The organism is Streptomyces albipurpureus, from assembly GCF_023701525.1.
Classification (GTDB): domain Bacteria; phylum Actinomycetota; class Actinomycetes; order Streptomycetales; family Streptomycetaceae; genus Streptomyces; species Streptomyces albipurpureus.
In genome coordinates, this window is record NZ_JAMQAW010000008.1 from 329350 (window position 1) to 387020 (window position 57671).

A 57671-nucleotide genomic window follows, 5' to 3' on the forward strand; every position below is an offset into this window, starting at 1 on the left:
GCGGCCGGAGGTTTTGTCGGGGGAGCCCTCACTGATCTGCTCTCCTGGCGTTGGGTGCTCTTGATCAATGTGCCGGTGGGTGCCCTGGTGCTGGTGGGCGCGGTGTTCTGGCTCACCGAGAGCCGGGAGAAGACGGGCCGTCGCCTGGACCTGCCGGGCGCATCGCTGGTCACCGGGGGACTCGCGGCGGTTGCGTACGGCATCGTCCAGACCGAGGAAGCCGGTTGGATCGCGGCGCGGACGCTGCTGCCGCTGCTTGGCGGGCTGGCGGTGCTGGGATTGTTCATCCTGGTGGAAGCACGGACCAAGGCTCCGCTGATGCCGTTGAAGGTGTTCCGCTCCCGGGCGGTGACCGCGGCCAATGTGACCATGATGGTGATCGGCTCGGCGTCCTTCGGCATGTGGTTCTCCATGACGGTGTACGCGCAGAACGTGCTCGACTACTCGCCCCTCAAAGCCGGGTTGGCGTTGATCCCCAGTTCGGTGGCGGTGGTGGTCGGCTCCAAGCTCGCGCCCCGACTGATGACCCGGGCGGGGGCGGCGAATGTCGCCGTCATCGGGACGCTGATCGCGGCGACCGGTTTCGGCTGGCAGTCGACGATGACCGCCGATGGCGGCTATCTCATGTCGATCATGATCCCGGGCATGCTGATGATGATGGGCATCGGCCTTGCGGCGACCCCACTGGCCGCGCTGGCAACGGCGGGCGCCGAGCCGGGGGACGAAGGTCTGGTCTCCGGCCTGATCAACACCTCACGCACGATGGGGGGTGCGTTGGGGCTTTCGGTCTTCTCCACGATCGCGGCATCGCGTGCGGGGGACAGCGCCGCCGAGGTCGATCTCACGGCCGGGTACGCCCTGGCCTTCAGGGCGGGGGCCGGGCTACTGGTGACGGGCGCTGTGGTGATGCTGTTCTGGCTGCCGCGACGGACCGAACACTGACGGCGCAGGAGACCGACGGACCGGAGAGACGGGCGCGCTGTCGCTATGTCTATGCGCTGTCGTCGGGGGCGGCGGCCAGGGCGGGGTCGATCACCGTCTCCCCCGTCAGCACCATGCGTACTGCCCGTACCAGTTCCTCCACCGGGCCGTCCTTCACCACGAACCCCGCAGCTCCCGCGGACAGCGCACGCTGGAGATGGCCGGGCCGTGCCGAGGTGGTCAGAACCAGTACCCGACACTCGGGTACCTCGTCCCGTAGGGCCGCGGCGGCGTCAAGTCCGCTGAGCCCGGGGAGTTCCACCTCCAGCAGAGCCACATCCGGCCGGGTCTCCCAGGCCTTCTTGACCACCTCGTCGCCCCGCTCCACCTGGGCGACGACTTCGAAACCGGGCTCTAGGCCGAGGAGCAGCGCCAGGGCACCGTGCCGCCCGCTCTCGTCCTCGGCCAGCAGAATCCGTACGGATGTGGCAGGGCGGTGGTCCCGCGGCATCTCTTCCACGACCGTCATGCTAAGCGCGCGCCGATACCCCCGCGACCTGGGAAGACGACTCCGGACTTCGATAGGGCCCCGGTCGGAGTGCCTGGCGGGAACCCATCCCTGACACGGCCGACCGGGGCTCCCTCCCGCACCCCGACCCACCCGACCGGGAACCGGGCAGCAAGTACGGGAACAGGGTCCCGAGGAAGGAGCCCCGGTCGCCTGGACCCGAGGGATCAGGTCGTTGCCGCGTCGGACTGCCCCGGGCGGCGGTGCTTGCCGTGGGGTTCGGCAGCGGTGTCCTCCGCGGCCGCCGCTACCCCCCGGTGCTTTCCGGCGCCGTTGGCCCCGGACTCCGCCGCCCCCGGCGAGGGCTTCTTGATCGTGTCGGTTCCGGCATCAGACATATGGCTGAATCCCCCCGTTGTCGGCGCTGAATGACTTTCAGGCCGAAGATTCTAACCAGGACCGATGCGCCCGGAGAGCGGTGCCTGCTGCAACGGAATCGGTTGATACGCCACCGAAGCCGTCGCGACCGCCGGCATCGGTGGCGCACACACCCCCACACCCCTTCCGGCAGTGTCCTTCGCGAGCTGTCCACCCACCCCCACCGCTACGGTGCCGACCTCGCCCACGCCCTGTTCGCCCGCCCGCACGGCACCGGCCCGGGCGTTGGCGGCCGGTAGATCGCCCGACGGACCCGCTTCGGTCCGCACAACACGGGCAGCCTCGCCGCCACCCGTCCCTCGCCCCCGCGACTCACCCCGTACCCCCCGGGCCGCGAACAGGTCCTCCGTTCTGATCCGTGCGACCCCGCACGGCACCTGCCCTGTCACATAGGGCAGCCGCAGCACCCCGTCCTCGCCCCACACCCCCGCCCCGACCAGCCACCCCTCGGGCATCGGCAGCGGATGCAGCCGCCGCTCCTCGGGCCGCCAGATCGCCAACCGCCCGGGGACCGCTGGTCCTCCCCTACCGTCCCCACGGTCTTCTTCAGCGGCGCCGCTGCGGGGCTCGACGCCACTGGCATGCGGTCCGGTGACGCCCGGTCCGGTGACGCCCGGTCCGGTGACGCCCGGTCCGGTGACGTGCAGTGCCACTCCACAACGCTCCGGCATCAGCACCTGCCCCGGCTGTGCGGCAACCGGCGTCAGCGTCAGCGCGGAGTCCGCCCGATGGAGACACTCCGGAAAACGCACCGGCAACGCACTCCCCAGTACGCCCCACCCCAGCCGGTCCGTCCCCGGAGCGTTCGACCGGATCACCAGCAGACCGCTGTCGAGGTCGGCCAGCAGCAGCCGATCGTCGCTCCCCGGGGTGATCTGCAACAGCGGTGACATCTCGCCACCCCGCAGGAGATCCACCGCCACCGTCTTCAGCGGACCTCCATCGAACCGTCGGTCGAGTGCGAGCATCCGCCCCAGACGATCCAGCCACACCCCACCCGAACAGCGCCCCGGTACGACGGCGAGCTGCTCAGGCCCGAAGGCGCCCCCCGCCACCAGCCAGATCGCGGTGGCCCGGTCTCCAGGGGCGATCGCATAGACACGATCGCCTTCCGGCGACGGCGGCAGGAGCACCAGTTCGGGCGTCTCGATCCCGCCAAGGGGAATCTCCCCCGTCCCCGCGCCGAGCGGATAGAGCAGCGAGAAGAGATGCCGTCCTCCCACTCGCCTGTGAATCAGCACCCGCCCGTCCGTCAGCGGCAGCAGATCGGCGTCGGCCTGTTCCGGCTGGTGCAGGGGCAGCGGTACGGCATAGGGCTCGGGGCCATCGAGCGTCCACCGCTCGGGGAACAGGGCCTCGCCGACCCCGGCCAGCCGCGCCGCATAGGCGCCGTTCACCGAGATCGCGAACCTCGTCGGTACCGTACGTCCCGCTCTGTCCGGCGTACTCTCCGGCCGGGTGTGCTGCTTGGCGGATTCGATGGCACAGGCTGTCATCGGCTCGTCACCTCCGGCCATGAAGCTTGGTTTCGTACTTCCAGCCGAACAACACGAGCCCTCACCGTTCACACATATGGATGGCTGCGGGAGTAATCACCACTGGGTGCGGAACCGTTTGTGCTCCTCGTACGCGCCCCTCCGTCCGCGACCCGAGGCCGTCCTGCGGCCCCGCTGTTTTCCGGACCGCGCGCTCGCCGCGCCCTGAGTATCCGGCTCTCACCCCCGCCCACCAGCCCCGCAGCCCTGGACCGCGCATCTCGAAAGCCGGTTCCCCGACCGGAAGTCCGCTCGCCCGAGCCGACTGGCGATACGGCGGTCACGGGCCGCCGGTGTCCGCTCCACCCGGCCCGGTACTCCGTCCCTGCCCGCCGCCCCGGTCGACCGCCGCCGCCCGGTCCGCACAGCCGTCCCGGAGGTCAGGACCGGCGTCGCACCCGGCGCGGGTAACCTGTCTGGCGTGCCCCGCCTCTCTGAAGTCATCGACGCCCTCGACGCCCTCTGGCCACCCGCGCGGGCCGAGCAGTGGGACGCCGTCGGCACCGTCTGCGGCGACCCTGACGCGGAAGTACAGCGGGTGCTGCTCGCCGTCGACCCCGTCCAGGAGATCGCGGACGAGGCGATCGACCTCGGGGCGCAGTTGATCGTCACCCACCACCCGCTCTATCTACGCGGGACGACGACGGTCGCCGCCCAACACTTCAAGGGCCGGATCGTCCACACCCTGATCAAGAACGACATCGCCTTGCATGTCGCCCACACCAATGCCGACACCGCCGATCCCGGAGTCTCCGACGCTCTGGCGGGCGCGCTCGACCTGCGCGTCGTCCGTCCCTTGGTGCCCGACTCCACCGACCCTTCAGGCCGACGTGGGCTGGGACGGATCTGCGAACTGGACCATCCCGAGACCTTGGCGGAGTTCGCCGCCCGCGCCGCCGAGCGACTGCCCGCCACCGCGCAGGGCATCCGGTTCGCCGGTGACCCGGACGCGGTCGTGCGTACGGTCGCGGTGAGCGGTGGCTCCGGCGACAGCCTCTTCGATGTGGTGCGGGCGGCCGGAGTGGACGCCTTCCTCACCGCCGACCTCCGTCACCATCCGGTCTCCGAAGCCACGTACGCCTCCCCACTGGGGCTGGTGGACGCCGCACACTGGGCCACCGAGTGGCCCTGGTGCGAACTGGCTGCCACCCAGCTCGACGAGATCTCCGACCGACACGGCTGGAACCTTCGAGTCCATGTCTCGCGCACGGTCACCGACCCCTGGACCTCCCAACTCTCTTCACGCCTCTCTTCTTCTGGAGCCCCCAACTGAACGCCGCGCCCGCCGACCAGATCCGACTCCTCGACGTCCAGGCCCTCGACGTACGACTGTCGCAGCTCGCCCACAAGCGGAAGTCGCTGCCGGAGCACGCCGAGATCGACTCACTCACCAAGGACCTCCTCCAGCTGCGCGATCTGCTGGTCGCCGCCCAGACCCAGGAGAGCGACACCGCCCGGGAGCAGACCAAGGCGGAGCAGGACGTGGACCAGGTGCGGCAGCGCGCCGTACGCGACCAGCAGCGGTTGGACTCCGGAGCGGTCAGCTCCCCCAAGGACCTGGAGAACCTCCAGCGGGAGATCGTCTCCCTCGCCAAGCGCCAGGGCGACCTGGAGGACATCGTCCTCGATGTGATGGAGCGTCGCGAGTCCCTTCAGGAGCGGGTCGGCGAGCTGACCGAGCGGGTCACCTCCGTCCAGGCCAAGGCCGATATCGCCACCGCACGCCGGGACAGCGCGACCCAGGAACTCGATGACGAGGCCGCGGCGGCCACCAAGGAGCGCGAGGCCGTCTCGGCCGTCATCCCCGCGGACCTGCTCAAGCTGTACGAGAAGCTTCGGGTCCAGCAAGGCGGGGTGGGCGCGGCCCGACTCTTCCAACGCCGCTGCGAGGGCTGCCAGTTGGAACTGAACATCACCGAGGTCAACGCGGTGCGCGCCGCCCCTCGTGACACGGTGATGCGCTGTGAGAACTGCCGCCGGATTCTGGTCCGTACCCCGGAGTCGGGGCTGTAGTGACCGCGGTGCGGAAGTTCGTCGTCGAGGCGGACGGCGGCTCCCGGGGCAATCCGGGACCGGCGGGCTACGGCGCGGTGGTGATCGACGCAGCGACCGGTGAGACGCTCGTCGAGGCGGCCGAGTACATCGGTGTGGCGACGAACAACGTCGCCGAGTACCGGGGCCTGGTCGCCGGTCTCCGGGCCGCGCACGCGTTGGCACCCGACGCGACCGTGCACGTCCGGATGGACTCCAAGCTCGTCGTCGAGCAGATGTCCGGCCGTTGGAAGATCAAGCACCCGGACATGAAACCGCTGGCGGCACAGGCGGCCCGGATCTTCCCGCCGTCGGCCGTCACCTACGAGTGGATGCCGCGGGCGCAGAACAAGCACGCGGACCGCCTGGCCAACGAGGCGATGGACGCGGGCAAGCAGGGGCGGCAGTGGGAGCCCTCCCGCTCCACGGCCCAACTGGACGCGGCGGACAGCGCGGCGGCCCGGGTGGTCGGGGACGCGGCGGCGGGCGCGGCGAAGGCGCGAGCGGCCCTAGCCGGGCAACCCACAGCGCCGGCGCCGGCCGACGAGTCCGAACAGAGCACCAGGACCGCACCTCCGGTCGGCTGGGCGGCATCCGCCGATCTCGGCGCACCCACCACCTTCGTCCTGCTCCGGCACGGTGAGACCGCGCTCACCCCGCAGAAGCGCTTCTCGGGCAGTGGCGGGAGCGATCCCGAACTCTCCGACGTGGGACGGCGCCAGGCCGACGCGGTGGCGACCGCGCTGCTGGCGCGGGGCACGGTCCAGGAGATCGTCAGCTCCCCGCTGCAGCGCTGCCGGGAGACCGCCCAGGTGGTGGCCGCCCGATTGGGCCTTGATGTCCGCGTCGATGACGGCTTGCGCGAGACGGACTTCGGCGCCTGGGAGGGGCTGACCTTCGCTGAGGTCCAGCAGCGGTACGCCGACGATCTGACGGCCTGGCTCTCCTCCGCGAAGGCGGCGCCGACGGGCGGTGGGGAGAGCTTCGCGACCGTCTCCCGCCGGATGGTGGCGGCGCGTGATCGTCTGCTGTCCCGGTACGCCGGTCGCACCGTGCTCGTGGTCAGCCATGTCACACCGATCAAGACCTTGGTCCGCCTGGCCCTTGGGGCACCGCCGGAGTCGTTGTTCCGGATGGAGCTCTCGGCCGCCTCGGTGTCGGCGGTGGCGTACTACGCGGACGGCAACGCGTCCGTCCGGCTGTTCAACGACACCTCGCATCTGCGGGGCCAGCAGAGCGACTGACGAGAGCGCGGGGCCTCGCCCGCTACGGCAGCGGTGCCGGTCCGGGTTCGGATCCCGGCGCTGGTCCCGGTGCCGGGGGCGGCCCTTCGCTCTGGGGCCCGGGCCCGGGTGGCGGGTGTTCGTCCACGGTCCCCGGCCACACCAGCAGTACGGGGCAGGGCGCGTGGTCCACGATGAACCGGCTCGCCGGGCCCAGACTGCGCGGGCCGGGGCGGGTGCGCTCCCCGTCCCTGGCGAGGACCAGCAGTTCGGCGCCCCCAGCGGCCGACACCACTTCCCGTTCGGGTCGGCCGGTGCGCTCCAGCCGGGCGCAGGGTCGGGCGAGACGGTCGGCCGCCGCCGTGAGGATCCGCTCGGCGGAGACGGCGGCGAGGGCCCGCAACCGCTCGCCCGGGTCCGGTGGGTGGTGCCCGCGCCCCAGCAATCCCGCGTACGCCCCTCGTGCCACGCCCGGCACCTCAGGGCCGGTGGTATGCAACAGCACCACATCGGTGTCATCGGGCGCGTAACTGCGGACGGCATCCACACAGGCGGGCCAGGTGCCCTCGACGATCCAGGCGATGACGGTCACCGCGCACCCCTCTCCCGTACACCGTGAGACCACCCGGGTGTTCACACCCCGATGACGGCCAGCGACGCCCACAGTGCCAGCACGGAGACAACCAGTGCGGCAGGCACGGCGAGCAGCCCCAACCGAGTGAACTCGCCCAAGTCCACCTCACTGTCATGGTCCCGGACGATCCTGCGCCACAACAGGGTGGCGAGCGATCCCGCATAGGTGAGATTGGGGCCGATGTTCGCGCCCAGCAGCACCGCGAGTACGGCTCCGGGACCGGTCGGGGCGGTGAGCGGCAGCAGCACCAGCACGGCAGGCAGGTTGTTGATCACATTGGCGAGTACGGCGGCCAGTACGGCGATCGCGAACAGCGCTGCGAGGCCGGTGCCGTCCGGCATCACCTGGCCGAGGGCATCGGCGAGTCCATGGTCGACGACCGCGCGGACCACGATCCCCAGCGCCAGGACGAAGGCGAGGAACGGCAGCGCGGCTGAGCCGACGATGGCCTTGGGCGTGGTGCGGCGCCGGGCCAGGGCGCGTACGGCCAGTACGGCCGCGCCGGCGAACGCGGCCCAGGCGGGGTCGATGCCCAGGGCCGACGCGATGACGAAACCGGCCAGGGTGCCGATCACCGTGGCCAGCGCGAACACCGGCACCTGAGGGGTCTGCGCACTGTTGGGCGTGGCCGCGCCGGCGTTGAGGTCGGTGGCGAAGAAGCGCCTGAAGACGGCGTACTCCACGGCGATGGCGGCAAGCCACGGCAGGGCCATCAACGCGGCGAACCGGGTGAAGCTCAACCCACTGGCGGCGAACGCCAGGAGATTGGTGAGGTTGGAGACCGGCAGGAGCAGGGATGCCGTGTTGGAGAGATGGGCGCAGGCGTAGATGTGCGGCTTGGGCCGGGCGCCCAACCTGGCGGCGGTGGCGAAGACCACCGGGGTCAGCAGGACGATCGTGGCATCGAGACTGAGGACGGCGGTGATGGCCGACGCCATGAGGAACACCTGTGTCAGCAACCGCCGTGGCCGTCCCCGGGCGCCCCGGGCCATCCACACCCCGCAGGCCCTGAACAGCCCCTCGTCATCGCAGAGTTGGGCGAGAACGAGCACTGCCGCGAGGAACCCGATCACCGGTCCCAGCTGTTTGGCTTCGCTCAGCGCGTCATCCGGCGTGAGCAGCCCGGTGGCCACGGCGATCACGGCAGCCGGTACGGCGATGACGGCCTCGGGCCATCCCCAGGGCCGTACGACGGCGGAGACGAGTACGGCCACGAGCAGAAGGACGGCGAGTGCCGTGGCCAGGGAGCCGGTCAGGACTGTTCCCTTCGGGGCGGTGAGCCGGTGGGGCACATGGATACGGGTGCTGCCTTGGACCTGACGGCGATCTCGACGGTGTCGGGGGCGCGGTCGGGCCTGTCGTCACAGGCTTATGCCACTTGGCGCGCGACCAGGGAGCCGTCTATCGCCCGCTGCGGGACTCGGGGAATCCGTCCCGGTGCCTGGGCAGCGCTCCTTGGCGCAGAGGTGGGGGTTGGACACATGGGGGAGTGTCCCAGAGCGCTGTCGGCATCGCCCTGGGACGCGGCAGTGTGCTCGCGGATCGCACGGCGGCGGACGTGTGTACCGAGCTGGACGTCCGGCCCATGCCTTTCCCTACCGTCGCTGCTCCGTCACCAGGGAAGGTTCAGCGCGGTTCAGCAAGGCCGGCGGCGGTTCGGCAAGTCCGTTCCTCGACCCGACCGGTGATGGCTCGACCGGTGATGGCTCGGCCGGTGGCCGCTCGGCTCGGGGTCAGCCGCGCAGTGCGGCTGCCTCCGCCGCCAGGGACTCCACCCTGGACCAGTCCCCTGCCGCCAGTGCGTCCGCCGGCAGCATCCAGGTGCCGCCGACACAGCCCACATTGGGCAACGCCAGATAGGCCGGGGCCGAGGCGGCTGAGATTCCACCGGTCGGACAGAAACGGGCTCCCGGCAGCGGGCCCCCGATGGACTTCAGATAGGCCGTGCCGCCGGCTGCCTCGGCCGGGAAGAACTTCATCTCACTCACCCCGCGTTCCAGCAGCGCCACCACCTCGGAGACCGTGGAGACTCCCGGGAGGAACGCCTGGCCCGATGACCTCATCGCGGCCAGCAGTTGATCGGTCCAGCCGGGGCTGACCAGAAAGCGCGCACCGGCCTCGGTCGCCGCCTTCACATGCTCCGCGGAGATCACCGTCCCCGCGCCCACCACCGCTTCCGGAACCTCGGCGGCGATGGCCCGGATGGCGTCGAGCGCGGCTGGTGTCCGCAGCGTCACCTCGATCGCGGGCAGCCCGCCCGCAACCAGGGCGCGGGCGAGCGGCACCGCGTCATCGGCGTCCTCGATGACGACAACGGGAATGACAGGCGCGAGATCAAGGACGGAGGTCATGCCCTCATCCTGCCCTCCCTCTCGCACTCCACGCAACGATCGTTGCGCATAGCGCAACACCCGGGGAGGTGATCTCCATGACCGCCGGAGGGGGCGCCTTGGCTCTGCCTAGCGGTGACTCCCCGGCTAGTGGATCTCCGCGACCACCACATCGAGCGCCCAAGGCCGCCCCGCCGCCGCGGGCGCCTCAGCCTCGACCGTGAAACCGAGATCCCGCAGAGTCTCCACCAGCGCGGCCGGCCCCTTGGGCTGAGCACCGGAAACCAGGAGGTCCCGCACGATCCGGCCCTTGGTCGCCTTGTTGAAGTGGCTCACCACCGAACGCTTCTCCACCCCGTCGACGAGCTGCGAGTGCAGCACCCGCACGGTCGCCGTACGCCCCGCCACCTCGCCCTTCGGCCTCCACGCCGAGGCATAGGCGGCCGAACGCAGATCCAGGACGAGCCCGCTCCCCGCCACCTCGGGCACAACCGACTCCATGGGGCCGCGCCAGTGAGTGGCAAGCGCCCCAAGACCCGGCAGCCTCACCCCCATCGAACAGCGATACGACGGAATCCGATCGCCCACCCGCACGGCTCCCCACAACCCCGAGAACACCAGCAGCGACCTGCGCGCCCGACGCTTGGCGTCCGGCTCCATCGTGGCGAGCCCCAACGCCTCGTACAGCACACCCGTGTAGATGTCCCCGGCCGGCCGGGTGCCCGCGGTCCGCAGCTCCGCGTTCTTGCCGAGCTCACCCCGCAGCCCATCGCTCAGCCCGAGGACCTGCTGTGCCTTGGCCTCATCGGCGACACAGAGTTCGACCAACTCGTCCAGCACCGCGGCACGTGCCTGCGCCAGGCCCGGCAACGACAGCGACTCCGGCTTCAGCGGAGCGCCGCGCCCGGAAGCGGCCTTCCCCTCCGACGGCGGCAACAGCACGAGCACGGACGTTCTCCTCACGGCGGGTACGGGGAAGGCGGGCAGCCGCCCCCGCGCCAGCGTACGCGCCGGGCCCCACCCGCCCACGACGACCACGCCACCCCGGGACCGCCCTCCCACCTGACAGCCCCGCCCGCTTTCCTTCCCTCCGCCACTCCGCCCTTCCTTCTCTCCCTCCCGACATGCCGAGCACCCAAGCCCGCCATACGCTCGGTCCATGCCCCGCCGCCCCCTGCACACCACCGGTCCGCCCGACGCACCACTCCAGACCGCGCTGCATGAGCTACGGACCCAACTCGGGGTACCGGAGGCCTTCCCACCCGATGTGCTCACCGAGGCCGCCGCCGCGACCCCTCGGCTGCCGGAGACCGATGCCACCGACATCCCCTTCTTCACCATCGACCCACCGGGTTCCACCGACCTCGACCAGGCCATGCATCTCGCCCGCCACGGCCGGGGCTTTCGGGTGCACTACGCCATCGCCGATGTCGCCGCCTTCGTCACCCCCCAGGGGGCGGTGGACCGTGAGGCGCACCGCCGGGTGCAGACGCTCTACTTCCCCGACGGAAAGGTGCCGCTGCACCCACCGGTGCTCTCCGAGGCCGCGGCCAGCCTGCTACCGGGACACACCGCGCCCGCGCTGCTCTGGCGGATCGATCTTGACGCCGGGGGCCGCGTCCACGACGCCGAGGTACGCAGGGCCCTCGTCCGGAGCCGAGCCAGGCTCGACTACGAGACCGCCCAGCAGCAGATCGACGCCGGCACCGCCGTGGAATCGCTCGCACTGCTGAAGGACATCGGCCTGCGTCGCGAGGAGTTGGAGCGCGAACGCGGCGGCATCTCCCTCAACGTTCCCGAACAGGAGATCACCGAACGGGACGGGCACTACGCGCTGCACTACCGCGCCCCGCGCCCCGCGGACGGCTGGAACGCCCAGATCTCCCTGCTCACCGGCATGGCGGCGGCCGACATCATGAAGAAGTCCGGCACCGGCGTCCTGCGTACCCTCCCCACCGCCCCGGACGGCGCGGTCGCCCGCCTCCGCCGCTCGGCGAGGGCGCTGCGCATCGACTGGCCCCACCATGTCTCCTACGCCGACGTCGTACGCTCCCTCGACCCCCGCGAGGCCCGCCACGCCGCCTTCCTCCAGGAGTGCACGACCCTGCTACGCGGCGCCGGGTACAGCGTCTTCACCGGCGGCCGGCTGCCCTCCCCCGCCGTCCATGCCGCGGTCGCCCACGAGTACACCCACTGCACCGCCCCACTGCGCCGTCTGGTGGACCGCTACGCCGGCGAGCTCTGCCTCGCGGCCTGCGCCGGTCAGGGCGTACCGGAATGGGTGCTGGAAGCGCTGGCGGACCTCCCCCGGGAGATGGCCGACGGTTCCCGGCGCGCCAACACGGTGGAGCGGGAGAGCGTGGACCTCGTCGAGGCCGCGCTGCTCAGCGATCGGGTCGGCGAGGAGTTCGACGCGATCGTGGTGGATGTCAGGGAGAACCAGCCCGCCGTTGGCACGGTCCATCTGACGGACCCCGCCGTGGTCGGCCGGATCGAAGGCGTCAGCGCCCTACCGCTCGGCGAACCCCTGCGAGTACGACTCATCCAGTCGGCCCCCGGTACGGCGAAGGTGCTGTTCGCCCCCGCCTGACCGTCCGGAGGGCCCACTTTGCCGAAAAGGCCCGCGCGCCTCGGTCCAGGGCCCGACGACCGGGTCACGGCGGGTACCATGGCGACCACGGCAGACGAGCCGGGCGGACGGCCGCGTGAAGATCCTTCGGGTTCTTCCCGAGGAACGTCCGGGCTCCACAAGGCAGGGTGGTGGCTAACGGCCACCCGGGGTGACCCGCGGGACAGTGCCACAGAAAACAGACCGCCGGGGACCGTATCCGTACGGATCCCGGTAAGGGTGAAACGGTGGTGTAAGAGACCACCAGCGCTTGGGGTGACCCAGGCGGCTAGGTAAACCCCACCCGGAGCAAGGCCAAGAGGAGCGGCCGTAACAGGGCGCTCTGCGCGGACGTTCGAGGGTTGCCAGCCCGAGTCCGCGGGTAGGCCGCACGAGGCCGGTGGCAACACCGGCCCTAGATGGATGGCCGTCGCCCCGACGACCGCGAGGTCCCGGGGTACAGAACCCGGCGTACAGCCCGACTCGTCTGCCGGCACCACTTTGACCCTGGTCAGAGCGGTGTTCTGCTCTGCCCGACACCCATGGGGTCGAATCGGGGTCGAATCAGGTGCGCGGACCTTTCCACGGGTCCGGCCCACCCTCGCGCCGCGATGGTTAGCCTCGTTGCGTCGTTGAGTCTGGCACATCAGGGGCGGCCGGGGTCAAGCCCCTTCGCCGCCCGGTTTCACGCTGCGGCCCGCACCACGCGGTCGCGGATTGTGGTGAACAGGCCGCTGAAAGTGATCACCTTCACGCCCTCCACAGCCATAGGCGGATGCGCGTAGGTGTCCCACGTCTCGGAGAACTCCGCGTGCCGCGAGAGCGCCTGCACCGTCTTCGGATCATGTCGGCCGGAGGCCCCGAGCTGGGAGGTGTAGAAGTGCTTGAGATCGTGGTACCGAGTTCGCTCTGGTAGGCCGGCCAGTGTCACCGCCTCCCGGAATTTCTCGTTGAACCTTCCCCGGCGCATCGGCTTGCCATCCCGCGTGGTCACGATCAGCCCCTCGTCCGGCGGAGGGGCGTACCCTCGCCGCCGCCGCTTCATCTCGGCATCGCGGCCCACCGGCTCAGGCCCACTGAATCGGGTCCGGTGGGAGGCCAACTGCTGCGTCAAGAAACGGTCGACCGGCAGAGTCACCTTGCTGGCCTTGGTCTTCAGCTTCTTGGCCTGGCCGTTCTGCCGCTGCTCCGTCACGTAGAGGACGCTGTCGGCCCAGCCGACATCCTCCTCTCTCAGACCGAACGCCTCCCCTTCCCTGAATCCGGCGCACGCCGCGATCCAGATCAGGATCTCGTACCGCGGGGCGATTTCCCTCATCGCTGCTGCCAGGTTGGCGACTTGCTGCGGCAACAGCGAGACTTTGACCCGAGGGTCGATCTCCGGCAACTCGATCCGGGATGTGATGTTGGCCGGAAGCGGAACATCGGAATCGATCATGTAGTTCATGAGGATGCGCCAGGTCTTGAATATCTGGACCGTGTAGTAGTCACCGATACCAGGTTTGTCGAGTAGATGGTCAACTAATGCCATCGTGTCCCGACGCTTCAGCGACTTGGCTTCCCGTCGTCCCGCGAAGGGGAGAATATGCACGCGGAGGTGGGTGTCATAAGTGTTGGTGGTGTTCTCGTTTTTCTTCCGCTTCTTTCGCCCTTCGATAAGTTCGTTGGCGAAGAACTCCAACTTCCTGATACCGATGTCGGGATCAATCCAGGTGCCAGTGCGTATGCTGGCGCGTACCTCGTCCAGATGGTCACGCGCTTCCTGCCACGTGACGAACATCGGCCGACGAGGCTTGCCGTTGGGGTCGGTGTAACGAGCCTGCCACTGCTGACCCCGGCCATGGTCAGCCGTCGGATGCTGAGGGTTCCTCTTGGTGCCGCACCTGCATGGCGCGTCTCCTGGCTTGGGATACTTCTTGTGCCATCTGTCGAACGGCGCGTCAGACTCTTTCATGGGCCCCTTCCATAATGGGGTCGGCACTTCCTCGGTCGGTGACGCTACATATCCACGGGTTTGGGCGGACGGGCGAGTTCACCCTCCCCTATGCGCTGAAAGAGATCGTTCACCTCGGTTTCCTTGTAGCGCACCCGACTCCCGTTCCGGTTTCCTCTCCTGTTATTTCCAGGGCCAGGACGATAATGCGGGCCCAACGGATATGCGCGCAGCAGGCCTCGGTTCGTCCACCGACGCCGTGTTGCGGGTGAAATGCCAAGTCGGTGTTCCACCTCTGCGGGCATCATATAGCGATCTGAGGGAAGTTCTGCAGCGACTTCAGAACCTTTTCCATTGCTAGGCATTGGTGCACCGGAAAGGAATCCTGGGACCGTGAATGGGAACTGATTCGCCAATAGAACGCGAGCGTGGTCCAGTCTCCGAGTGCAAGGAAGCCACCTCCTGAGCGCAAACAGACGAAAGCCGCATAGCGTGCCCAGTCTGTGCGTCTGTCAACGTGTGTTTATGATCTAGCCGACGTTAGTTCAGGGAGGGGGGTTGTGACAGGTGTGATTAGTCGCTTATCTGCTACTTCATGTAGTTTTACATAAACATTTGTTGAGGGGTTGTGTCGTTTGTGCTGCTGACTCTTGCTTCGTTGCCCGGGGCAGTTCTCACCGAGGTGTCCGAGCGGTGGAACGGTGGACCTCTTGGGGTGGAGGCTGGACTATGTGCAGTGCTCGGACAGCTGGCGAGAAGAGTGGGTGCCTTCTGGTGAGAAGTTCCTGTTCGGCGGCGCGAGAATCTCCAAAACGCGAGCTTCGTCTCCCACGCCTCATCGCCGGGTTCCCACACCATCCCCTCCTCATCGAGCAGGATGCGCCGCCGTTCCTCCAGGTCCCCGGTCCGGCCGCGCGCCGCTGCTGGGCTTCCCAGCGCCCCAGCGGGTACGTCACCACCCCGACCGGCACCTCCGTGTCGTATGGGGTGGCCACGAGCCCGGTGATCCCGTTCTCGAACCGCCACTTCCGCCGCGCCTCGACCCCTTCGAGCCAGACCAGTGACTCGGGCCGGTAGACGCGGGTGCGCAGGAACGCGGCGATCGTCGCGGGGCGCGCGGGCCGGAGAAGTGGAGCAGGGCGGACTCGGTCGCGAACTGGCTGCCGCCGTCCTGCTGCTCATGGCCCTCTTCGTCCCCTGCCCGGACGATCTGACCGTCCGCGTCCCGCGTCACGTGGGTGCGCTTGTCCTGCTTGCTGCGGGACAGTGCCCGGGAGATCGTGGAGGGCTATGAGGGCGGCGTGACGCCACCTCGCTCTCCCCACCGACACCGACCCCGCTTCCAGTGCAGCCAGGGGGCCGGCCGTCCCCGTGCCGCGTACCGAGCCACAGACCGGCCCCGGGACACCGCCCCGGCCCCGCCCGAGACGGCGTGGTCTCGGGCCCGGGTACCGGGGCATCGGCACAGGGCCCTGAACCCGTCCGGCACTACTGCGCTCTGCGCCGGGCGCCGGGTGCGCGCACGCTTGAGGTATGGAGAGTGCGCCGATTGTCGTGCACCGGCCGTCGCTGTCGGGCGGGCGGCGGGTGAGCATGCACCGGCATGGCCGGGACGAGATCCTGGGCTTGGCGTTCTCCGACCACGACCTGGTGGTCTTTTTGGAAGCCGCGGGCATCACCGACCCGGACCTGATCATGGATGATCCGGCCTGGGTGGAGTGGCGCGGCGCCGGTGCGCACCACTGGACCGCCGCCTGACCGCTTGGCCCTCGGATCTGTGGCCCCGTGTGCGCTGTGTCCAGGGCCGACGTCCGCCCCCGCCACCGTTGTACGGGGGGTTGGTGGCCGGCCGTGGTGGACCGGGCCCGGGAGATCGTGGAGGGCTATGAGGGCGGCGTGACGCTGCGACCTCCTTCTCACGGTAGCCGGATGGCGTGCGGTCGGCGTTCTCGTAGAAGCGCAGCGTCGTGGCCGGAATGCCGGAGCGCTCGGCCAACTGCGATATGTGGTAGGTCGTCACACCGCCGACCGTGAATCTTCGACCCGACTCGAAGGTCAAACGCTGGTGCCAGCCACGACGCGGGCCCGCCCAGGATGATTCCGGACGGGCCCGCGCCGCTGTGAGGTCGGTCAGGCCAGGATCGTTGCGGGCTCCTGCGCGGTCCTGTCGGCGCCACGGGCGGAGAGGTAGCGCTCGGCGTCCAGAGCGGCGGCCGCGCCGGTGCCGGCGGCGGTGATGGCCTGGCGGTAGGTGTGGTCGACGACGTCGCCGGCGGCGAAGACACCGGGCAGGCTGGTGCGCGTTGAGGGCGCGGCGACTTCGATGTGGCCCTCGGCGTCGAGGTCGAGCTGGCCGGTGAAGAGTTCGGTGCGCGGGTCGTGGCCGATCGCGATGAACAGCCTGGTGATGTCGAGGTCGCGGGTGGCGCCGGTGAAGGCGTCGCGCAGGACGACGCCGGACAGCATGCCGTTCGTCTCCTGGATCTCGGCGATCTCGCTGTCGAAGGCGAAGGGGATCTTGTCGTCGGTGAACGCCCGGTCTTGCATGACCTTGGAGGCGCGCAGGGTGGAGCGGCGGTGGACGACGGTGACCGACTTCGCGAAGCGGGTGAGGAAGGTGGCTTCCTCGATGGCGGTGTCGCCGCCGCCGACTACGACGATGTCGCGGCCCCTGAAGAAGAATCCGTCGCAGGTCGCGCACCAGGACACCCCGCGTCCGGACAGCTCGTTCTCGCCTGGCAGGCCGAGCTTGCGGTAGCCGGAGCCGGTCGCGATGATCACCGTTCGCGCGCGGTGCACGGCGCCCTCGGCGTCGGTGAGCAGTTTGATGTCGCCAGTCAGGTCGACGGAGACGATGTCGTCGTCGATCATCTCGGCGCCGAACTTCTCAGCTTGGGCCCGCATGTTGTCCATCAGGACCGGGCCGTCGACGCCTTCGGGGAAGCCGGGGAAGTTCTCCACCTCGGTTGTCGTGGTGAGCGAGCCGCCGACGAAGATGGAGCTGCCGAACAGCAGTGGCTTCAGCTGGGCGCGGGCGGCGTAGAGGGCTGCGGTGTATCCGGCGGGACCGGAGCCGATGATGACGACTTCGTGTATCTCGCTCACGCCGTCGTCTCCGGGGCGATCTCCTTGATCAGACCCTCGATGAGGGTCTTGATCTCGTCGCGGATCGGGCGCACCGCCTCGACGCCCTGGCCGGCCGGGTCTTCGAGCTTCCAGTCCAGGTAGCGCTTGCCGGGGAAGACGGGGCAGGTGTCGCCGCAGCCCATAGTGATGCAGACGTCGGACTCCTTGACCGCGTCGACGGTGAGGATCTTCGGGGTCTGGGCGGAGATGTCGATGCCGACCTCGGCCATGGCCTCGACGGCGGCCGGGTTCACGGCCGTGCCGGGGTTGGAGCCGGCGGAGCGGACCTCGACGCGGTCTCCGGCCAGGTGGGTCAGCCAGGCGGCGGCCATCTGCGAGCGGCCGGCGTTGTGGACGCAGACGAACAGGACGGAGGGCTTGTCGGACATCGTTCTTCCCTTGGTGAAGTGGATCAGCAGGTGGGGCGGACAGCGTCGGTCAGGCGTCCGGGAGGGCGGCCAGGAGGTCGGTGATGCGGGCGTCGATGTCGCCCAGGATGGTGCGTACGACACTGATCGGGGCACCGTCGGGGTCGGCGACCGACCAGTTGAGGTAGTGCCGGCCGGAAACCACGGGGCAGGCGTCGCCGCAGCCCATCGTGATGACGTAGTCAGCGGCCTCGACGACCTCACTGGTCAGGGGCTTGGGGTAGGCGTCCGTGACGGACAGGCCCGACTCCAGGAGTGCATGGGCGACGTGCGGCTCGACCTCGGCGGCCGGGTCGGTCCCGGCGGAGGAGACGATCACGCGCTCGCCCGCCCGGTGGGCCAGGAGGGCGGCGGCCATCTGCGAGCGGCCGGCGTTGTGCCCGCACACGAACAGCACGCGCACCGCGGCGCCGGTGCCCGTTGTCTGGGTCTGGGTGTGGGTGTGGGTGAGGGCGTCGAGGCGCTCGGCGGTCAGGCGCTCGGCCAGGACCACCAGGTGCGTGCGGACGCGGGCATGCTCGGCGAGGCGCCGGTAGGAGTCGGTGAGCAGCTGCTGCACGGTCTCCACGGAGAAGTGCCCTTGGTGGCGGGATGCGAGGCGCGCGGCTCCGGTGCTGAGCCGTTCGTCGGGCCAGGCGGGAGGTGGTGAGACGGACACGGGAACCCCTTCGACGGGCCCAACAGTTCAGCTCGGACTGGTGTCAGTGCTGAATGATGTGACAGTATCAGCCCATGATGACGTCAGTCGACACTGATCTGATCCGGGTTCTGGCCGACCCGCTCAGGCTCCAGATCGTGACCCTGCTCGCCCGCGAGACCCTGTGCACCACGCACCTAGTCGAGGAGACCGGAGCCAAACAGACCAACCTCTCCAACCACATGAAGGTTCTACGCGAGGCCGGTGTGGTGGACACCGAGCCCTGCGGCCGGTTCATCTACTACAAGCTGCGCCCCGAGGTCCTGGCCGGGCTCTCGGAGCAGTTCGCCGCGCTGGCCGACTCCGCCCTTGCCGCTGCCGAGAACAAGAGGGCCTGTCCGTGACCTCCACTGAGCCGACCACCGCCCCCACTCAGGGCGCCGGCCCGGCGGGGGAGGATTCGATCGTCAGGAAGCTCTCCACACTGGACCGCTACCTCGCGGTGTGGATCCTGCTCGCCATGGCCGTCGGCCTGGGCCTGGGCCGCATCATCCCGGGCATGAACGATGCGCTCGTGAAGATCGAGATCGGGGGGATCTCCCTGCCGATCGCGCTGGGCCTGCTGGTGATGATGTACCCGGTCCTTGCGAAGGTCCGCTACGACCGGCTGGAGCGCGTGACCGGTGACCGCAAGCTGCTGGTTTCCTCGCTGGCCATCAATTGGATCGTCGGACCGGCGGTGATGTTCGCGCTGGCGTGGGTCTTCCTGCCGGACCTGCCCGAGTACCGCACCGGCCTGATCATCGTCGGCCTGGCCCGGTGTATCGCGATGGTCATTATCTGGAACGACCTCGCGTGCGGCGACCGCGAGGCCGCGGCGGTGCTCGTCGCGCTGAACTCGGTGTTCCAGGTGTTCGCGTTCGGCCTGCTGGGCTGGTTCTACCTCGATCTGCTGCCGCGCTGGCTGAACCTCGGCGACGGGCAGGGCTTGGACGTGTCCGTCTGGCACATCGCGCTGAACGTCGTTATTTTCCTCGGCATCCCGCTGCTGGCCGGCTTCCTGACCCGCCGCATCGGCGAGCAGAGGATGGGGCGTGAGAAGTACGAGGCGAAGTTTCTGCCGAAGATCGGCCCATGGGCCCTGTACGGGCTGCTGTTCACGATCGTGATCCTCTTCGCCCTGCAGGGCAAGACCATCACCTCGCAGCCGCTGGACGTCGTCCGGATCGCTCTGCCGCTGCTGGTCTACTTCGCGATCATGTTCTTCGGCACCTTCCTCCTCGGCAAGGGCCTCGGCCTGGCCTACGACCGCACCACGACCCTGGCGTTCACCGCTGCGGGCAACAACTTCGAGCTGGCCATCGCGGTCGCCATCGCCACCTTCGGCGTCACGTCCGGCCAGGCCCTGTCCGGCGTCGTCGGCCCGCTCATCGAAGTCCCGGTGCTGATCGGCCTGGTCTACGTCGCGCTCGCCTGGCGAAGGAAGTTCGCTCCCGGGGCGGTGACGACTGCCCCGTGACGCAGCACACGGATGTGGTGGTGGTAGGCGGCGGCCAGGCTTGGCTCGCCGCCGGCTACCACCTGCGCCGCCAGAGCCTGGTCTTCGTCGTCCTGGACGCCGATCCGGCGCCGGGCGGGTCCTGTCAGCACATGTGGGGGTCGCTGCACCTGTTCTCCCCGGCAGAGCACTCGGAGCCGCCCGGGCGGCTCATGCCCACCTAGGCAGTCCACCACCTACCCGGATGCCGGGCACGTGGTGGACTGCCTTGCCGACTACGAGTAGCGCTACGACCTGCCCGTCCAGCACGGCACCCGTGTGGACGCCGAACGCCGCGACGGCGACCGGCTCTTGGTCGAGACCGACGCCGGCACCTGGCGGGTGAAGGCGGTCATCAGCGCCACCGGCAGCTGGTCGCGGTCCTTCCTCCCTGCCGTCCCCGGCCGACCCGTTTTCACCGGCCAGCAGCTCCACACCGTGAACTACCGCTCCCTGGCTGACTTCGCCAGGCAGCGCGTCTTGGTGGTCGGCGGCAACTTCGGCGCCCGGATCGCCGCTGACCTCGCCCTGGACGGCCGCGCACTGTTCGACGTCGCTACCACCCGCCGCCGTCCTCGATGCCGTCCGCAGCGAAACCGGCGGAGTGGCCTCGCTCGGCGACATCGTCGCTGTGCCGCCCGTCCGCGCTGCCCGCGTCGCAGAACGCCTGCAGGGCGGGACCGATTTTCTCCCAGCTCACCGGCGGCGGCGTTCGGTGGTCCGACGGCAGCGGGGCCAGCGCCGACGCGATTATCTGGTGCACCGGCTTCCGCCCGGCTCTCTCACTGCGGCCCGCTGGACCTGCGCGGCCGCATCCCTGCCCACGGCATACACGCCTTGGACGAGCCGCAGCTGCACGTGCTCGGCTTCGGCGACTGGACCGGTTCGGCCTCGGCCACCCTTACTGGCGTCGGTCGCACCCCGTGAAGCCGTCCGCGAGGTCACCGGCCTGCTGTCCTGGGCGCCGGAGTGGCCGCCTTGGTGCCATCGCCCTGTTCACCGCTTGCCGCAGCTCCCCCTTGTCAGTCACACCAGCGACAATGCCGTTACAACAGCGCTGGTGGGCAGGGGGGATGCGCGAGCATGCAGACAGATGACTTCTTCCGCGGCAAGCCGGATGAGGACGTGGACTGGTCTGAGTACAGAACGGGTGAATGGGTGTGTCAATTGTGGGAGCTGGATGTCGAGCTGATGGAGTCCCTGCGGTTCGGTCCTTTGCCCACCCACGCGGACCTGGACGTAGCCGTGACCTTAAACCGACTGCTGCACGAGGACTTCGTCGCCAGGGGCACACGCCACGACGAACGCATGAATGACGAGGAAGTCGTGCTCGCCGTCAAAGCACACCGGGCGGTCCTCGAACGCCTGGGCCTCAAGCCGCCGCAGTTGCCGTTCCGCCATCACAGCGGCTTCTACGACTACTGGCGCAAGAACGACATGTCCGGTGGCGGCGGCTGGCAGGCGCGCCGCGAGTGCATCGAGGAGCTGCTGGGGCCCACCCGGCAGGCTTTGGAGGACCTGCAGGAGGTCGAGTACGAGCAACGATTCAAGAACGGCCCCCGTGGCACCTTCAGGAACCTCATCTTCGCGGCCGTCGGGCCGAAGCCGAAGATCGTGCTGCGGGACGCGGTGAACAACGACGTGGAGATCGTCCAGAACGCCGAGAACTGCCTCGTGTACAGCGACCCACTGTCCGCACAGGGCCTGACCTGGCGGCAGATGGTCACCTGGTGGCAGGTGAACCACATGCCGACCGCGGAGGAGCCGGAGGCCGCCGATGCCCTGTACCGGCGGCTGTATCGCTCGCTGGATTCTTTGCCGGAGCAGACGGTCCTACGCACGTACTGCGCCCGTTACGCCGAACCCGACGGTTTCGACTTGCCCGTCCTCATCCCGCAGGTCTACCTGCACTACGACCCCTACACTCGCAAGAGCGGTGGACATAGTGGTGCCCTGTACCGCCAGCGCATGGACTTCTTGCTGTTGGCCCCTGACCGCTCCCGCGTCGTGATTGAGGTCGACGGTGCCCACCACTACGGCATCAAGAACCCCGCTGGCGCGGACGGTCGCACCGCCTATACCGCCTCGCCCAGGCTGTACTCGGAGATGGTCGCCGAGGACCGCCGGCTGCGGTTGGCTGGCTATGAGATCTACCGCTTCGGCGGCTGGGAACTCACCCGGCCGGACAGCCCTCAGCTCATTTCCGACTTCTTCACCGAGCTCCTGAACCGCCACAAGAAGCCGACACCCTAGCGACGGCACAGGGCTTCAGTAGCCTGCCGTATTCATGGCCTCCTGGTACTCGATCTGCCAGTCCTCGTATACACCGAGATGAGCCGAGTAGCCGCCCCACAGCAGGTGCGCGAGCTTGTGCAGCTCGTTCACTTGCTCATAGAAGTTGACGTTTCGCTGCACGGGACGGGCGGGGGCCCGGCCGGCGCCGTGGCCGACCATGGCGTACCGGTAGGTCTCCCCTATCGCGTCCTCGCTGTCCAGCCAGTTCAGCTGGCTCCAGGACTTGGGATCGACGTGCTGTTCCACCTTGGGCAGGTCCAGCAGGGCCAGGTACCGGTTGAGGCAGTCCGCCAGTCTCCTGATGTTGTGCGTGCGTAGGCGCTTGTCCAACTGGCCGGGGCTGAGGTCTTCTTCTCCTGTATAGCCCTCGCGCAGCGCACACTGGGCGGCCTTGCGGATCAACCACTTCAGCGACAGCTCGATGCTGTGCCGGTAGTTGTAGAGAATCGGGAGGGGCAGCAGATCGTCCGGGCCCTGGGCGATCCAGTGTCGGGCGGCGGTCTCGGCCACTCGCAGATAGCCGCCCGCAAGGGCGAGATCGTCCTCGCTGGCACCTCCCCAGACGGCGATCTCGGCATTCACCCAGCGGGGCCGGGGCAGACTCAACCGGTCTTCTACTTCCTCCATCCCATCAGGATGGCAACCGCCCGCCTCGTCCACTACCGCTTTTGGCATCTGCTCCCCGCCGAAAACCCCTGAGCGTCGCCGACGGGAGTCCGGGTGCGGTCATGCCGCAGCCGATTCACCTACCAGCAGTTGGCCCATGGCGGCGAGCACCGACGGCTCGACGCGGTAGTAGACCCAGGTGCCGCGCCGCTCCGAGGTGAGCAGCCCGGCCTCCTTGAGCTTCTTCAGGTGGTGGGAGACGGTGGGCTGGGAGACGCCGACGTCGGAGATGTCGCACACGCATGCCTCCCCGCCCTCGTGCGAGGCCACGGCGGAGAACAGCCGCAGGCGGACCGGGTCGCCAAGCGCCCTGAACATCCGCGAGGCCGTCTCGGCTTCCTCGGCGGTCATCGGGCGCTCGGTCAGCGGCGGGCAGCACGGCGCCACAGCCGCACCGTCGGCTTCAAGGAGAGGCAGCACCTTCGTATTCGACATACGTCTATGTTGACATACATCGAACCAGTGCGGCGGGAGTCGTCACTGGCGGGCGAGGTAGGCGGCCAGGCGCCGGGCGATCCGCTCTGCGTCCCGGCCCACACCGCGCAGCGAATTCGACGACAGGCTGCGCTGCCACTCCAGCCTGACGAACGCCAGCCCCGGCACCTCGGTGGCAAGGCCGCCGGTCGGGTCGCCCCGCGGCCAGGGCGGCCCGGTAGCGGCCGTCGTCGATGACCGGCTGCGCCGGCGGACGCGGCAGGAGCCGGCCCAGGGGCGCGGTGTCCAGGCCGGTGCGGATCAGCCAAAAGTGCAGGTCGCGGCCGAGGATCCGCTGCGCCGCGAACTTCACCGGCCCGCGGGTGGCGAGTGTGACGCGTGCGGTCTGGGCGAGCTCGGCGGCGATCTGCACCGCGGAGTTGCCGGCTTCGACCAGGACCACCCGGCGGCCGGTGAACGGGGCCGGACTGCGGTAGTCGGCGGCGTGCAGGACCTGGCCGGTGAACCCCTCAAGGCCCGGCAGTGCAGGCCGGTGCGGGCGCCCGAACGTCCCGGAGGCCGCCACGACCGCCCTCGCGGACAGTCGGCCGCCTCCCTCCAGTTCCACGGCGAAGGCACCGCCGTCGCTGCGGACCGCACTGACGCGGCAGCCGGTACGGATCTCGGCATCCAGTCGGTCGGCGTAGGCGGCAAGGTAGGCGACGACCTCGTCGCGGTGCGGATAGCGGTCACGACCGGGCCCGGGGAACGGCATCCCCGGCAGAGAGCTGTACCGAGCGGGCGAGAACAGCGTGAGGCCGTCGTAGTAGCGCGGCCACGACCCGGCCGTGCGGCCGGACGCCTCCAGCACCACCGGCCGCAGCCCGAGGCGAAGCAAGGCGTGGGCGGTGGCGAGTCCGGACTGGCCACCGCCGATCACGACGACGTCGATGTGCTCCATCACTTGAACCCCATGATTTCGATGAATGTCTATGTTGACGCTCATCAATACAGGTGCCATGCTGGGCCGCGCAAGCCATCGACAGATGTCGAAACACGCAAGGAGTCGCCGTGAACGCGCCCGCCACCACCGAGCTGCCCGTCGTCGTGATCGGTGCCGGACCCGCCGGTCTGGCCGCCGCCGCCCACCTGCTCGACCAGGGCATCGAGCCCCTGGTCCTGGAAGCCGGCACCACTGCCGGCGCCGCAGTACGGGAGTGGGCGCATGTGCGCCTGTTCTCCACCTGGGGCGAGGTCGTCGACCCGGCCACCGAGAAGCTGCTGGCCCCTACCGGCTGGACACGCCCCGACCCGGCCACCTACCCCTCCGGCGGTGACTGGGCCGACCTCTACCTGCAGCCGCTCGCCGACGTCCTCGGCGATCACGTCCGTCTCGGCGTCACCGTCACCGGCGTCTCCCGGGCCGGCCGGGACCGCATCGTGGACGCCGACCGCGAGCAGCAGCCGTTCGTCGTGCACCTCGCCCACACCGACGGCCGTGAGGAGCGCGTCTTCGCCCGCGCCGTCATCGACGCCTCCGGCACCTGGACCACGCCCAGCCCGGCCGGAGGCAGCGGCCTGCCCGCCCTCGGCGAGAAGGCCGCGGCGAGCCGGATCACCTACCGCGTCCCGGACCTGAAGGACCCGTCCGTTCGCGCCCGGTACGCCGGCAAGCGCACCGCCGTCATCGGCTCCGGCGCCTCCGCCTTCACCGCCCTCGCCTACCTCGCAGACCTCGCCACGTCCGACGACGGCGCGGGCACAAAGGGCGTGTGGATCCTGCGCCGGGGCATCTCGGGCTCCACCTTCGGCGGCGGAGAAGCCGACCAGCTCCCGGCCCGCGGCGCCCTGGGCCTCGCGGCGAAGGCCGCCGTCGACAACGGTCACGCGGAAGCGGTCACCGGCTTCCGAACCGAGGGAATCGAGCGCGACGCCGACGGCCGCCTGATCCTGGTCGGCGAGGACGGGCGCCGCCTAGACGCGGTCGACGAGCTGATCGTGCTGACCGGCTTCCGCCCCGACCTGTCCTTCCTTAACGAGCTGCGCCTAGGCCTCGACGAGCGCCTCCAAGCACCGGTGGAACTGGCTCCGCTGATCGACCCCAACCAGCACTCCTGCGGCTCCGTCTACCCGCACGGCCACCGCGAGCTCTCCCACCCCGAACCCGGCGTCTACCTGGTCGGCATGAAGTCCTACGGCCGCGCCCCGACCTTCCTGGCCATGACCGGCTACGAGCAGGTCCGCTCCGTCGCCGCCGCGATCGCCGGCGACCTCAAGTCCGCCGACCGCGTGGAACTCACCCTCCCCGAGACCGGAGTCTGCGGCGGCGCCGGCCTGTTCGACGCCCCCGACGCTCAGGAGGCCGACGGCGGCTGCTGCGCGCCCGCGCCGCAACTGATCCTGGCCCCCGGCAGGGGCGCTGGCGCGTAGCTCCACCCCTCGCAGCAGGTCCCACCCCGATGCAGACGGGGTGGGACCTGCCTCGTTTCCACCCCCACCCTACGGCGGGCGAACTTGATTGACCTGCCCCGAGCTACCTGGACGGCGGCGTGGTTCGCGCGCCGTCGACGCCTGCCTACTTCTTCTCCGGTTCCGGCCCCAAGTCCTTCGACAGCTTCCGGCACGGCACGTCAGCTATCTTCGCGCGCAGCGCCATCCCGGTGTCGTACGTCACCAGCGTGACCGGGCCGGCCGCCACCGTTCGCAGTGCGAGGGCCCGGTCCACGATCTCGTCATCCTCGTCCGGCAACCGCACATGCCCCGGGGGGTCCGACAAGACCTCGACCTCCGTGAACCCCAGCTTGGCCGGTCCATTCAGAAGACGGCCCAGCACCGCCAGCCCGTACCTAGCCCGCCACCGGGCGTGTGTCGAGACCCTGGACTCCTTGAGCCGGTCCAGTTCGTCAACCACCGCCATCGGAACGGCGACGCGGACCTTGCCCGGAAAGTTAGCCAGTTTGAAAAGGTCTGCGTCTTCCAACCTCGCCTCGTGCTCGATGAAGAAGCTGGTGTCCAGCACGAGCGTCGAGACGTCCTCCGTCCATCTGCGAATAGTGTCCTGGACAGATGAGGCCGCCCGGCCCAGGTCTTCCATCCGCTGCCGGACCTCCTGATTTACCAGCCCGATCGACACCTTCGGCACCAACCTGCCCTCCATATGGCCGGCACCGTTCAGGAGAGCCCAGTAGACCGGGGTGAAGAACAGCGCTTCTACGTCCTTCGCCCGAACATGGGACCCGAGCAGCCGCGCCTGCTCCGTCGTCCACGTCAAGTAGTTCAGCAGGAACTCCTCCGCAGAGGAGTAGTTGCCCAGGTTCTCGGCCTTGGCGTGGGCCGACCGCAAAAGGTTGAAAACTACATCCAACCGTGCGCCAGGTATGGGAGTGACGATCATTCACGGATCATGCCAGAGCCTGCTCCCCACCCTCCTGACGCTGGGAAAGGCCCTGTTCGCGTGCTGGGTGGTGGCTTAACTGGTGTGTTGCGGGTTTGTTGAGAGGCCGGCTAGATGATTCGGGCGGCGAGGTTACCCCCGCCGGGATCGCCAGCACCCTCGCCCTCGCCGGACATTCGCCACGTCCGCTTCCGCCTTACTCCCGGCGACCTCCTCCTGTACACGGACGGCGCGTCCGACGGCCGCGCCCGTGTCGTCAGCGATCCGAGAGAAGCGCATCCGTCGGTCTGCGGCGGCTTCGACGCCAGCGGTGCCGATATCGATCGGGACTTCGTCGCCCGTACCAACTGCTGGACCCGAACCGAGCGGTGCTCCTCACCCACGACCAGGTCCCGCGCTACGGGCTGCCCGCAACCGAGGGCAAGCACGGCGACCCGCGGTGGCCCGGCTCCGAAAGGGACTGATGTCTTCCACCCGCACTCTGCTGCTGCCCGTCGCGCCGGACGCCCTTGACGGTCTGCTGGAGGTGGAGGACCCGCTGTTCCTGGCGCTCCGGAACCCTCTGGACCCGGACGCCTGGGGCGTGCCGGTCCCCGGAGCGCCCATTGAGGATGTCTCCGCGGCATACTGGCGGGTCCTCGAAGCACTGCCAGATGGACATCGGAGATGGTGGGCGAGGCGGAGGACGACCTGCCCGGTGTCCCGATGCTGGTCGGCCCCACGGTCAGCCTTTGGTGCACCTGGCCGTCATCGAGGTGGCCGACGCGGACATCGCGGCTCGCCGCGTTCGCCGACGCCCTCGACCAAGCAGCCCGGCCGGAGTCCGGCCCGGTGTTCGAGACGCTGGCCAAGGCGCTGGGCGAACTCGGTCAGGAGGCCGACTACCTGTGGCCCGAAGGGGACGCGGCCACCGTCGCCCGCTGGGTGCGCCAGGCGCTGTCGCCCGTGCTGCATTCGCCTTTCGAGGGCCCGCGCGGCGCCGCCGACCACGAGCTGCTGTCCGTGGTGCTGCGCCGCGCCGAAGGCGGGGACCGCGTCGCCCTGAACCAGGACGAGGCGGGGCAGTCGGACGCGTGATGGCGAGCATGGTGTACGCGGCACCCGGCGGCTTGCACGCGGTGGTATGGATCCGGCCCGGTCCGGGTGGAGTCGCGCGGCGACGAGCACCACGGAACCACGGTGGCGTCTCTTGGGCATCGCTGCGGCGGATTGGTATCCCGGCGTCCGCGCTGGCCGGCTTCGCACGGCCGTGCTCCCAACCTCAGCTGAACTCACCGCAGTCACGCTGCGCCCTTCGTACTGGTGCTGCTTCTGGATAGGGACGGAGCCACTGCCTGATTCATGTTGGCTGTCAGTGGTAGGTGCTACGGTCCGACCACGAACTCTCATGGAAATGAGGCAGTATGACGACTTCCGGTCCTGAGCCAGCAGAGGGCACTGAGCCGCCTCGGCGCCGGATGGCGGCGGGCCAGCGCATTGACGTCACGGGTGGGGACAGCTCGCCTGTGAACATCACGGCGCCCTTCTCCTACGCCGAAGAGGGCGGCACGGCCAGTACGAACTTTGGTCCGCCTTCGTCACCTGAACCCGCAACGCCGTGGTGGAACCGGGCATCCGTGATCTGGACGGCTGTTGGTTCCGTTGCTTCGGTCGTAGCGCTTGTCGTAGCGATCATGGCCCTCAAGTAGCTCGGGTAGAGCAGTCGTATGTTCGTTGTGCTGGAAGAGTGATCCGTGAATAGTCCGTTGGGTGGAATATCCCGTCTTGAGCGCGATGTGCTTGATGAAACCGTTCCTCTCGCCAATATCCTGAGGCAGGTTCTGATTCTGGGGGGCCATGTTTCCTCCCAGCCCCTCCGTGCATGGGCGCAACGGGAGTTGAAGGGCTACGGCGGTGCTGCGGCAGAAATTCCTGACTATCGAAAACTTCCCGCACAGCTCAAGATCGACATAACGAATGGCCCCCGCAACTGGGCTCAGGAAATTGAGCCATACAATCTCCCCAAAGAAGCCCGTGAGCACATTACTGGCCAGGTGGAACTGCCATGGGGGGCGGCGGAGATTCAGGCGATGGCCAATGCCAAGGACGAGCACATCAGGCTCGCCATGCCAGGAATGAGCTATACCGCCCAGTTGATGACTCAAGAGTGGCAGAGAAGCGAAGGACCCTTCGTTTCTGTGGATTCGGTATTTTGGTCCGTGAGTCGTGCAGCAATAACAGGCGTGCTCGATCAGATCCGGACGCGGCTGACTGAATTCGTCGCAGAGGTGCGGGCCTCGATGTCTCCAGGAAGCGAGGAGCCAACGATAGAACAAATTAGAGAAGCGGTCTCAAGCATCAATATTCGTGTGGGAGACAATTCTCCCGTCACTGTGACTGCACCGGTCGCCGTCGCCAATCAGGAAGCCGTGGCGGGAATTCCCAAAGAACTCTCTTAGTGGGCTGTTGAACCAGTGCGAATGGATGCCTGGGTACTGAATTCGGAAGGCTCTTTTTATGAGTAAGCGGCCTCCTCTTGAACTCTTCGAGGAAAATATTCTCGAAGAATCGATCTCCATCCAGAGGCTTCTGCGGATGGTAATTGTAATCGGGGGGCGCGCTTTCTCGGAACCTCTGCGAACCTGGGCCACAAATGAACTTCGGGGCTACCATGGGCCCGTGGCTGAAATGCCACACTACCGCACGATCGCTGCACCTCTGCAAGTAGATTCGAGATCTCCATTCTGGCAAGCCAAGAGAGAGACGATCAGTGCGCTAGATCTGCCGGAATTCGCGCAGGATTCCGTGGGTGAAGAATTGCCCATCAGGTTTAGTGTGGGTAAGATCCAGAATCTCCTTTCGGGGCGGGACTCTCGTGATCTGCTGAAGCTTCAACTGCCGGGCGCCGCTGAACTCGCCAGAGTCATGAGCTATGAGCGTCAATCCCACCAGGTTGTGGTGGAAGCTATTTACTGGGCTGTTCACCCCTCAGATCTTCAGGATATCCTCGAACAGGTTCGTAATCGACTTCTGCAGTTCGTAGCGGAACTCCGATCCACCATGGAACCTGGGGAGCAGCAACCAACTGTCGGCCAGGTGCACCAGGCTGTCCAGAACATTCGTATCACCGTCGGGGATGACTCTCCGGTCACCATAAATGCTCCGGTTTCCTACGCACGCCAGGGCTCCAGAGTGAGTATTCCCACTATCTCTCGGTTCCTTTGGCGGCTGCCCCGCTGAAGACCCAAGCCGCTCCCTGCCGCAGCCCGGGCTGGGATCGCGCCAGACATCACTATGCCCCGGGCGGAACGCCCGGGGCATAGTGATGCACTTCGCTTGACCGTCGGGTTCAACGGCCGGCTGTAGGTGGTGTCACGCCCACTCGACTCCTGCCTCCCGGAGGGGTGGTGCGTTGGTGGTGGGTGAGTCGGTGGAGGCGTTGTTTGGTGTGGGTGGCGAATGTGCCTAGTCTGACTGTGTGTTCGGTTCCGTTGATGGTGATGTGTTCTGTGTGGAGTCGGGGGACCGCTGTTTTGCCTTCTCGGGTGATGTATTGGGCGTAGGCGGTGACGCCGCGTTGGAAGGGTGCTGACAGTTTCTCCGCCCCGGCCCCGGTCTCTGAGCCTTTTCCAACCTCACGTTGAGGCGTAGTGAAGGACGAGGATGGCCTTCACGAAGTCGGTGCTCCGGTTGGTGCCGCAGCGGAGCTTCCGCAGGAGGCGCCAGCCCTTCAAGACGGCCATGGCCTGCTCGCCGACGCCCCGGATCTTGGCGTGGCTGTTGTTGCGCCGTCGCTTCCAGCGCTTGAGCCGATGGCCCCGGAAGGGGACTCGGATGTGCCGTCCGGCGCCTTGGTACGCCTTGTCCGCCCAGCACTTCAGTCCCGCGGCGGGGAGTGCGTCGACGATCCCGCGCTAGCGGGCAGCGGTCAGGTCTTGGGTGGAGCCGGGCAGGGCCGGGGAAGCCCACAGCAGCGGCCGAATGCGAGGACCTGAACGTTCATGCCGTGCCGTTTGTGTTTTCCCGAGTAGTACGGGGTTTCGACGGTGATCTTGTCGATGGGCGGCAGTGTGCCGTCCAGGATGACGCACGCCTTGGCTGTGGCGGTCTTCATGGCCTCGGCCAGGGTCGGGGCGTGGGCGGCCAGGACCTCGATGGCCTCACGCCGGGCCGCGCCCGCGACCTGACCGGTCGCTTCGGGATGCCCAACTGCCCAGTGCCGTCGAAGCGGTGGCGCGCCGACAGAAGCAGGATGTAACTTCCTCTCCAATCCAGAGAAGAGGAGTCGCCATGGCGACGCGGGTTGACTTTAATTTCGGTGACGACGGAAGCCAGGAGAGCGTCGTGATCTCCTCCGACCAGCTCGCCCGAGTGGTGCGCGCCGCACTGCAAGACAAGGTGCTGCTGTCGGAGCAGGCCGCGCCTCATGACCTGTGGCGGGACATCGCAGCCGTGACCAGACTGCTGGAGGGTCTGGAGGATTGGCGGGAGAGGGCCATCGTGGCGGTCGACGAAAGCGGCACCGTGGACCGGAGCGCCCTCGGCATCGCCGCGAGCATGGGCGCGGCAAAGCTGTACGACCTGCTGGAACGGCACGGCCGGCCACGCAATCAGACCCGGCTGACCCAGGTGGAGGTGCTGGAGAGCCGGGTGACCGGCGAGGACGGAGAGTGGGACTCGGCCCGCGTCGTCGCCACCATGAACAGCTACGGCTGGGAGACCGACGACAAGCGGGCCCGCGCACTGCTGCGGGCGCTGACCGAGCAGGAGGTGCTGGAAAAGATTCCGAACCGAGGCGGACGCGCCGTCTACCAGTTCGTCGGCCCTCGGGACTGGCTGTACTGCCTGGACCCGGAGCGCGACACGATCGAGAACGGCCCCTCCACCCCAGCGCGGGTCGCGAGGCTGGCGCGCGAAGACTCCGGTCCGACCGAGTGGTGGCTCGGGAAGCCGCTGAAGCTGATGAGGGACGGCGACCGGCTGTGGATCTACTTCGGCGGGGTCGAAGGAAAGATCGCGGCGATGGCGTATGTGAAGTCGTCGCCGCGACCGACGGCGATCGGTTCGCAGAAGCCGTACGAGTTCGACGCCGAACTGGACCTGAAGGCGACCACGGCTCTGTCCAAGTCGCCGGTACGGCTTGAGGAGATGGATCAGAGGCACCCGCAGGCATGCGGGGAGATGCTGGCGGCGGACGTGAAGCTGGCCGAAGCGCGTGCCAACCTCTGACCGCCCTTCCCGCTGGGCGCGCGCCGCATCGCCGTGCGTGCTCAGCTCTTGAGGGCTTGCGAGATCCGCTCGAAGTCCTCAGGGCTGAAGTTGCCCCGGCTGATCTGCACGCTCCGGTTCTGTTTCGGCGTCACCACATTCGGATACGACGCCAGCTCCGGCACGGCGATCTTCCAGGTGGCCGCGATGCGCCCGAGGACGATCACCGCGTCACGGGACATGGCGCGGCGCACCAGGTAGAAGGCGAAGGACTGGGAGGGCAATGTGTACGGGATCGGCCGCCACGATTGTGAATGGTAGCCGTGGAACTGCACGGCAAGGATCTGCCGGGCGAGTTCGTCGTGACTGTGCCCCTGCTTCGTCAGGCCGTTCAGGGTCCGGGACCACCACCGGAGTCCTGGATGGTCCTTGTCGGGGTGCGTCAGGAAGTGGTTGGGGGTCCCGCCGGCGTTCGCGATGTGTTGCAGGGTTCGCTCGGTCACGCCGGGCCGGGCGTAGGCGGCCGGGTCTGCGTCGCTCACGCCTGGGTTGGCCAGCAGCATGACCAGGGGCGCGTCGTGGAGGCCGATGAACGGTTCCGGCGGGAGTGTCAGGTTGAGCTGGTACGGCGCGTGCGAGGGGTGGACTTGGGTGTCGGCGAGGGCTTGCAAGTGCGGCAGGTCTTCGGGGACCGCGTACGGTGCGTTCCTGGTCGTGCGGGTCCACGGATTGAGCACCTGATCCCCCGCTATCAGCGTCGTCATGGCATGCAAGCCTATGAGCATCCTGCGAGCGGACCGTCACCGTGCCGGCCAGCCATCGGCGCAGGGAGCCATTCCCATCTTGATCAGGTGGCGAGTTCGAGGGCAACGACGGCTCGGACAGCGGCTGTGATCCGGTGGTGCTGCAGCGGAGTTTCCGCAGGAGCCGCCAAGACTTGAGGATGGCCATGGCGCGTTCGCCGAGGCTGCGGATCTTGGCGTGATCGCGATTGTGGCGTCGGCGCCAGCCGCGCAGGTGCTTGCCACGGATCGGGACACGGATCGCAGGGCCGGCGCCCTGGTACGCCTTGTCGGCCCAGCACTTGATGTCGTCTGCGGCAAGGGCGGCGGGTATGCCGTGGGTCCGGGCCGCGGTCAGGTCGTGTGTGGCTCCCGGCAGTGCGTCCGAGGCCCAGGTCAGGCGTCCGGCGGGATCGGCGAGGACTTGCACGTTCATCCCGTGGTGCTTCTTCTTCCCGGAGTAGTACGGCTGGTCGGCGGCGATGCGGTCGATTGGTAGCACGGTGCCGTCGAGGATCACGTACGCCTTCTTCCGGACGGTCGTCATGGCCTGTTCCAGCGTGGGCGCGAGGGCGGCCAGCAGGTCGACGGCCTCGCGTATGTAGCGGTAGGCCGTGGCGATCCCGATGCGGAAGCCCGCGGCAAGGCGAGCGTAGGTGTCGCCGCAGCGCAGGTGGGCCAGGACGAGCAGGGCCTGCCGGCCGCAGGTCAGGCGACGCCAGCGTGAACCGATCCGACGACGGTGACCTGCGAGAAGACCGGAGAGATGCCCCAGAGTGCGGCTGGACAGATCGATGCCGGACGGGTAGACAAGCACGCGAAAGCTCCTGGCGGACTGGTGATCTTGGTCATGAACCCGTCTACCAGGAGCTTTCTTCATGCCCGCCGCCGGGGCTGCCAGCCCAACCACCCGTGAGGTTGGAAGAGGTTCTCTGTGTTCTTTATGGCTGGTGTGGTGGCGGGCTGCTGGACCGGGGCGATACCGAGTTCGGTGAGGCGTTCTCGCTGTTGGTCGGTGAGCTGTTTCCAGGTGGCGGGTTTCTGTTGCCGTGCTACCCATGCCCCGAGGTCGTCGTTTCGAAGAGGATTCCGGGTTCGATGTGGGGGAGTACTCCGCCGGGTTCTTCGGTGGCGAGGACGCGGAGGATGGCGTAGTGGCGTTGCCAGTCGAGTGGCCAGGGGCAGTTCCAGTCGGGGTCGATCGCCGTCATCGGCGCCGCCCTGGCCTCGGCCCGCTCGACGTCCTTCACCAGCCCGCCCTTACGCCGGAGATTGGCCATGTGCCGTCCGACCGGCTGTGCCTCGGCTTCGGTTTCACCCCAGACTGCGTCCTGCCGGGGGCGGGTGTCCGGGGGCGCGGTGGTAGGAGCGGAAGAACGCGCTGACTCTTGCTTCGTTGCCCGGGGCAGTTCTCACTGGGGTGTCCGAGCGGTGGAACAGTGGAACGGCGGACTTTCTGGGGGTGGAGGCTGGCCTATGTGCAGTGCTCTGACAGCTGGCGAGAAGAGTGGGTGCCTTCTGGTGAGAAGTTCCTGTTCGGCGGCGCGAGAATCTCCAATGAGCCACTTTCCCGCTGTGTCCTTGCCGACCCGTGCGCGCCCGATGATCTCGATGTCGCCCATGCGTTCTCCCTACGTTGTGAGATAACGACGTAGTTATGTGGGGGCAAAGGCGTGATGTTACGCATGGAGCCCAGATACCTTGCGACTGCCTATGATGCCGTCCCATGATGTCGAACGCCTCGTCGGAGTGGTACACCTCCGGCACCCTGTGGACCACCGTCGCCACCTCGTTAGTCGCGCTCCTGGTGGGGGCAGCTGGGGCATGGGCAGCGATACGCAGCGCGCACCCTGTTCGACGGTTGACATACCAGCTCAAGAAGAATGTTGCGCTCGTTGATGATGATCAATACTCGTCACATCTGACTGTCTCGCACGACGGCGCGGTACTTCAGGCGCCCAGAATCGCGGAGATCGTCGTCACCAACGTCGGACGCAAGGACATCACGGCGCAGCAGTTCCACGGCGACGCGCCAATTGTGTTCGACCTTGGCGCGTCGGTGGCTGCGTTACTCTCCAGCACGTCGTCACCCGACTCTACGAGTGCCCCAGCAGCTGACACGGCGGGTACATCTATCCGGGTTCCACCGTCACTGCTCAAGAGAAGGCAGAGCATCAGCTACACCGTGCTGGTCGACGGTCGGGAATCCGAACTCCGCTGCACCGCAGCATTGACAGACACCACTGTTAGCCATGCCGAGGAGTCGAAGAGTCAGCGTGGGCTGATGCCCATCCTGGCAGGGCTGACCGCTTCTCTCATCGCATTCATTATCAGCCAGGTGGATCCCGGGTGGGTGGGCGAGGCTGTAGGCGGGGAGGCTGAACTTCCCTGGAAGCAGGTTCAGCAGTGCAGCCGCATCGACGAAGTGAAGTCCTTTGATCAGTGTCGAGATCTTCAGAAAGTTCTACGCCCTGCGGGACCTCCAGGCCCTACCCCCTAAGTATCCGTCGACGGTGGGCGCACGGTGCAGACTCTGGGCTACAGCTCTTCCAGACGCTTCCGAATCCATCACGAAGATCTGCAAGACGCTTCGCCGTGATCTACGGGCAGAGGAGCGGGCAGCCTTCGCACCCGGCGGGCCGAGAGGCGCTGTGTGCCTGGAGTGACCTGCCATGGTGGTGGGACACAGTTCGGCTTCCAGTCGCGACGACGATGCCCCGACCGGTCCAGCGGCGCGGGACGTCGGGTGTCCTGGCCCCGGTCGGCAGGGCGTTCCAGCGCGTGCGGGGCGACAAGGGAAGAGCAAGTGGTTTGACTGCCAGAGGCGGAGCCCTCTTCGCCCGGCTTCCGCTGCCGCCCCTACGCCCGTGAGTCGCACATTGACGTACTACGGCACGAGGTTGCGAAGGCCCGTTCCGGACCCTCCGCCGCCCTTGGGAATCAGATGGCGGTTGTGAGCCCGCTGTCCCGTGACCGCCGTCTGCGAGTTCATCTCGTCGTAGTACTGGCATGGGAGACGAGGAGGGTTCGTAGCCGTTCTCCTTAGACTGTGTCCTGCGTGGTGAGGCGTCGTTGACCTCGGTTTGGGGCGGGGTACATGGAGTTGTTTTGTTCCGCACGGGTTTTGGGAGATCGCGGAGCCGTTGGTCCCGCCGTCCCGAGTGCGGTCGCAAGGCGGTGGTACGCAGGACACGCCTGATGAGACAGTGTTCGCGGCGATCATCTACGTCCTGGTCAGCGGGTGCGCCTGGCGGGCGCTGCCGCCATGCTTCGGGATATCGAAGTCGACAACGCACCGCAGGTTCCTGATCTGGTCGAGTGCTGGCGTCTGGGGCAGGCTGCACGAAGAGATCCTGGACCGCCTAGACGGCGTCGGCCTCTCGATCTCTCCCGGGCGGTCCTCGACTCAGCCCACGTCAGGGCTGAAAAGGGGGCGAACTCACAGGTCCGAGCCCCGTGGACCAGGGCAAGTTGGGATTCAGGATGCGTCCTGTCGGACGCGAGGGGCCTGCCCCTCGTCGTCGGCGTCTCAGCAGCCAACACCCACGACAGCCAGTTCCTGAAGCCCATGGTCATGGGTCTCCACACGAGACACGACCCCGAACGCGGCCGTCACTCCAAGCCCGCAAGCTCCACGCTGACAAGGCATACGACATCCCTGAACTGCGGAAATGGGTCCGCGGGAATCGAATCGGCGTCCGCATCGCCCGCAAGGGAATCGAGTCCAGCGAACGACTCGGGCGGCGCCGGTGGGTGATCGAGCGAACCATGTCCTGGCTCACCGGCTACCGCAGGCTCTACCACCCGATAGGAACGCCGCCCCCGCAACTACCTGACCCTTCTCGGCCTTGGAGCCGCCCTCTGCTGCTCAAACGACTCCTCTACCTCACCACATAGGACACGGTTAAGGGACCATATGGCTAGTGTGGGCTTCTGAGAGGTGTCCCAACTACCCGTGTTTACAAAGGATTTGATGATCCATCTTCAGGGGAGTGCGTGGGTCGAGGCTGCGGCATACCAAGCCGGAGCGCGATGCCGCCCGCTGCGCCGTATGGCCGTTCCTGCTCTGCTCGCTGTGTTGTTATCCGGTATCAGCGCGTGTGACACCTCGTCAGGCAGGCCACACTCTTCCGATTCGCCGGGTCTGGGGCCGAGAGTGTCCGGCCCCAGGCCCCCGGCCCGCGTTCCCACTCCCGAGGGCTTCGATACCGCACGGGGCTGGAGTGCAACGGCTAGCCCCGAGACCCCCGATATGCAAGTTGGAGCCAGCGGTTTCCCACTCGTCGCTGTCGCGCCGCGAAGCAAGCTCGCCATCCAGGCCATGAACGACGGCTCCCAAGTACGTGCCTACTCTCTGACCACAGGACAGCTCGCCTGGACATACACACCCTCAGCTGTGAGTAGTGCCCGCACCGGAGTCTTTGTGGTGACCAGGGGAGATATCGAGCGGGTGATCATCGCACGGCTCGGTAAGACAGGCGGCGGTGGGCTGACCAAGAAGGGCGACACCACCGCGGTGGACATCGTCCCCGCCTCCTCGCGTGCACAGGCCAAGGCCGACCACAGCCTGGACTTGCCGACGTCCGCGGACCGGGGCATCTCGTTGATTGCCACGGACACGGGATTTCTGGTCGGAGCATCGGATGACGGCGTCACCTCCGACGCCACGGTGATCGATCCGGCCACCGGCGCAAAGAAGTCCGTCAAGACCCAAACCGCGACCGTGCCGAAGTGCGGAAGAGTCAGCTGCACCGTTGGTAGTTCCCCTGCGTTTGTTACCGAAGCCGGCGTTGTCACTGCGTTTCGGCAGACCAAGGACTGCGACCAGTGGGGCAACGGTGGCACACCCTGCACCACCGGGTTCCAGGTCGGTGACAAGTGGGTCAGCACATCGGCCGCACCAGACGGCATGTACACGGGCATCCCAATTGCCGCCGCTGGGCGCTATCTCATTGCCGCTTGGAATCAGACAGACTTCCAGACCGATAGGCCCGTCCTCGGGGACCGAAAGACACTGTTTGCGGTCCACGACCTGCACTCGGGGAAGAGCCTCGCTGCGGTCAGCTGTTCCTCTGCCGAGGAACTGACGCTCCAGCCGGGCTCCGCCCAGACCTCCACCCGTATCGCACCCAACGGCCGGTACCTGATCTCCGGCCAGACGGCGTTCGACCTCTCATCCGGTACCGGCCGTTGCTACACCAGTACCCAAACCCGCAAGGGGGTGGACCTCACCGCCGTCGACGACACCGGGACCGCATACGGACTCATCCACAACAGTGGCGGCACCGATGCGTCGAAGCTTTACGGGCGACTCCCGATCGTCCAAGACGGTACGGATTCCACACCGCGTCAAGGAGCACGTGTTGCGTTGTCCACAGGGGCAGTCGAGGCGTTGGAAGCATCGGCAGAGGTTCCGGTCTACCTGGACGCCTCACTGGGCCTGTTCCGGAGCCGCGATGTACTCGCTGCCTACACTCGCAAGTGATCTCACTACACGGTTCATCACCCGTAGCCCATCGCTCTAGCGCCGCCCAGGCGCATTTGGGGAACTGCTTTGCTGATGGTGGACCTGCTGCTGCGCGTGCCTGTCAGGGCGGCCTTTGTCCGCCTTCGTGGGTGATTCTCCTGCAGGGGGGGAACCCGGGCGCTGCACCGAGCCGGTGGCTTTGGCGGCCGCAGTCCACGCACTCTGCACTACGTCCTCGGGCAGTGCTGCTCCTTGGGCCGTCGCATGGGCACGCAGTGCGGCGAGGAAGGGCTCAGCCATGAGGGCGTCCGTGCCCGGCGTGGCTGAGGGAGACGGGTTGCTCAGCTTTTCCGATGCGACGCGTGACTTCTCCGCCAGCTGGAGGAGGTTTTCGGCCTTCTTCTGCTCTGCGGGAGTGGTCGCCGTGGCGGCGGCGAATTGCGCTTTCGAGCCCAGCCGGTACGCCTGAATCGCAAGTTCCCTCTTTGGGTTGGTGGGCCTACCGGGTGCGGCTGCGAACGATGGTTGGGCCTGTGGTGAGTGCGGGCTGGCAGGCGGGGCCGGTGACTCAGAGGGGGTACGTCGGCGCTGCGGCAACGGCAACTGAGCAACTCGCTCGCTGCCTTGAGCGGGGGTGGTCTCGCCGCTGGGGGCGGGATCTAGAGCGTTTCCCCGCCCCACCGTTCGGTAGCTACTATCGACGGTGGCCTTTGCTTCCCAGTGCTTGCCCTCGATGTCTGGAGCGTACGAGAAACCCTCGCCGGCGAGCATTGCTGGGACTTCGTTACCCCGTCCGCTCAGGTAGAGCTCCACCGCATGATTGGCTCGCTGCCCGGCTCCTTCCTGGTCTGTCTCGTGTTGTGTTACCCGCTGGTTCTCGCGGAACAGTAGACTGATCATGTCGCTGCGTGACAACGCACCCTGTGGTTGCGGCTCACGCGGGAGCGCGGCTCGGACTTCGTCGAACCACGTACTCCGGAAGGGGTTGTGACGTGGCCTCCATTGGTTTTGCGGTTCCTGTGCTGCTCGCGCCGCACCGATGATCCGTGCAACTTCGCCCGGACTGCGCAGTACTTTGCGGAGACTGCCCCGGGCAGGGGCCCCGACAATTTTCAGTTCCTCTAGGCGACGGAGTAGGTCACCAGATTCCTGATGCCCGACCTGCAGACGGAGTTGAAGCGCCACGGGCGAGGCGTAGTTCGACTCCGTCACCACTTCTGCTGCTCGTAGCAGCTGTTCCCAGTCTCCGTTGGCGCTCGGGAGCCATTCTTGCCCCGTGTCGGCGGTAGCCAGTTCCGGCCTCTCGGCCAGTTCCGCTACGTTCCCCGGTTCTGAGGTGATGTCTTGGAGATGCGTCGTGGCAGGTGCAGGATCGGAGTAGGTCCCTAGTGGAGTCGTGGCGTCTTCAGGCAGGTAACCGCGAAGGTGAGAAAGGTGGTCCTCCGCCGCGTGATGAAGTGCCCGCAGGACGTTGTACCTCAACCCCTCACGGTTGCCCCCGCGGGCGAGCCGGTCCAGAAGCGTGCGAATACCGTGGGCGATCACCTCGACCGTACGAACCCACAACATGCGGCCCGTGCCCAGCGTCTCGTTATCGGCATGCAGCCGGTGAGTACCAGCCCAGGTCCTGTCCAGCACTTCTCGTGAGGACTTGAAGACCGAGGTAAGGCGGCGCCAAACGGGGTGCTGAGCCAGGTCGCCGATCCGGTCGGCTGCCAGCTGGTAGTACCGCTTGATGGTTTCGTAGCCGTTCGCGATCAGGGACTGGGCACGCCCCGGTTCGCGGGGTGTCGTCGACTCCTCGGACCGCGTGTTGATCCGGGCGGCGAGCCACCGCCACGCTCCCCGAAGTTGATCTGCCCGGCCGACCTCCTGACCAGCCGGTAGAAGTCCGGTCAACCGGTCAGCCCTCGTGACTGCCGCACGGTGCAAGCGCCACATCGCCCTCCACCCGCCACTGTCCCGCTGCCCACCACGGTCCAGCCGCCGGGCCAAGGCAAACGCCGCATGCGAGACAGCTCGTGCGGTCCACGCTTGGATAGTTCTATCCAGGCCCTGAGCCCGGATATCGCGTACCAGGGACTCGGCGTAGGTGCCCAGTGCTTCACGGACGGCTGCTCGCAGACCCAGGGCTGCTTGGCGGACCTGGCGGATGCTCTCCCACTCGGGACTTCCCCAGTAGTATCCCGCCTCGCTTTGGGCAGCTCCCACCGCAGCGTCCAGGGCTGCGGCGTCGGCAGTGTCGACCGCTGCGTTTTCGGTCCGTGCGATCATCGGCTGACCACCGACATCGGTGAGTATGAGGCTCAACTGCTCACGCAGAATCGTGTACCTCTCTGCCAGACGCTGAGCGTCCTCCGCGCTGAACCGGGGAACTTCTCCTGCTGTATCGCTCACCGGGCTCTCTTGGAAGAGGCTCAGCATGCTCTGGAAGTGCCTCTCCAGATCATCAGCATGGCTGGTACCCGAGATGGCCAGATCCTCCGGGTCACTCTGTGTTTGAGCCACGGGTTCCTCCAAGCCGCTGGTGTCGGGTAAGGCATGCGGCGCGGTCGGCACGGCTCCCAGAGAGACCGTTGTTCCAGGGTGCCCGGGTGCGTCGCGGGGCGTAGGCCCGGACGAAAAGGATCCGGGGTGTTCCACCTCGCTGGGACGCGAACTGGTCGGCGTCACGGGCTGCTGGTCTGGTGCCCTCTGGACGTCTCTCCTGGGGGCCGTGGTGTCGATCACGTCCTGCCACGAACCAGTGTCGTCGGTGAGCCAATCGGCCTCAGCCGCCAGGTCGTCGGACTGGCTCGCCAGCTCGCTCGGGCGCGGCTCCTTGACCACCGCAGACTCCTCCGCGTTCAACGCGTCCGCAACGGGAAGCGTTGGAGCCACGATGGCCGCCGACTGCGGAGGCGGAGACTGCTGCGCGTTGACTGTGGCGTCTAGGCGTTCGGAGTGGGCCCGTGCCTGGGTGACGAGTGCGTGGAGCAAGCGCCGGTCGTCCACGCTCACGAAAGCCTCGCGCTGATCCAGAGCGCGTCCTGCCTGAGAAGCGGTGGAGACGAACGCGCTGTGGCTCTCGGCGAGTGCGTGCCAGTCGCGGTTGGCTCGCATAGCTGCCTGGTAGACCGCGCGCCATCCTTCCTCGATCTGCCCGGCTTCGGTGGCGCCGCTCACACCCGTTTCCTGACGAAGCTCCTGTTCTTCAGCGAGCATCGTCCGTGCGGTACTGGAGTGCGCCCACGCTTCGTAGGTCCGGCGGAGTTCGACGGAGTCCTGCAGATAGCTGTAGCGGTCGGGATAGGGCTGCGCGGTCGTGTTCTCGGCGGGCTCGGGAACTGCCTCCCCACCCGCGGCGGGTTCTCGCTCCTTCGGGGTGGTGTGTGCCCCAGATTCCTCTTGCCGTTGAGTGTTCGCCGCCGAGTGGGGGAGTATCCCAGGCGCTGCTTCCTCCGTAGTAAGGGAGGTCTCAACCCCAGCCGACTCGTTATGCGTCGAGGTCGAGTCTGTGGTCGTGCTCTCCTGCGTGAGAGAGGCGGCAGTGTCCGTTTCGGCGGTCTCAGCTGTAGCCCCGGCGGGGCTGGCTGGTAGGGCGGCCGCACTGCGGTCGGGGGGCAGATCGATGAGGCTGGCCAGGGACTGCGGCAGCATGAGGTGCTGCACCTGTGTGTCGAGGGACTCCCAGCTGTCGACCGCCCACGTGTACGGGCGGGTCTCGCCTCCGCCCAGGTAGATGGTTCCGGGGATGGCGATCTGGCTTCCTTGCATGATTGCGCCACCGTCTGCGACGAACACCAGCCGCTGGTGCGAGACCTGCCAGAACGCATCTCCTGGGCCCACATCCCGGAGAGGTTTGGTTCCGGTGTGGCGATCCGGCAATAGGGCGCGCAACTGCCTGACACGCTCCAGCGCGTCCTGCTCCGCTGTCCGGTCCTGCCCACCGGAGGGGTCCACAAGGTCGTCGAGACTGATCAGGCCCTCTTCAGTTCCTTGGGCTCGGGCTTGGTTCCGAGCGAGCATGCCGGCGGCTTGGCCGCTTTCATGTGCTTGCACGGAATCCTGGATGATCGTGGACTTCAACGACTGCAACAGGTGGTGGACTTCGCGGCCAGCCGCCCGAAATCTTCCGCTCTCCCCGATGGCGGTGAACGCGTCCTCGGAGCGGCTCAGAGCGTTGTCTGTCCGCCAGGTCGCGCTCACCAGTTCCTGACGCAGGGGCGTTAGCGCAGGACGTAGCCAGGTCAGTGCCTTGGCCCAGGTGATCCTTCCTGATCGGAGGACTGCCTCGCCCGCCGATACGGATATCTCCAGCCCGGCACGGGAGGAGTGGACGCGCGCCCGCTCCTGGCCTTCCTCATTGCCCGGACCAGCGGGAACTCGGATGTGGGTGCCATGCACGTCTGGGTACCGCTTCACGCCGTTGTCGATATCGAAGATCATCTGCCCGAATTGCCAGTACGGGGCTAGGCTCAGGGCCAGGGCTATATCGCGGTCGGCCAGCGGCGGTGGTGCTGGTGGCTCGGGACTCTCTGTTTCCGTTTGCGGCAAGACGGTCTCTGTTGGTCGAGTGTTCTCCCGGTGATTGGCGATAAGGGTCCGTAGGCGGGTGTACTCGTCGAGCACGGTGGCGTTGAGGCCCAGCTCTGCCATGACTTCCCGCGCGGCGTCGAGTTGTACCTTCACAGGAGTCAAGGCCGCGTCAATGTGAGGGAACAGCTCGGCGTTGGGGCCTCCGGACGAGGACCCGGCCAGGCCGACGATCTGATCGAGGGCGTCGCGTACGGCGGCCGGTTTGAGCTTCCGACCGCGCGCGGTGCGTTCTGCCTCGTCGATCGTGGTGAGTACCAGAATCAGGGCTTCACGGACGAAGGGGTTGCTGAGCTCCGGCAAGCGGTTTTCGGCGGTGAGCTGTTCGTCCAAAGCGGCTAGGAGCCTGGGATCACCCGCATTCGGCGTGATCAGTGAGTTGTAGTGCTCTCCCGCCCTTGCCGCGATTTGCTCGATGCTCGCGTGGAGTTCGCCCGCTACCTCCAGCAGGAAGTCACGCGAAGGCGCGTCGTCGGCGCTGAAACTGTCGAGGGTGTGCTGGAGATTCGCCTCGAATTGAGCGAAGGGATTGTCCTGCTCCCAGACGACTCGCGCCCGGCTCGACCCCACAGCTTCGCTGACGTCACGGGCGAGGTTTCTGATGGCACCGTCCTGCCCCCGGCGGATACCCGCTGCCGCGCGCTTGCGGATCTTGTCTGTATCCCAGGGTAGAGGCGTCGGTACTGCGGTGGTGGGGCTCTGCTCCCCGCCGCTTGTTGCGGAGCCCGTGTTGGGGCTAGGGATAGTGGTTGTCTGGGGGGCGTCTGCTGCCTCGTCGTGAGATGGGCGGTGCGTCTCGTTGTAGATGTCGAGGACGCTGGTGCCGTCTGCGGTTTCCATCCCTTCGAAGAACTGCACGATCTCGTCGCGAGTGGCCGCGCGGCTCCCGCCGTTTGGGAGGTGCAGCTCCGCCGTCACTTCTTCGGTCATCTCGGACACTGGCAGCTCCGTTCGAGTCGCCTGTTCTGGAGGCGTCGACGAGGGGAGATCGAGGCTGCGCAGTCGTTGATGGGCTTCAGGTGTTGCCAGGTGCAGGATCGAACTCCGATAGGCGCCCTCGAATCGGAAGTAGACCCACAACAGATGCTCGGGGGCGCTATCGGTGACCAGGCCGTCGGCGATCTCCGCGAAGGCTGTTGCGAAACCGTCAAGGTCGCTGTGGTGCGCGGTCTGGACTAGGCCCTCGTGCTCAGCAGCTGTGTCCACCAGCCACCCTGCGACTTCCTCCTGCGACGGGGCCATAGAGTCGCGCAGTACGTCTCTGGCTAGGCGGGTCAGTTCGTTGCGCAGGGGGATGACTTCCCAGGCCGCCCCAAGAGCGGTGCTGGGCAGGTACTCGCCGAGCCAGTCCCGGACCTCGTCGTCTCGGACGAGAGGGTTTGGCACGGCCTGCGCGCGCGCCAGAAGGGGGAGTTCGACTGTGATGGGGAGGGGCTGATCCTTCAACGCCGACAGTGGGGTTTCGAGGACATGCGCGGTACCAACCTCGTCAATTTCTACGCTGGCGACGAGAGTTCCCTGGTCGCTAGTCCGCAAGGAGATCGAGACGTGTGGTGGACGCCCCGTGCGGAGCGGGGTGTCTTCCCCTGCGGTGGGGTCCTCGGTTTGCCGGGAGTCCGCTACGTTCGGCTGCTGTTCGGTTGTGGTCTGGGGCGCCGGTTCGAGCTGGGTCCGCACGTCGGCCGCAGCAGGGGCAGGAGTGGGGGCGACCGCTACTGCGATGGGCGCCTGCATCGTCTCCTCGTCGATGGTGTGGATCCAGCCCAGGGAGCCGATTTCGAGGCGCTGCTTCGCCCGAGTCACGGTGACATACGCCAGTCGCAGTTCTGCGGGGGAAGGGAGGGTCAGCTCGCCGGTCTCGGTGTTCTCCGTCGGCTGTGTGAAGTCGGGGCCGATCCTGACCTGGTCCCATTCCCTGCCTTTGGCCTTGTGAGCGGTGGAGACGACTAGATCCGGGCGGGTCTCCTCGTCCTTGGACTCTTCTGGCACGAGGTCTCTGATCATGTTCAGGAGACCTTCGGGCGTGTACCGGTCGACGAGCCGGACGAGGGTTTGCAGGGCTTGGTCGTCCTCTTCTTCTGCGTACTCTCGGACCTCGTTCCAGCTGGTGAAGGCGGCGAGCTCGGGATGCTTGGTGCGCTGGCCTCGCTGGAGGTCACGGGCTGCTTTGGCGACTTCTTCTATGTCTCGCCCGCCACCGACCAGGGCCACGCGTTTGCCCTCTTCGAAGCCGGTGATTACCGCGCCGATCGCGGCGATGTTCGTTTTGGTCAGTACGGCGTCGGGGTCCGTGACCGTGCCGAGGGTGGTGTCTAGGTCCGGGTTTCCGTCCAGGGCCAGGTCAGAGCCGAGAAGTTTGAGGTAGGCGTTGCCGACGGCCGCGGCCTCGGGTCCGAAGCGCCAGCTCTGAGTGAGCGGAAGAACGACATCGGCTGGCCAGTCTTTCAGAGCATCGATGGCGCCGCGAAACTCGTAAATGGCCTGGTTGCTGTCGCCGACGACGATTGTCTGGGTGGGTTGGTCCTGGATGACCTTCTCCAACACAGGGTTAATGTCCTGCGCTTCGTCGAAGAGGATCAGGTCGTAGTTGAGCCGTGGGTTGGTGAGCGCCCACAGCTTCAGATAGTCGTCGTGGGAGAAGAAAAGCCTGTTGCTGTTGGGGTCGGTGATATCGGCCCATGCCCGGTGGGCTATGTCGAGAAGGGCTGGCGCCGCAGGGCTCTCCGACCACTTGTCGCCAAGGTGCTGGGGTCCGAGCTCGGCGTCGGCGCTTTCCCGGTACCGGCGCAAGGCCAACATGACAATCCGAGCCGCGTCCTGCGGTTCGACTCCGCCGCCCGTGAAGCGCACGGGCCTCGTCAGTCCTAGGGCCGCTGCGACATCTTTCGGGCGGCGGGCCCCTCCGTTGCGTCCAGCTTTGCTGATCTTGTCCTTGAGTCGGGTGTTCCGTAGCCCCGCACGGGCGAAGGAATGGCTGGTGTCCGCCGTGACGTTCTGCGGGAACTTCCTCTTTGCCTCATCGGCGATGGACCGGTTGAAGGCGACATAGGCGATGCGTTTGTCCGGCATGCGGCGGGTGACCATCTGGAGGGTGGAGGTCTTCCCGGTACCCGCGAGAGCCTGAACTGCGACGTCCTGGCCGGCCAGGCACGCGTCGATGATCCGCTGCTGCTGAGAGGTGGGCGGGTACTCCGTGACAGAAGCTGTGGCCACCGCCTTCGCTTCCTGCGCATCCTTGGCCCGCAGGTACCCACGTACCTCGTCCAGCACCCGCTCGCGGTTCCCTCCGCCCCCCTGGTAGCGCCAGCGCCCCTCCCGGAAGGCAAAATTGCGGTTCTTCTTGAGGAGTTCCCGGAGCTCCCCCTCCTGCTGCCAGTGGTCTCCGCCCGTTCCGGTGACGAAGGTAGAGCCCCCCTCTTGAACGATCCTGATACGGCTCGACCAGGAGCCTGCCTCTGGGTCCGAATCGGTGACTGCCACCGTCTCCTCCTCGTGCTCCTCCTGCTGTTCGTCTTCTGGCATTGACTCTGGTGCCGTCTGCTGAGCAGGCGATCGAGTCAGTTCCTCCTCGGGGGCAGCCGCCGCCGGGACGGGCGCATTGCCGACCGGCTCCCTCTCGACAGCCTCCGAAGTTGGCCGGTTGCCCTCTTCGTGAGCGTCCGGTTCCACCTCCGTGGACGGGGAGAGGGACAACGGAAAACCGGTCTCGGCTTTGACGTCGGCCTGAGTGGCTCGGCTCACGGGGAGGTTGCGAGGTGCGTCCCACTCGTACGCCTCATCGAGAGAGATTGTTCCGTCTTCTTCGTTGCCCAGCAGGGCGGCGAGTCGGAGAGTGACCAGGCCAGCGGGACCGTCGCGTACATCGAGCACCTCGCGCGGGAGGTACTCGTCGTCAGCGCCGAACCAGATACGGTCGCCTGCCTCCAGTTCATCGACGTATGCCTCCCCTTCCGCACTGGGATTGCGATCCGGCTGAGGAGCCATCAGGTTCCACACGAGGAGGATGCCGCTTGTTTCTGAGCTGCGGCCGCGCTCGTGCTCGAAGGCCGCCCTCGCCCGCAAGACCTCGCGGTCCAGTTGGCTCGCGAACGCTCCCAGCGTCTCTGGCAGCGCGGGATCAGACCAGTCGACTGGGGATCCGCGGTGACTTTGGATGGCCACCAGGTGCTCTGACAGCGCCAGGGCCTCTGCGCGCGAGTGCAGGCTGCCCATCACGTCGAGTGCGGTCTCCAGCCCGGAGTCCATCAAATATGCGTACTCATCCACCCGGCCAGCTTGGAAGCCGCTCCCTGCCGCGAACAGGGACCAGGTAGCTCCCTTCTTCGACTGGAAGCTGCCTGGAGTGTCCTGAACCATTGCGAACTGGCCGTTCGGCGTCAGTTCGAAAGACTCATGGGCTGCCAGTCGCTCCAGCAGACGGCGGCTCTGTAGGTCGTCCGACAGATGCGGAATGGGGGCTGCCTTGAAGTGCGTGCGCAACTGGCCGGTGCCGGAGAAGCGCCGCTCAGTCGCAGCTGTCTCGGGCGTCCCCAGTGTCAGAGTTTGACGTGCCTCGTGCGGCGCCAGGCGCGCCAGGCCCTCCACTGTGGCCCACGGGACAGGGGTCGTGAGGGGAAGGATGTGGGTGTCGGCCATCGCCAGGAGGTCTGCGGGGAGGTAGCGGCCGTTCAGGCTGGTCGAGACAGGACTGCCAGCCGGCACGATCTGCGCGCCGCGCACGACCGGAAGGTCATCGGTCTCAGGGCCTAGTTCGATGGACTGGAGCAGGAGCAGAGTGTCACGGGCCTGGCCGTTGCTGAATGCCAGCGTCGCCACGACAGCCAGTCGGGCATCCTCGTCTTGCCGCCGCGGTATGTGTGCGGGCAGCGTGTCCAGGTGCTCGGAGGTCAGGCGGGAGCTGTCGTCGTTCCCTGGTGGTGGGGGCTTGCCCGCGGCGGGGAACTCCCGAGCTTCGGCGGGCTCATGTTGGACAGGGTCGAAGAGGGTGGGTTGTTCAACACCTGTATCGGCGACTGTCGGCTCAGGCGGGGGCGTTGGTGCAGGAGCGCCTGGCTGGGGCGGTGCGGCTACTTCCTCGACGGCGGGGAACCGCACTTCGGCTTCCACATCAGCAAGTTTGGGCCGAAAGCCGCGCTTTGCGGACTTGTCGGCGTGGTGGAACGCGCATGACTTCTGAGAGTTGTATGCGTGCCGCCCTTTACTCATCTCCCACGTGAGACGGAAGTCCCGGTTTCCACGGGCGGTGCGTGCTTTGAGGGTCAGCGCGTAGGAGGGGTTCGAGTCTTTTGAGTGGCGGCTCCACACCCCGGAAACCTGCCAGCCGTTGGCACGAGCGTTTTCCGCGATCTGACCGGCTTTGCCGGGAGGATCGAGATCGACCTCTGCCGGGGCGGTGACCTCGGCGGAACTGACCCATTCGGGTTCCGCCTCTACCCGCTCGACCTCATCAGCCGACGGTCCGGGTCGTCGCGTCATCCTCGTGTAGACATCGTCCGCAACCAGCTGAGCGACCGTTTCCTCCGCGCCGGGCCCGCTCGCGATGAACCAGTCGCGGAACGGTCCGTCGCCAATGGTCGCCGCACGGAGCCAGTCACGGAGAAGAGGGCGTAGTTTGTCCTGCGGTTTCGACTCGGAGAACCAGGACCGCACGGTCTCGTCCTCTAGCGCGGTCTCGACCGCGAGCTTTCGTGCTCGATCGTGCGTACGGGCGAGACTTGCGGCAATTCTGGCCTCAACCTCGGCTCGTTTGCGCGCCCTGTCCGTAGCCTCACCTTCATCATCTACGTTGCCCTGATCGTCTCGTGCAGCTTCACGTTCCTCTTCGCGATGCTGCTGCTCCCTCTCGGCGGACTCCTCGTCCACACGAAGGGTGAGAGTGAGTCTCACCAGGTGATGCTCGGTCTTCGCGAGGAGCTGGGAGACAAGGCTGCGGCCGGCATCCGGCAGATGCGCGTGTTCCAGTTCACTGACGAAGGCGCCCGTCGCTGTGAACGCTTGGCGGTAGGCGTCGATGGCCGCAATCAGCGATTCTTCGCCGCTCAGCGCCGCGCCGGCTATCTGCCCGGCTGCCTCCCATCGGGCGGCGAACGCGTGTCGGGCGGTGTACTGGTCCTCATCGGCCCCTGTGAGGTGCCTCGAATCCGAGGGAACCGCGACAATCTCCCTGGGATGCACACGGGTGCCTGGAGCAGCCCTGTAGTACCCGTCGTAGCCGTCGCGAGGATGAGTGATCGCGAGCGTGCGATACGACCACGACGGAGACTCCAGCCACCGCTTGAAACGCTCTCGTATGACATCGCCGGGTTTGAGAACAGCGATATCACTCTCATAGGGGACGAACCCGTCAGGGAGTTTGATCCGAGCGGGTCCGCGGTGCCACTCTTCCAGTCCACCTGAAGGCGGGCCAAACGGCCCCTCGGGCTGTGGTCCCGAAGGCAGTGCCTCGGATGCCTGCTGGAGTAGGAGCTGCAACGCCCCTACGGCCTCAGCCATCTCGGCTGCCCGGTAGGGACCGGAAACGAGGGGGTCCAGGTGGGGCGCCGGAGGTTCCGCTGTTTCCTCAAGTGACGTGGGGTTCTCGGGTTGGGAGTTGACTGGGGAGCTGGTAACAGATGTCGTATCCGGCGCGGGGAACAGCTCCCTCCAAGTGCCTGCTGCTGCCGTGGCGGTGATACGCGAAGCAAGCAGCGTGGCGTACTGCGACATAGTGCGGAGGTGGCGAAGGGCTACAGGGGCGCGGTAGCGCTCCTCGTCGAGGTGCCGGGACAGCGTCTGCAGGGTGCGCGCGAGAGTCGCACAGCGGTCAGCAACATCTTCGGGCGCATGAATGAAGGGATCTCGGTTGCCCGCTACCGCGCCCTGCCGCAGATCCTCCAGCGCGTGGTGCACGGCCTCACCGTCCGGTCGAGCGCCTTGGCCGCGTGAGATCAGCCGCTTTCCAGCGGGCGTTTCCCCGATCTGCCAGTACGCGCCGAACATCTCCTGGAAGTCGGCCTCGGCCTCGGCCCTGGTGGCGTAAGGCTCCCCTACAGGGATGGTGGTCGCTTTGCCCGTCTGCTCGCTTGGCTCGTTCGCCATCTCGTAGGGCCGACGGAGGCGGCCAAGGTCGTCGATGAGCTTCCGTACCCGGCCGTCACGGTTGATCTGTGTCATCCGCCGAGGCAGATACCAGAAGGCCCGATCGCTGGATGGCTTGAACCCGTGACGGTCCAGAGCGGCTCGTACGCGGCCGTCGATCTCTTCGTCAGTGATCCCGCGAACGACCGTGCCACGGTAGTGGTGCTCGACTTCCAGGGTTCTGTCATCGGCCGTCGTCCTGTCACGTCGTGCTCCGGCAGGCGGCACGGAGGCGTCGGGCCCCAGTTCGGCCCGTAGCTGGTCCTGACGCTGAGCCACCCCCTGTCGTACAGCGGGGATCGCGGTCGGCTGCTGGGCGGATGCACGGCAGCTCGCTGCGTGCTCGTAGCAGACGCGCACTAACCGGTCGAGGGCCTTCTTGTCGTCTGTGTGCCGGTAGCCCCCTTCGCTCAGGCTCATCACCAGCGCGTACGTGGTGTGTGCCAGCTTTGTGGTCCGGCGGGTGATGTCGTCGAGTGTTTCGTCGTCCACGGTCGCCCATTCGGCGGAGTGGAGGGCGTGGCCTACCTCGTCCAGCGCAGCTCGTGCAGACGACGATGTGCCGTCCGCCCCACCATCTCGTCCCGTACGTTCCGTCAGGTAGTGGCCTGTCTGAGTCTCCATCCACGCGCCCCACGCGGACGCTACTTGGGCGGCACCGTCGATGTACTGCTCACTGTCCTGGAAGGGGCGGGCGTGCACTGCGGCCAGGTCCGGTGCGGCGAGTGTTCGGTGATGCTCGTAGGCTTGCCGGGCGACCTCGCGCAGCACACTGCGGCTGACCCCTTCCGCGGCTTCTTCGGCGGCGCGAAGCGCGTGGGTGACGGCCTGCATCCAGTCGGGCAGGGCCGATCCGATGGCGGTGTCCGGTGCCTGGCGCAGTTGCCACATCGCGCCCCGCAGTTGGTCGCTGGCCTCCCCTCCCGCGCTGCTGTAGACCTGCGGCCAGCGGTCATAGGTCTCGAAGACCCGCGACCGGGCGAAGGCGAGGTGGCTGCTGTCTGAGTAGGCGGAGGGCCGCTCCTTCAGCGGATCTGTGCGGGCTAGGACCGCCCATGAATCGGGGTCCAGCCTGTCGAGGAGCATGTCGAACAGATCGCGGCTGTTGGCGTGCATGCGTCCGAGATGTCGCTCAGTGCGCTGGGCGAGCGCTGCGGCCTGTGCTGCGAGCTCGCCGTCCGTGGCCTCGGCGAGTGCCGTCGCGCTGGCCGCTAGTCGGTCGTAGAGCGCGAATGTCTCCCCTGGGGTGATCTGTTCGCTATCTGTCAAGGCCGTGCTGGCGCTGAGTACTTCCGTGATTTGGTCGGTGCTCTCGTCATCCCGAGTTTGGAGGATCGCCTGTACTTGAAGGATCGCCCCCTGAATCAGCTCCCGGCCGGCTACCAGTTCTCCGCTGTCGCCGTATGCACCGAGGAGGATGGCCAGGCTCCTCGCCCGAGGGATGGCGGTCCCCTCTATCTCGGATGCGGACGGGGACATGTCAGAGACTGTGCTTGTCTCCCGCAGAGTGTGGTCAACCGAGGTCTGCTCTGTAGGAATGTGCGACGGGAAATCCACGCTGTCGTCGCGGGGGATGACAGAGATCTCGAAGCGGGTGCCGTTGACTGTGGACAGAGTCAGCCCGAGTTGTGACTCCTCGATGTTGTCCCCTTCTGCGGCAAGTTGCGCGATCCGCGCCGCCAGGTCGGCTCCGGTCCTTGGCTCCGAGCGCCTGCCGTCAGGTCCTGTGACGGTGTACATCTCCCCGGGAGATAAGGCGGGGACCCTCTCCGGAACTTCCGGATCGGCGGGGGTAATGGGCTCACTCGTGGCTGCCCACTGCTGGATCAGGTCGGCACTCTCGACGGTATCCCGGTAGCGCTCCGCGTGATTGCGTACGGCACGGTACATAGTCCATGTACTGCTGACGATCTTGCTAGCGCGCTGCTCCCGGTCCCACTGGTCAGCCACCTCACGGACCGCGTCAGCGAACTCCTCGAAGAGGGCGGCGTCGGGGAAGTCATCAAACCCCAGCAAGCGACTTCGACGGGTCTCCACACTCGATGCGAACGCCCTCTCCGCAGCCGTCACGAGGGCTCGCTCCGCAAGGACGCCCTCTCCAAGGTTCCGAGCGCGCCGTTCCTCCCAATCCGAATACTCGGCCTGGACGGCGCGTTCGGTCAGCCAGAACTCCTCACGGTCGGCATACGGTGTCGCGGGCTGTCGCTGTCTGGTGTTGTTAGCCGTCCGGCTGGCGAGCAGGTTCGTGATGAGTTTGTAAGTCAGGTCCGCGACGCGACTAAGGGCGTCGACGTCGAGCCGATCCTCCTCCAACGAGGACTCGGCGAAGCTCTCCGCGAGCGCTCTGGACTGGGCGATCACGTTTCCATAGCGGCGAGTGAGCTCCTCCATTTCATCGCCGCGGTACCTGAGGGCGTGGAAGTACGCCTCATGAAGTGCGGCAACCGGATTCGCCTCGGCGCCGTCAACCCGGTGCAGTCCTCTCAGCTCGTCCTCTAGCTGAGACCGTGCGGTGCGGGTGAGGCCCCATACCCGGTAGGCAGACTGCGCGCGATCCGCCAACTCGGCGAAGACCTCGGCATCGGTGATCGGAGGGTCCGGAAGGATGGAGAAGTCGGGTAGCGCGTCGTCAGGTACGAACACCACCTCGCGTCCTTCGAGTGGGAGGGCGAGGGACGCACCCCTATCCGGGTTACTGGGTGCGCTGCCCGTTGCAGTTCCGGCCCACTGTCCGCCCTCAAAGACAACGGCAGTACCGCCCAACTCTCGTGCCATAAAGGCAGCGTCGTGCAGGGCCATGTCCTGCGAGGACATACCGTCTTCGAAGTCCTCCGCCTCCGGGGTCACCCCGTTGGCGATCTGGTCGATAGCGCGAGCCTTGCGCTCTTCGCCTTCCTGGATCCAAGCGGCCATTGTGTCCAGATGAGTCGCGGCCGTGGTGATGAGACTGTGAGTCAAAGCGCGCGCCCCTTCGTGGTGAGGGTCACCCTCCTTGGTCTCCAGGATGTCGAGGTAGCTGGTCGCGGCGTCCGCCAGCTCCTGGGCTTGGCGCAGTACAGAGCCGTCCGCGGCACCCCCGGAGAGGGCGAGTGTCCGCTGCCGTTTCACCTCCTCCACCAGAACCGCACCGGTCTCGTGGACGCGGCGCCTCTGGGCGCTCTCGGGGGAGTCTTCCGCAGCGCCTGCTTCTTTGCGCCATGCAGCGAAGGGGGCACCGGAGTCCCACTCCTGGAACGCGGTGATGATCTCCAAGACGGAAGGAATGCCAGGCCAGGCGGCAGGGCTGCTGGCGGAGTCCTCAACGTCGGAGTCTTCGTCGTGGAGGGCTGATCCGCTGGCCTGGGATTCGATCTCGGCTTCGAGCTGGGCCTGCTCCGCACGGGCACGGCGGAGCTTGTCCATCTTGGAGAAGGGGTGGTCGACCAGCTTCCGTGCTCGGTCGATCTCCTGGCTCAGCTCGGCCACGACGGCGACCATCGTGCTGTGGAGTCCGGGGAGCTTCTCCGCTTGGTTCTCCAGGCGGGTCACGAGGCCGAGCGGCGGCTTACCGTCGCTGACAATGGCAGCAACGTCGTCGACTGTGAAGCTCGCCTGGGGTATGTCGCGCAGGCCACGGATGCTGAAATCGAGGGAGTCGTGGAAGCTGTTGATCCGGGCCTCGAACCGCTGGCCGCCGAGTGTCGCGACGTGCTGCCAACCGCTGGCCTCGCCGCGCATCTGGCGGTGGATCAGGGCTAGCTCGGTCCGGAGAGCGATGGCGGCCTGCTGCCGTCTAGTGATGATGTTCCCGTTGGGCAGTTCCATGCGGAACGCCTCGCCCTTAGTCTCCGTGCGGACCTGGACGGCCTTCTGCACGAGGTCGGCTCGACTCTGTGCTTCCGAGAGGGTTTGGTCTCCGGTGTCCACCACATTCCGCAGATGGGTCTGTGTGCGCTTCCAGTTCTTGAAGGCAGCATCCAGCTGGCGCACTTCTTCATCCGCCTGCATCTTCTTCAGGAGAACTGGGTTGCCGGTGGCGATGGCCTTGATCTCGCCAAATTCTAGGTAGTCCTTGCCCAAGTCGCCGTCGAGTGCCTGCTCTTGCTCCTCAATCTCCCGGCCGGTCCGAACCTGGTCGATGAACTTGGCTTTCCTTTCTACTGTTTGCCACATGAAGCTGTCGAAGCTGCCGGCCTTCACCCAGCGAAAAATCCGGACTGGGATGCCTTTGTGGAAGTGCTGGTTGTACTGCCGGACGATTCGACCTTCGCGCTGCGTCACATCGCTTGGTCGCCACGGGCAATCCACGTGATGGAGGGCGATAGCGCGATCCTGGGCATTGACGCCGACACCCATGGTCTCGGTGCTGCCGATAAGGACGGCGTACCTACCTCGTCGGCTCGCCGACCACAGAGATTCCTTCTCCTCTGCGGACTTCGCGTCCTGTGCGTATCCGATGAGCTCGGCTGGCATTCCGCGTTCGATGAGCTTGTCCCGCATGTAATCGTATGCGATGAACCGGCCCTTCTTTCGGGCATTGTCGGAGGGGGTTCCGCGGTCCGCGAAGACGAGCTGCAAGGCCCCTGTCTCGTCGCTGGGATTACCCTCCCTATCGGTGTAGGTCTCGTCCTTGTATTGGAGCCAAATCTCGAAGACCTTGTCCACGATGGCGTCGAGTTTGCCCGGCCCGTCCGGTGCGATCCCGACCATGCGAAGATCCATGGCCGCCTTGCGGCCGTCGTTGGCGATACTGAGCAGGTTGTCTACAGTCGGGTCCACCATGCGGGTCCGCACGAGGTCGGCCCGGTCTGCGATATCCGCCATGTAGAGACGGTCCTGCTCCGTCGCCGGCACGACGATGGTGTCGCTGACATGCTTGGGCACCGGTAGCTGAATGTCGTGCTTGGTCTTGACATCGGCCATCGACTTCCACATGGGGTGGAATTGCTTCGCGTTGCGGAACGCGCCGATACGTTCCTTCATGCGGGGAGTTCCCTCGGGAGATATCTCCGGCGCTACGACCTCTCGAAGGAACTGGGCCTGGAACGACGAGAAGGCTGAAATCTCGGCGGCTTCCAGAAGGTCGGGACGGAAGTAGTCCAGCATCACGTACGCCTGGGGCATCGCATTTGGGAAGGGAGTTCCAGTGGAACCCAGACCAACCTTGGGGCCGTACGCCTTGGCGGCAAGGCGAAGTTTGACCTTGAGCCCCTTGGCTTGCGCCGAGACTGGGAGGGATATTTCAGTGTTGTTTGCGCCGACTTCGCCATTGGCGTAGTCCTGGACCTCGTCGACCGCGATGAAGTCGATTCCGGTCTGTTCCCAGGAAATGCCAGCGATGGTTTCCTTGACCAGATTCTTCTCGGCACGCTGAGTGTGGCGTTTGAGATCCCCTTGCAGGGACTTCACTGTTTCCCGCGATGACCGATCCAGGCGCTGTCCCGCGCTCATGGCAGCGACGGTGTCTAGGGCGTCCGCGATAAGGGGGGCATCGCCGGGGTTGAGTAACGGGGAGAGCGCTTGATTGTCTCCCGTCAGCGCCTTGTGAATGCGTGCGCGGTGTTCTGCCGTCTGGTCCGCCACGAATTGAGCTTGCCCGCGCCCTGAAACAGGAATGCGGTTGAACAGGCTCTGAGGGAGAATGACAGCATCCCAGTCACCGTTGGCGATCTGTGCAATATACGATGCCGCTGTCTCTCTTGTGAACTCGCTGCTGTCGATCGCGAGGACGCGGGCCTGGGGGTAGGCTTTGAGGAAATCGTTTCGGAAGTCGTTGACGGTGGCGTTCTTGACTACGACACATGGCTTTCTCACCGTGCCGAGTCGTTTCATTTCCATCAGCGTCATGGCAATGGTGAGGGTTTTGCCGAATCCGACCTCGTAGTCGAAGAAGCTTCCCCCGGGCTCACTCAGAGCGCGCGCGACGCCGGCGCGCTGGTGCGGGCGCGGCGTGATCTCGTCGCTCAACCCGGGGAAGGTCAGGTGGGAGCCGTCGCCCTGGTAGGGGACGTAGGAGTTGTGCAGCCTGTTGTAAGTGGTAAGAACGTCCTTGGTACGCGCAGGGTCCTGCCAGAGCCAGTCGGCCAGTAGCCGGTTCAACTCGTCGGTCTTGGCGATGACCTGTTCGGTCTGCTCCGCCGCCCACCGCTTGCCGTCCTGGATTTCCTCCGGCGTTGCGTCCTTGTCCAGCTTGGGCGGATGCACCACAAGGGAGGAACGGCGCAGCAGCCTCTGAGCCAGGTCCACCGCGTTGCGTCGGGCTGTTCCGTATATCTTGGTCGCCACCCGGGACTTCCGGACCGATGAGGATGCCTCGACGTTCCAGTCCGCTCCGGAGGTTCGGCTCACCGTCACAGCCCGGGACTGGAGGAGCTGCCGAAGGAACTGTTGGTAGTACGTTGGGGCAATCCAAGTCGCACCGAAGTTGATGTCCTCGATGTCCCCTGGTTGCTTGTCCGGCGCATGCGTCTGGAGCGTTTGGCGCAAGGCGGCGACGTTGGCCTGGAAGGGATGCTGGCTCCGGGACTCATCGGAGACCATCCGAAGAATCTGCTCGGCCTTCTCCAGTTTCTCCCGAACGTTTCCGCTCAGGTATTCCGCCGCAGGGACAAGACGCTGCGTGCCTGGTTCGTTGAAGACGGTGTCGCCAAGGGCGTCCCTGGCATCGTCGAGGGATTCGAGTCCCAGTAGGCGAGCGATCTCATTGAGTTGAACCTCACCGTGGGTGTTGAGGCTGATGGCCAGAGCGTCCTGCGGGCTGTCAGCCTGGGCTTCTTCCATCGTGGGCTTGGTGACTGCCCTGCTGAAGATCGCCGACTTCCTGGCGGTGCCAGCATCTTTGTCGTACCGCTCCAGCGCGTAGACGCCTGCCGCGTAGGGATCAGAGCGGAACGTTCCGTGGGCGGAGCGCCGGTCGCGCCGACTGTCGCGCTTGTTGAGAAAGCCGTACCGAGCAATGTGGGAGTTGTAGTTTCCGTTGAGCTCTCCACGGAGCTGGGCGGCCTCGCCGTCGTTCGCGGTGGACTCGGCGCTGAGCAGATTGACGTAGGTGTCACGCAAGCGCAGCAGCGACCGCAGTTCCTCGACGCTGTTCTTGAAGACCGGCCGTTCGTTCAGCTCGCCTCCAACAACCTGAAGGAACGTTCCTTCTCTTTGGTCGAGGATCGTTCCCTCGAAGCGCTGTAGCTCCTCGCCGAACATCTCCTGCGCACGGCGCATCCGCTCGGCGCGCTCCTCGACCGCGGCGCGCTGGACGGCGTCCGGCGATGCGCTCATGGTCATGCCTGTTTCGCGGGCCTGGCGTGTGATCTGTGAGAGTGCTTGGCTCAGGGCTTCGGAGAGGTCGGTGTCCGGGGTAGGCCGGACGGTGACGTCGTCGCGGCCGAATTGGGTGCTGGTGAGGCCGATCGTGCCGAGGACCATCTCGGGATGCTGGGCAAAGTAGCTGTTGACGAGAGCGGTCTGCTCCGGCCCTACCTGCACGGAAGACAGGCCGATCCACGCCGGCGGCGTTTCAGGAGCCCCGCCGTCGCGGCGCCGCAGAATCAGGATGTCGGTGACGGTATTGGTACCCGCAGCCCTGCGGTGCGCTCCGGCGGGGAGCCGGACCGCGCCTATCAAGTCGGCTCGGTCTGCGATCTCCAATCGGGCTGTCTTGCCTGTGGAATCGAGGGTGTACCGGCTGGTTAACACGGCTACAAGCCCGCCAGGCCGTGTCAGCTCCAGTGCTTTGACAATGAAGTGGTTGTGCGTGGCCAGCCGCAGGGGATTGTGGAGGGGGTCGGTGATCGCGATTTCATCGAAGGGAACGTTCCCGACTGCGGCGTCGAAGTAGCCCTCGGGGACTCGGGTGTCGACGAAGGACTGGCTACGGATGTCGGCGTCCGGGTAGAGAGCGGCTGCGATCT

General features: G+C 66.8%; 32 protein-coding genes, 1 other RNA gene and 8 pseudogenes (2 of these 41 only partly in view). 19 read left to right on the forward strand and 22 right to left on the reverse strand.

The window, feature by feature from the left end; all coding sequences use genetic code 11:
• Positions 1 to 942 carry the 3' portion of an MFS transporter gene (locus NBG84_RS10580; RefSeq protein ID WP_425608608.1) on the forward strand. 498 nt of this gene lie to the left of the window's left edge, so only the last 942 of its 1440 coding nucleotides appear in the window; its start codon lies off the left edge, out of view; its stop codon occupies positions 940 to 942.
• A gap of 67 nt (positions 943 to 1009) precedes the next feature.
• On the opposite strand, the pseudogene NBG84_RS10585 reads toward NBG84_RS10580, so the two are convergent.
• The 3 genes and pseudogenes from NBG84_RS10585 to NBG84_RS10595 all read right to left on the reverse strand — a co-directional run.
• A pseudogene (locus NBG84_RS10585) lies at positions 1010 to 1432 on the reverse strand (response regulator); the annotation flags it as partial.
• A 224-nt stretch (positions 1433 to 1656) separates the two neighbouring features.
• Complete coding sequence (locus NBG84_RS10590; RefSeq protein ID WP_250919072.1) at positions 1657 to 1827, reverse strand: hypothetical protein; 171 nt, start codon at positions 1825 to 1827, stop codon at positions 1657 to 1659.
• Between the two features lie 51 nt (positions 1828 to 1878).
• Positions 1879 to 3363 carry a hypothetical protein gene (locus NBG84_RS10595; RefSeq protein ID WP_250919073.1) on the reverse strand — a complete coding sequence of 495 codons (1485 nt, stop codon included), beginning with the start codon at positions 3361 to 3363 and terminating at the stop codon, positions 1879 to 1881.
• Positions 3364 to 3823: 460 nt separating this feature from the next.
• Here NBG84_RS10595 and NBG84_RS10600 point away from each other — a divergent pair, with 460 nt between their 5' ends.
• From NBG84_RS10600 to NBG84_RS10610, 3 genes are read left to right on the forward strand one after another with little or no spacing between them, the layout of a single operon-like run.
• A complete protein-coding gene (locus NBG84_RS10600) occupies positions 3824 to 4675 on the forward strand; it encodes a Nif3-like dinuclear metal center hexameric protein (RefSeq protein ID WP_250919074.1) in 852 nt (283 codons plus the stop codon).
• Positions 4672 to 5415 carry a zinc ribbon domain-containing protein gene (locus NBG84_RS10605; protein ID WP_250919171.1) on the forward strand — a complete coding sequence of 248 codons (744 nt, stop codon included), beginning with the start codon at positions 4672 to 4674 and terminating at the stop codon, positions 5413 to 5415. Before NBG84_RS10600 ends, NBG84_RS10605 begins: the two co-directional genes overlap by 4 nt.
• Complete coding sequence (locus NBG84_RS10610; RefSeq protein ID WP_250919075.1) at positions 5415 to 6677, forward strand: bifunctional RNase H/acid phosphatase; 1263 nt, start codon at positions 5415 to 5417, stop codon at positions 6675 to 6677. Before NBG84_RS10605 ends, NBG84_RS10610 begins: the two co-directional genes overlap by 1 nt.
• A 22-nt stretch (positions 6678 to 6699) precedes the next feature.
• Here NBG84_RS10610 and NBG84_RS10615 read toward each other — a convergent pair whose 3' ends face one another.
• The 4 genes from NBG84_RS10615 to yaaA form a co-directional block, all read right to left on the reverse strand.
• Positions 6700 to 7248, reverse strand: coding sequence for a universal stress protein (locus NBG84_RS10615; RefSeq protein WP_250919076.1), 549 nt, complete (start codon positions 7246 to 7248; stop codon positions 6700 to 6702).
• Between the two features lie 41 nt (positions 7249 to 7289).
• The gene (locus NBG84_RS10620; RefSeq protein WP_425608609.1) at positions 7290 to 8582 is read right to left on the reverse strand and encodes an SLC13 family permease; all 1293 of its coding nucleotides are present in this window, start codon (positions 8580 to 8582) and stop codon (positions 7290 to 7292) included.
• Positions 8583 to 9023: 441 nt separating this feature from the next.
• Positions 9024 to 9641, reverse strand: coding sequence for a bifunctional 4-hydroxy-2-oxoglutarate aldolase/2-dehydro-3-deoxy-phosphogluconate aldolase (eda, locus tag NBG84_RS10625; protein ID WP_250919077.1), 618 nt, complete (start codon positions 9639 to 9641; stop codon positions 9024 to 9026).
• 126 nt (positions 9642 to 9767) lie between these two features.
• Positions 9768 to 10568 carry a peroxide stress protein YaaA gene (gene yaaA, locus NBG84_RS10630; protein ID WP_250919078.1) on the reverse strand — a complete coding sequence of 267 codons (801 nt, stop codon included), beginning with the start codon at positions 10566 to 10568 and terminating at the stop codon, positions 9768 to 9770.
• 211 nt (positions 10569 to 10779) lie between these two features.
• Here yaaA and NBG84_RS10635 point away from each other — a divergent pair, with 211 nt between their 5' ends.
• Positions 10780 to 12210 carry an RNB domain-containing ribonuclease gene (locus NBG84_RS10635; protein ID WP_250919079.1) on the forward strand — a complete coding sequence of 477 codons (1431 nt, stop codon included), beginning with the start codon at positions 10780 to 10782 and terminating at the stop codon, positions 12208 to 12210.
• A 95-nt stretch (positions 12211 to 12305) separates the two neighbouring features.
• Positions 12306 to 12718: RNase P RNA component class A (gene rnpB / locus NBG84_RS10640), an RNA gene on the forward strand.
• A 195-nt stretch (positions 12719 to 12913) separates the two neighbouring features.
• On the opposite strand, the gene NBG84_RS10645 is transcribed toward rnpB, so the two are convergent.
• The gene (locus tag NBG84_RS10645) at positions 12914 to 14182 is read right to left on the reverse strand and encodes a tyrosine-type recombinase/integrase (protein WP_250919080.1); all 1269 of its coding nucleotides are present in this window, start codon (positions 14180 to 14182) and stop codon (positions 12914 to 12916) included.
• 762 nt (positions 14183 to 14944) lie between these two features.
• Positions 14945 to 15437: pseudogene (locus NBG84_RS10650) on the reverse strand (helicase associated domain-containing protein); the annotation flags it as partial.
• Positions 15438 to 15694: 257 nt separating this feature from the next.
• Between NBG84_RS10650 and NBG84_RS10655 the strand changes: the two are divergent.
• Positions 15695 to 15919 (forward strand): hypothetical protein, encoded by a 225-nt coding sequence (locus NBG84_RS10655; protein ID WP_250919081.1) that lies wholly within the window; start codon positions 15695 to 15697, stop codon positions 15917 to 15919.
• A 372-nt stretch (positions 15920 to 16291) separates the two neighbouring features.
• On the opposite strand, the gene trxB is transcribed toward NBG84_RS10655, so the two are convergent.
• From trxB to NBG84_RS41070, 3 genes are read right to left on the reverse strand one after another with little or no spacing between them, the layout of a single operon-like run.
• Positions 16292 to 17266, reverse strand: coding sequence for a thioredoxin-disulfide reductase (gene trxB / locus NBG84_RS10660; protein WP_250919082.1), 975 nt, complete (start codon positions 17264 to 17266; stop codon positions 16292 to 16294).
• Positions 17263 to 17676: an arsenate reductase ArsC gene (locus NBG84_RS10665; protein WP_250919083.1), complete on the reverse strand. Its 414-nt coding sequence runs from the start codon at positions 17674 to 17676 to the stop codon at positions 17263 to 17265. The genes trxB and NBG84_RS10665 overlap by 4 nt, the downstream gene beginning before the upstream one ends.
• A 49-nt stretch (positions 17677 to 17725) precedes the next feature.
• Positions 17726 to 18373: an arsenate-mycothiol transferase ArsC gene (locus NBG84_RS41070; RefSeq protein WP_250919084.1), complete on the reverse strand. Its 648-nt coding sequence runs from the start codon at positions 18371 to 18373 to the stop codon at positions 17726 to 17728.
• Between the two features lie 74 nt (positions 18374 to 18447).
• Between NBG84_RS41070 and NBG84_RS10675 the strand changes: the two genes are divergently transcribed.
• From NBG84_RS10675 to NBG84_RS10690, 4 genes and pseudogenes are all read left to right on the forward strand, one after another.
• On the forward strand, positions 18448 to 18756 hold the full coding sequence (locus NBG84_RS10675) for an ArsR/SmtB family transcription factor (RefSeq protein WP_250919085.1): 309 nt from the start codon (positions 18448 to 18450) through the stop codon (positions 18754 to 18756).
• Positions 18753 to 19871: an ACR3 family arsenite efflux transporter gene (gene arsB / locus NBG84_RS10680; RefSeq protein ID WP_250919086.1), complete on the forward strand. Its 1119-nt coding sequence runs from the start codon at positions 18753 to 18755 to the stop codon at positions 19869 to 19871. Before NBG84_RS10675 ends, arsB begins: the two co-directional genes overlap by 4 nt.
• Positions 19868 to 20844: pseudogene (locus NBG84_RS10685) on the forward strand (NAD(P)-binding domain-containing protein); the annotation flags it as partial. The gene arsB and the pseudogene NBG84_RS10685, both read left to right, overlap by 4 nt.
• A gap of 128 nt (positions 20845 to 20972) precedes the next feature.
• Positions 20973 to 22142, forward strand: coding sequence for a hypothetical protein (locus tag NBG84_RS10690; protein WP_250919087.1), 1170 nt, complete (start codon positions 20973 to 20975; stop codon positions 22140 to 22142).
• 15 nt (positions 22143 to 22157) lie between these two features.
• Here NBG84_RS10690 and NBG84_RS10695 read toward each other — a convergent pair whose 3' ends face one another.
• The 3 genes and pseudogenes from NBG84_RS10695 to NBG84_RS10705 all read right to left on the reverse strand — a co-directional run bounded on the left by NBG84_RS10695 (position 22158) and on the right by NBG84_RS10705 (position 24225).
• Positions 22158 to 22811, reverse strand: coding sequence for a hypothetical protein (locus tag NBG84_RS10695; protein WP_250919088.1), 654 nt, complete (start codon positions 22809 to 22811; stop codon positions 22158 to 22160).
• A 99-nt stretch (positions 22812 to 22910) separates the two neighbouring features.
• The gene (locus tag NBG84_RS10700) at positions 22911 to 23285 is read right to left on the reverse strand and encodes an ArsR/SmtB family transcription factor (protein WP_250919089.1); all 375 of its coding nucleotides are present in this window, start codon (positions 23283 to 23285) and stop codon (positions 22911 to 22913) included.
• A gap of 42 nt (positions 23286 to 23327) precedes the next feature.
• Positions 23328 to 24225: pseudogene (locus NBG84_RS10705) on the reverse strand (flavin-containing monooxygenase).
• 110 nt (positions 24226 to 24335) lie between these two features.
• On the opposite strand from NBG84_RS10705, the gene NBG84_RS10710 reads away from it, so the two are divergent.
• Complete coding sequence (locus NBG84_RS10710; RefSeq protein ID WP_250919090.1) at positions 24336 to 25694, forward strand: NAD(P)-binding domain-containing protein; 1359 nt, start codon at positions 24336 to 24338, stop codon at positions 25692 to 25694.
• Positions 25695 to 25839: 145 nt separating this feature from the next.
• Here NBG84_RS10710 and NBG84_RS10715 read toward each other — a convergent pair whose 3' ends face one another.
• Positions 25840 to 26658: a PIN domain-containing protein gene (locus NBG84_RS10715; RefSeq protein WP_250919091.1), complete on the reverse strand. Its 819-nt coding sequence runs from the start codon at positions 26656 to 26658 to the stop codon at positions 25840 to 25842.
• Positions 26659 to 27324: 666 nt separating this feature from the next.
• Here NBG84_RS10715 and NBG84_RS10720 point away from each other — a divergent pair.
• From NBG84_RS10720 to NBG84_RS10730, 3 genes are all read left to right on the forward strand, one after another.
• On the forward strand, positions 27325 to 27735 hold the full coding sequence (locus NBG84_RS10720) for a hypothetical protein (RefSeq protein ID WP_250919092.1): 411 nt from the start codon (positions 27325 to 27327) through the stop codon (positions 27733 to 27735).
• 656 nt (positions 27736 to 28391) lie between these two features.
• Positions 28392 to 29096, forward strand: a complete 705-nt coding sequence (locus tag NBG84_RS10725) for an AbiTii domain-containing protein (RefSeq protein WP_250919093.1) — start codon at positions 28392 to 28394, stop codon at positions 29094 to 29096.
• A 58-nt stretch (positions 29097 to 29154) separates the two neighbouring features.
• Complete coding sequence (locus NBG84_RS10730; protein ID WP_285366549.1) at positions 29155 to 29877, forward strand: AbiTii domain-containing protein; 723 nt, start codon at positions 29155 to 29157, stop codon at positions 29875 to 29877.
• 395 nt (positions 29878 to 30272) lie between these two features.
• Here NBG84_RS10730 and NBG84_RS10735 read toward each other — a convergent pair.
• A pseudogene (locus NBG84_RS10735) lies at positions 30273 to 30799 on the reverse strand (transposase family protein); the annotation flags it as partial.
• A 128-nt stretch (positions 30800 to 30927) separates the two neighbouring features.
• Between NBG84_RS10735 and NBG84_RS10740 the strand changes: the two are divergent.
• The gene (locus NBG84_RS10740; protein WP_250919094.1) at positions 30928 to 31866 is read left to right on the forward strand and encodes a hypothetical protein; all 939 of its coding nucleotides are present in this window, start codon (positions 30928 to 30930) and stop codon (positions 31864 to 31866) included.
• Positions 31867 to 31907: 41 nt separating this feature from the next.
• On the opposite strand, the gene NBG84_RS10745 is transcribed toward NBG84_RS10740, so the two are convergent.
• The 4 genes and pseudogenes from NBG84_RS10745 to NBG84_RS41075 form a co-directional block, all read right to left on the reverse strand.
• The gene (locus NBG84_RS10745; RefSeq protein ID WP_250919095.1) at positions 31908 to 32609 is read right to left on the reverse strand and encodes a hypothetical protein; all 702 of its coding nucleotides are present in this window, start codon (positions 32607 to 32609) and stop codon (positions 31908 to 31910) included.
• An 83-nt stretch (positions 32610 to 32692) separates the two neighbouring features.
• Positions 32693 to 33444: pseudogene (locus NBG84_RS10750) on the reverse strand (transposase family protein).
• Between the two features lie 59 nt (positions 33445 to 33503).
• Positions 33504 to 33662, reverse strand: a pseudogene (locus NBG84_RS41500) (hypothetical protein); the annotation flags it as partial.
• Between the two features lie 17 nt (positions 33663 to 33679).
• On the reverse strand, positions 33680 to 33907 hold the full coding sequence (locus NBG84_RS41075) for a hypothetical protein (RefSeq protein ID WP_308312041.1): 228 nt from the start codon (positions 33905 to 33907) through the stop codon (positions 33680 to 33682).
• Positions 33908 to 34353: 446 nt separating this feature from the next.
• Here NBG84_RS41075 and NBG84_RS10760 point away from each other — a divergent pair, with 446 nt between their 5' ends.
• The 3 genes and pseudogenes from NBG84_RS10760 (at position 34354) to NBG84_RS10770 (ending at position 38112) form a co-directional block, all read left to right on the forward strand.
• Positions 34354 to 35127, forward strand: coding sequence for a hypothetical protein (locus NBG84_RS10760; protein WP_250919096.1), 774 nt, complete (start codon positions 34354 to 34356; stop codon positions 35125 to 35127).
• Between the two features lie 583 nt (positions 35128 to 35710).
• Positions 35711 to 36524: pseudogene (locus NBG84_RS10765) on the forward strand (IS5 family transposase).
• A 499-nt stretch (positions 36525 to 37023) separates the two neighbouring features.
• On the forward strand, positions 37024 to 38112 hold the full coding sequence (locus NBG84_RS10770) for a hypothetical protein (RefSeq protein WP_250919097.1): 1089 nt from the start codon (positions 37024 to 37026) through the stop codon (positions 38110 to 38112).
• 36 nt (positions 38113 to 38148) lie between these two features.
• Here the strand turns inward: NBG84_RS10770 and NBG84_RS10775 are convergent, their stop codons facing one another.
• Positions 38149 to 57671, reverse strand: partial view of a UvrD-helicase domain-containing protein gene (locus NBG84_RS10775; protein ID WP_250919098.1) — the 3' portion only. Its footprint extends 1117 nt past the window's final position; 19523 of the gene's 20640 nt are visible here — the last part of the coding sequence; its start codon lies off the right edge, out of view; the stop codon is at positions 38149 to 38151.

What these genes read in the sequence shown, in the direction of transcription:
- NBG84_RS10590 (WP_250919072.1), bottom strand. Translation starts at nt 1,827, where the DNA reads ATGTCTGATGCCGGAACCGACACGATCAAGAAGCCCTCGCCGGGGGCG.
- NBG84_RS10595 (WP_250919073.1), bottom strand. Translation starts at nt 3,363, where the DNA reads ATGACAGCCTGTGCCATCGAATCCGCCAAGCAGCACACCCGGCCGGAG.
- eda (WP_250919077.1), bottom strand. Translation starts at nt 9,641, where the DNA reads ATGACCTCCGTCCTTGATCTCGCGCCTGTCATTCCCGTTGTCGTCATC.
- NBG84_RS10635 (WP_250919079.1), top strand. Translation starts at nt 10,780, where the DNA reads ATGCCCCGCCGCCCCCTGCACACCACCGGTCCGCCCGACGCACCACTC.
- NBG84_RS10645 (WP_250919080.1), bottom strand. Translation starts at nt 14,182, where the DNA reads ATGAAAGAGTCTGACGCGCCGTTCGACAGATGGCACAAGAAGTATCCC.
- NBG84_RS10655 (WP_250919081.1), top strand. Translation starts at nt 15,695, where the DNA reads ATGGAGAGTGCGCCGATTGTCGTGCACCGGCCGTCGCTGTCGGGCGGG.
- NBG84_RS10665 (WP_250919083.1), bottom strand. Translation starts at nt 17,676, where the DNA reads ATGTCCGACAAGCCCTCCGTCCTGTTCGTCTGCGTCCACAACGCCGGC.
- NBG84_RS10675 (WP_250919085.1), top strand. Translation starts at nt 18,448, where the DNA reads ATGATGACGTCAGTCGACACTGATCTGATCCGGGTTCTGGCCGACCCG.
- NBG84_RS10690 (WP_250919087.1), top strand. Translation starts at nt 20,973, where the DNA reads ATGCAGACAGATGACTTCTTCCGCGGCAAGCCGGATGAGGACGTGGAC.
- NBG84_RS10695 (WP_250919088.1), bottom strand. Translation starts at nt 22,811, where the DNA reads ATGGAGGAAGTAGAAGACCGGTTGAGTCTGCCCCGGCCCCGCTGGGTG.
- NBG84_RS10700 (WP_250919089.1), bottom strand. Translation starts at nt 23,285, where the DNA reads ATGTCGAATACGAAGGTGCTGCCTCTCCTTGAAGCCGACGGTGCGGCT.
- NBG84_RS10715 (WP_250919091.1), bottom strand. Translation starts at nt 26,658, where the DNA reads ATGATCGTCACTCCCATACCTGGCGCACGGTTGGATGTAGTTTTCAAC.
- NBG84_RS10720 (WP_250919092.1), top strand. Translation starts at nt 27,325, where the DNA reads ATGGTGGGCGAGGCGGAGGACGACCTGCCCGGTGTCCCGATGCTGGTC.
- NBG84_RS10730 (WP_285366549.1), top strand. Translation starts at nt 29,155, where the DNA reads ATGAGTAAGCGGCCTCCTCTTGAACTCTTCGAGGAAAATATTCTCGAA.
- NBG84_RS10740 (WP_250919094.1), top strand. Translation starts at nt 30,928, where the DNA reads ATGGCGACGCGGGTTGACTTTAATTTCGGTGACGACGGAAGCCAGGAG.
- NBG84_RS10745 (WP_250919095.1), bottom strand. Translation starts at nt 32,609, where the DNA reads ATGACGACGCTGATAGCGGGGGATCAGGTGCTCAATCCGTGGACCCGC.
- NBG84_RS41075 (WP_308312041.1), bottom strand. Translation starts at nt 33,907, where the DNA reads ATGGCCAATCTCCGGCGTAAGGGCGGGCTGGTGAAGGACGTCGAGCGG.
- NBG84_RS10760 (WP_250919096.1), top strand. Translation starts at nt 34,354, where the DNA reads ATGATGTCGAACGCCTCGTCGGAGTGGTACACCTCCGGCACCCTGTGG.